The organism is Trinickia fusca (assembly GCF_003628145.1).
GTDB classification, from domain to species: Bacteria; Pseudomonadota; Gammaproteobacteria; order Burkholderiales; family Burkholderiaceae; genus Trinickia; species Trinickia fusca.
Window position 1 is genome coordinate 57,672 of the sequence record NZ_RBZV01000012.1, and the last position, 55,957, is coordinate 113,628.

Genomic DNA, 55,957 nt, shown 5'->3' on the forward strand with positions numbered 1-55,957 from the left:
ATCCCGCCCAACGTGCTGGCCGGTCAGATCTATCAGGAGTCGCGCGGCAAAATCAACGCGGGATCGACGAATCAGGGCACGGGCCTGACCGATGCCGGACTCATGCAGGTGGACCCGGCGACGTTCGACGCGTTGCGCAAGGAACACCCGGACCTCGGGCCGAATCTCAGCGATCCGGCGACGAACATCCTGGCCGGCGCGTATTACGACGAAGACATGGCCAACAAGTTCGGGGGCAGCATTCCACTGATGCTGCGCGCGTACAACTCGGGGCCGAACGGAGTGGACCGCAACGATGCGAACGCGATTCCAGCAGGGACGGGCGACCCGAACTACGTGAAGCTCGTCATGGAGTACGCCGACGACATCAAGAGCGGGAAGCCCTTACCGGCTTGAAACCGCGGCAAGTATCGGCGGGACGCGATGACAAACGCGCCCCGCCGCGCACGGGCTGCCGTTCAACGTTGTTGCGGCACGATCAGCAGCTCATGCGAAGACTTGCCCGGCAGCAGCGGCCCCGGCCGCATGGCAACCCATGCTTCGTGCCCGGCCAGAAACTGTGGGCTCAACGGATTGCCGCTCTGGCCGCCAGGCATATCGAACAGCGCCTCGCCTTCATGGCCCGGCGAAACGACCATACGTTCCGAGGGACCGAAGTGAGGCCCCGCCACACGCGGCATGTTTGCGTCGCCGGGGATCGGCTCCTCGGGTGCGCCAAGAACGAAATCGAGCGACGGCCACATTGCAGCGAAAGGATGCCGGATCGCCGTGCGATTGCGCCTGCCCCAGGTGGCGTTCGTCAGCGCCCCGTCCGTCTGCGTCGCGTGCCGAATCGCGAGATCGATCGCTCGAAGTTCGACGTCATGCCAGCTTTCGCCTTGGGGCAACCAGTTCGCAGGCTGCTCATCGATAAGCCGCGCAACGACCACGCTCCATCGCGGGTTGGCCTTCGCATAGCTCGCGTTCCGATCGAGCCCGTGCAAGGTTTCGTCCACCGAGCCGAACAGCTCCTCATACAGTGCGTCCATGAACATGCGCGAGAGCCGGTAGCCAACCGAGTCGACACTCGCTCGACCTGTCCATGACGTTTCCAGCAAGCGGCGAAACGCCTGCCGGTCCGGCCGGTTGGCGAGCGCCGCATCGTCGAGCGCGGCGAGCGCCCGCTGCCGCCACGGTGCAATGAACAGCGCGCGGTCGTCGGCCAACACCTCATAGCCGGCGGCTTCATCGACACGATCGCCGAGGCCATGCAGATCGTCGCGAATCTGCCGTGCACGCGCGCCGATATCGGCGCCGCCGTCGCCGATCTTGCGATACTCATCGCCCATCAGCTGACGATTGTTGGCAGTCCATAGTTGACCGCTCGGCGGATCGTTCACACGCGGGTAATCGTCAGGAGCACGCAGCGTGGTCCAGGCTTGCTGTTGATCGGCCCGATACGGAAAGCTAGCCGCGGCCGATGCGTCGCGGCCCGGCAAGGGCCCTGCGATGGTCCAACCGATATGTCCGCGCGAATCGCCGACGATGAAGTTCAGCGTGGGTATGCCCGCGCGTGCCGCAATGGCTTCGGCATCGCGCACATCGTCGGCCTGCTCCAAGCCTTCGAGCCCGACATTGACCGCGCCCGGCATGTCCGCCACCCAATGGATCGCATAGAACCGTTTGTCGATCTGCTGGACCGGGCCTTCATCGGTCTCGATCACGGTCATGGTTTCCGGCTGCGCGCCTCGTATGTTGAACGTCTCGATGAACTTGTGCGCCATCTTCCAGCCGTGGATGTCGCGATAGCGCAGTGAGTCCTGAGGATCGAATTGCACCTCGACGAGGTCGAGGTAATCGCCATAGCTATTGGTGAATCCCCATGCGATGTGCTCGTTGCTCCCCACGATCACGAGCGGGGTGCCCGGCAGGGATACGCCGGCTACGTGGCGCATATGTCCATGCGCATCGGGAAACGCCAGCTCGAGCCGATACCACGTGTTGGGCAAGCCGAGGTTCAAATGCATATCGTTGGAGACGATGGCACTGCCGGTTTTGCTGCGCCAGCCTGCTATGGCCCAGCCGTTGCTGCCGACGGCCTGAGTCGATTCGACGGCAGCGACCTGGCGCGGCTTGGCGACCGGCACGAACCATGAAGGCGCCGACGCGGGCAGCGCTGCGCTGGCCATGATCGATGCGTCGGCGTCGAGCGGCGCGTCGAAGGCGCTCTCGGTCGGCAGAAGAAACGCCGCTTGCCCATCGGTCATATGTTCCCTGAGCCAACCTCGCGCGAATTTTCTCGAGTCGAGATTCCCTTGCAGATCGAAGTACATGGACCACACGGCGAGCAACGTATCGGCCTCGGTCCAGCGCTTGGGTTGCTGCATCAGCACGCCGTACTCGAACGGGCGCGCCCGCATGGCCGCCAGCCCCGCATTCACGCCTTCTGCGTAACGCTGTAGCAGCGTCCGCTGCTCGGCGCTCACTTGCGCGAGGGCGGCATTCGCACGATCACGGAAACGATAAAGCCGATGTTCGCGGTCGAGCTCGAGCGCTTTCGCGCCGAACAGCTCGGCAAGTTCGCCAGCGGCACTTCGGCGCATCAAGTCCATTTGAAAGAACCGCTCTTGCGCATGAACGAAGCCGGTGGCAAAGGCGACGTCGTCGCGACGCTTGCCCGTGATCAGCACCGCGCCCTCGGCATCCCGTTGGATGCTGACCGGTGCTTGCACGTCGGGGGTCGCGATCTTTCCGTCCTGGACGGGCAGGCTGGCATGAATGAAGCCCCATGCGAACAGCATGACCAGCAGCAGGATGGCAAGCAAACCCGCTGCGATCGGAGTGGTCCAGCGGACGACGAAGCGTAATGAATTCAAGGCGGCCCTCATGTCGGAGCGAGCGGATGAAGCGTCTCGCACTCGCATCGTAGTACCTATGCCCCAGGACGTATAGCGCATTGTTGGCGCCCCTCCCAGTTCGCAGAATGACGCCACCACAACCGACCGTGAGCATGGGCTCAACGGCAAGCAGAGACTGGGACGGATATGAAAAAAGCGCGCTACCTAGCCACGCCAGCCGCCGCATCAAATCTGCAAGGGACGGCAGCTTTTCAATCGGAACGCGAGGTCGGTCTCGCCTCGCTCCATGCCCTGACCCAGGGTGACCCGCGCGTGAGGATCGCGGTACTCGACGGCCCCATCGACTACGCTCACCCGAGTCTTCAAGGTGCCTTGCTGCAACCGTTGAAGGAGCCCTTGCCCGCACTACCCAACCATGCTACGCAGCGGCTCGGAACGGCAATAGGTCACGGAACGCACGTGGCCAGCGTGCTCTTCGGTCAGCACGGCACCAACGTCGAAGGCGTCGCGCCGCGCTGCACGGGGCTGATCCTGCCGATCTTCGAAGACGATCCCATCACGGGCGTGGTGCCGTGCAGCCCAGCGCGTCTGGCGGCAGCCATCTTCACGGCGCTCGACCACGGGGCTCACGTCATCAACATCAGCGGCGGCCAGCTGATCAACGCCCAGGATCCCGATCCCGCCTTGGCCGAGGCCGTGCAGGCCTGTGCCGCACGCAACGTTCTCATCGTTGCCGCGGCCGGCAATGACGGCTGCGAGTGTGCACACATGCCTGCCGCACTCGATTCCGTACTGGCCGTCGGCGCGGCCCATCGCGACGGCAGGCCCATGCAAGCGAGCAACTGGGGCGGCACTTATGCCATCCAGGGGCTGCTTGCACCGGGCGAGCTATCCCCCGGTGCGGCACCGGGCTCAGGCGTGGAATTCATGACCGGCACCAGCGCGGCGACGCCGCTCGTGACCGGCGTCGTGGCGCTGTTGCTGAGCCTACAGGTTCAGCGCGGCCTGCCTCCCGATCCGCATCTGGTGCGCGCCCTCTTGCTTCGCCACGCGCTTGCCTGCGATCCGCGTGTTTCCTCGCAGTGCTACCGGCATCTGGCCGGCAGGCTGCACATTGCCCCAACTGTTCGAACCATCCTAGAAGGAGAACCGATCATGTCCGAAGTCGTTGTTGGCCCCGTGGCGCAAACCGCCGCTGAAGACGCTCCGCAAGTCGAGATGTCCCAAGCGATGCCGAATATCGCCGCCGGCGCCGAAGCCGGTCTACTGCCGTCCGCACCGATCGCCTCCAAGCCGCCGGTGCCCGCCTTGCTGCGGCCCCTGAACGTCGCCGAACCGCCGCGCCCTGAAGCCGTCATGCCCTCGACCTGCGGGTGCGGCGGTGGGGAACCCGGCGCCCGGCCCAAATTGGTCTATGCGTTGGGCACCCTCGACTACGACTTCGGCACCGAGCCGTTGCGCGACTCGCTCGTGCAGGCGATGCCGATGACGGCGAATGCGCCGGAAGTGCGGAGCCAAATGCTGGCCTACCTGGACGAGAACCCGCACGAGGCGCAGGCGCTGATCTGGACGTTGCGGCTGGATGAAACGCCGATTTATGCCATCGCCCCAGGGGGCGCCTACGCCAGCCAAGTGTACGAGCGGCTGCGCGCCTACCTTGCGGAACACGTCGCCGGTCGTGCCGAACTGGTGTCGGTGCCGGGATACATCGCCGGGACGGTGCGCCTCATGTCTGGGCAAACCGTGCCGCTACTGGTGCCGGCTTTGCGCGGCATGTATTGCTGGTCCACCGCTCAGGTGCTCGAGCAGGCAATGGGCGGGCGTCCCGCCGATGGCGAGCGCGCCGCGGAATACGACAGGCGGGCCAAGGCGCTGCGCAACTATCTGGACCGCATCTACTATGCCCAACGCAATCTCGGCGACACGCCGGAGCACCGTGCGCTGAACTTCTCCGCCACGAATGCGTTTCAGGCGGCCGAGATCATGAGCATGGCAGCCCACGGCGACGCGCAGGTGGAGCTCAGCACGATCAGTGTCAGCAAGAGCCCGATCTGTCGCCCTGATTCGGACTGCTATGACGTGCAGCTGTGCTTCTTCAATCCCGATAACACCAACATGGCAGACCGCGTCTACCGCTTCACGGTCGACGTGAGCGATGTCATTCCGGTGAGCATTGGCCAGGTTCGCTCCTGGTCGCAACGCTAACTTGGTCCGTCATTCCCACCGAAGGAGCGAGCCATGACCGCCATCCTCCCCACGCGCTGTCGCCCCCATTCCCGCCCACCGGTGGAACGGGGACGTCAAGCCGCCCAGCCCTATGCCCGTGCCGGCATCGCGCCTAGCCAGAACCTGCAGCTCTTGTGTCAGGTTTGTTGCAAGAACGGCACCGCCGCTGCTTGCTCGAACGCGATACCGGGATGCGTGTGCGACCTATGACCGCGAACTCGCCATGCACCGGAGAAATCATGATGAAGACTCCTCCCCAACACGCCCCCGTGCTACGAGCGGCAGTCTTTCCTTCGGACTGCGGCATGACGAAGGGCATCGCCTGTGGTGCCGCCGTCGCCGCCGTGGGAGTCGGCTGCGCAGTCAGCGGCGGATTAGCGTGTCTGCCTGCGTTGCGTATCGTCGCTAATGCCGGCTGCTGCGACTGCCTCATGAACGGCACGCTCGTCGAGGCATGTAAGGCCATCTTCTAGCCTCGTCGAAGGCGAGGCTCGATTGCCCGGCGACGCCGTCTCCGGGATTTTCCACCCCAAGCAAGGAGCAAAACCATGAACCTACCCCTGCAAAGCCGTCCGGTAGCCCGCCGCGAACGTCAGATGGGCATCCTCCCGCAGTCGGTGGCCTGTGTCCACGGCACCGTGGAAAACGGCGCCGTCTGCGTCAACCTGCCGATCATCGGCAAGAAGTGCATCGACGTCGGCCTGCATTTCGCCAACGGGCTGTCGGCATCGGTGTGCCTCGAGCGGATCTTCCCGCCGAAGGTCTGCGCCGAGGTGGCGGGCAGCCGCTTCTGCATCTGAGTCCACATAAGGAGCCAGTCTCATGAGCGTCAATAACCAAGCCCCACCGGTGCGCCGCCATCGATTCGACCATGCGTTGAGGGCGCCGCTGCATGCTGGCGGCATCCAGCCCTCGGTATGCACGGCAGCCGACAACAACGCCGTCGGTCAGTGCTTCGACCAGCACGGCGCCGTGCCGGGCCGCTTCAACTGCGCAGCCTGTTGCGCCTTGCGCGGTGCAACAGGCTGGCATAACCCGGCCAATGGTGTCGTCGTGGCCTGCTAACCGCAGAGGCCTCCGGGACGGACGATGTGTCCGTCCCTTACGTCCTGCACGTGCGCGCGGCATAGGCTCACTACTACGGAGATAACCGATGGCTTCGCACTACGAAATTCCTGGGTCGCGGTCGACGGACTCGACGCCCTCTGCTGGTTCAAGGCCATGCACGACGCGCGCTACGCGCAAGGGCGGGCGCCGCGCCCTGCCCGGCAGATGGTGCGGATACCTGGCCGCCCTATGGGCCGCATCGGCATTGGCACAGAGCGGCCAAGCGCCGCAGACCGACAGCGCCCAAGCGCCGCAACCCACCAACAACTGGCTCGTTCAATCGATCGTGCAACGCGCGCAGGAGACGCCGGCCAGCGGCACGATGCCCGCGCAGACGAGCGTTGCCAGCAGCACCGGGGCGACCTGCACCTGCCCGCCGGCCACTACTTCACAGCCAGCAGCCCCTTCATCTGCGCCGCAATATCGGTCAGCGCCAACTGGCTATGCACCTGATCGATGACGACGCCGATCAGCAGCGCGACGAGCAACACCGACAGCGCCCCCTTGATCGCATGCGCGAGCGAATTCACGTCGATACGCTGAGCCGCCTTGCTGATGATGCCGAAACCGAGATCGACCAGCACCAGGATCATCACGAGCGGCGCCATCAACTTGGCCGTCGTCTGCATCATCGTGTCGGTTTCGCGCATCACGAACGTCTCGAGCACGTTGCCGGGAATCGGTGTCACGCTCGCGAGCGGCCACCAGTGATACGACTCGTAGATCGCCGACAACAGCGTGCTCATACCGCCGAGCAACCAGAACGCCGCCGTCACGCATTGCAGCAGCAGCGTCGACGTCAGCGATGTCTGCTGGCCGCTCATCGGATTCGTCAGCTGCACGTTGTTGTAACCGGCGACGTCGTCGATGTATTGGCCGACGCTATCGGCCGTCCAGAAGATCGTCGAAGCCGCATAGCCGATCACCAGTCCGATCACCGCCTCCTTCACGCCGACCTCGAACAGAAAGAAGCCGTGCAGTTGCGGCAGCAGCGCCTGCTGCCCGTAGGCCACGACGCTGCTCCATAACAACGCGAGACCATTGCGTACCGGCCCGCGAATCAGATTCTGGTCCGTCGGCGGCAGGACGATCATGACCGTCAGCAGACGCACGCTGCACAGGCCAAACAAGATCGCCATCTGCTCGAGCGACGCTGCCCACTGCTCCAAGCCCAAATCGCCGCCGCTCATCGCCCGCCCCCCGTTGCCCCACTTGCCCGGCCCCGTGTGACCGCCCCCTCTCCCGCGGACGCGTCACGGCGCGCCCTCAGTGCCCGCGCGGCCATGCTCTCCTCGACTTCCTCGTCCTGCGCGTCTTCCACGCTTTGCGCGGCTGCCAGCTTGAGTTTCTCGATGCGTCGCGCGTAGACGTCGATCTGCCCATCGTTGCGCAGAATCTGCCGGCTCGTCTCGGCCATCTCCGTGTTGTGCTGTTGCTCGGCCTTGCGCGCTTTCGTCCACTCTGCCTCGGCGGCTGTCTTGCGCTCGGCCACGACGGTGCGGTACTCGCTGCAATGCGTGAACTGGGGAATGCTCATCGGCGAACGGCTCGTGAGCATCGACGTCAAACGCTGGTCGTACTCGGCAAGCTGCGCAACCTCTTCGTCGAACATGACCTTCCTTTCCTGCTCGGCAGCCACCAACGCCGCATGCGCAGCGCGCTGCTTCGCGAGCGTCTCGCGCAATGTCTCGCCCAGACGCCGCTTGCGCTTGAGCATGACGCCGAACGCGGCAACTCGTCGATCCTTCATCGCATCGATCCTCAGCCACGCAAACGGGCGAGCGCTTCAAACGTATCGTCCGCTGAGACGAACTCGTCCGTGCGCTGGTTCAGAAACGCGCGGATCGCCTCGATCTTCGCGACCGCCTCGTCGGCCAGCGGATCGCTGCCTTCCTTGTATTCACCCACTTGCAGCAAGGTTTCGATTTCCCTGTACTTGGCCATCAAGCGCCGCACGTGGCCGGCACGGTCCATGTGCTCGCGCGACGTCACCTGCGGCATCACCCGCGACAGGCTGCCGAGCACATCGATGGCCGGATACTGGTTACGTGCGGCAATCTCGCGCGAAAGGATCATGTGGCCGTCGAGAATGCCGCGCACTTCCTCGGCGATCGGGTCGCCGCCCGATTCGTCTTCGGCCAGCACCGTATAGAGCGCCGTGATCGAGCCGTGCTCGGACAAACCCGCGCGTTCGAGCAACTTCGGCAGCTCGGCGAAGATCGAAGGCGGAAAGCCACGCCGAGTCGGCGGTTCGCCCGCTGCAAGGCCGATCTCGCGCTGTGCACGGGCAAAGCGCGTCAGCGAGTCCATCATCAGCAACACGCTCATGCCGCGATCGCGAAAGTACTCGGAGACGGCCGTCGCCACATAAGCCGCCTTTGCGCGTTCGATCGACGAGCGGTCCGACGTCGCGCAGACCACGACCGAACGCGCCATACCGTCGGGTCCGAGAATCTGTTCGACGAACTCGCGCACTTCGCGGCCGCGCTCGCCGATCAGTGCGATCACATTGATGTCGCAGCGCGCGCCGCGTGCGAACATGCCCATCAGCGTACTCTTGCCGGCACCGGCCGGCGCGAAGATGCCCATACGCTGTCCTTCGCCGAGCGTCATCAGGCCGTCGACGATGCGGACCCCTGTCGGCAGGTTCTTCTCGAGCAGCGGCCGGCTCATCGGGCTCGGCGGATCGGCGAAGATCGGCCGGTACTCGGTGCAGGCCAGCGGACCGCGTTCGTCGATCGGCAGGCCGAGGCTATCGATGACACGCCCGAGCAAGCCATCGCCGACCGGCACCGACAGCGGCCGCTTCAAGCCGATCACTTGCGTCTCGCGCGAGATGTCGGCGAGGCGGCCGAACGGCGAGAGGATCGCAATGTCACGCGAGAAGCCGACCACCTCCGCGTTTTGCATCAGCTCGCCCGTCGGCGTGCGCAGCTCGCACAGCTCGCCGAGCCGCACGTCGAGCCCCGTTACGCGCACGAGCGTGCCGATCACTTCGAGCACCTTGCCGCGCGTTTCCACCGGACGTTGCGCACGCAGTTCGCGTTCGATCGACGCGGTGAAGCCTTGCAGTTCATCGAGTGCGGACGGCCAGGCGTCCATTTGCGTTTGCATCGCCGTCTCCGTCATGGCGTGTTCTCTTGCAGATCGAGTGCGAGATCGAGCTCGCCTTCCTGCACGTCCTCTTCGTTGTCGGATAACAGATCAGCGTCGACGTCGACGTACGCAGCATCGACAGCATCGTCGTCGACAAAATCGGCATCAGCGGCATCGACGACATCCGCTGCTTCGGTCTCGTCATCGGCGAATGCAGACGGGTCGAGGTCGTGGCCGTCCTCTGTGTTCGGCTCCGCCTGCTCTACCTCGCGGGCCAGCGCACGCTCCACTGCTGCACGCATCGCGGCAAGCTGCGTCGACAAGCTCGCATCAACCATGCCCAGATCCGATTCGCAGATGCAGGCGCCGACGCCAAGCTCGCGATCGGCCATGACGCTGACCGGCACCGCACGCCCACGCTCGCGCCACTCTGTGGCAAAGCGAGCAAATTCGCGCGAGGCCGCTTCGTAATCGTCGGGATGCACGCGCACCTTTAGATAGCTGCATCCGTCGGCAATGCGGTCGAGCGCGGCACTGGAGCGTGCGAACAAAGCGCTGGTATCTTCGCTGCGCACGATCTGCTCGACGGCGACGACGACGAGCTCTGCAAGCCGCTCACGCAACAGCGTCTGCATGTCGCGCTGCTCGGCACCATGCTCGGCGACGCGCGCATACCAATCGGCAAGCGCCTGTGCCTTGCCGTCGTCATAGCCACGCCGCTCGGCACTCTCGTACTCCTCCTGCGCCTGTTCGAGCAATGCGAGCGCCTCTTCGTCTGCGCGTGCGGTGATGTCCTCGGCACGCTGGCGCGCATCCGCGAGGATCGCTTCGTATTCGCGCCGACACACGTCCTGCGCGTCGTCGAGTGCGACGACGGTCGCGAACGCCTCGCGGCGCAAGATGCCCGAGTCCTCTTCGACGCCGATGCCGCCGAGCGTCTCGGCGTCTCTGCTCAATTCGACGTTGGGATGTCGCAACCAAATGACCATGCGGGCTCCGGAAACAGTTCAGGCAATCGGCTCAATACATGCGCGCTGCCGTCGGCATCGACGGCGCGCTCGCATCGTGCGAGCCAAATCGGCACGTCTAGCTCGCGTGGCAACGCACGTCGCAGCCACTGCGCTGCCGCGTCGTTGGCGAGTACGCCGTCACGCTCGAGCAGACAAAAACCCTCCCATTCGAGAGCGTCGTCGTCGAGCGCGTCGAGCCCAGGCATGCCGATCGCGCGGCTCAACGTGGCTACATCGGGTGCACCGGGCAACTGGGCGAGCCACCTCAAGAGCGGCGTTGCCTGCTCCCCAAGCAACGCGGCAAGGCGCGAACGGCGCATCAGGTCGACGATGCGCCTGACTTCACCACGCCGAAACACGAGTGCGCGCAAGCGCAGCAAGCGTCGTTGCCAATCGATCGGCAACGTCGCGAACGCCAGCACATTACGCGCCCAGGCATCTCGCGACGCACACGTTTGCCATGTTGCATACGTATCGAACGCATCGACGCTCGGCAGTTCGAGCAGTTGCACGAGCGCGTTCGCGCACGCATCGTCGGCGTCACGCAACGATTCGCCGACCGTACCGTCGAGCAGCCACGCCGGCAGCCACGACGGGTGCATCCAGTCGAGGCAAGCCCGGCGATTGCCGTCGAGTTGCTCGAGCCAGGCCGCTACGCGCGCGGCGGGACTTTGCATCGTCATCTCGGCCTGCATCGCGCCTCCCGGCAAAACGTGTCAACCCGCCTCACGCGTCGGCTGCCGCAGGCGCGCCGTCCTGGCCGCCGCGCGACTTCAGCTTGGCGAGCCACTGGCCAGCCTTGCCGTCGAGCAGCGCCTGACGCTTGAGCAGCACGAGCAACGCCGCGCCACACATGAAAAACGCGGTCAGCGCGACGCCTACCAGCCATCCGCCGCCTCGCGGCCCCGGCGGCTGCGCCAACTCGATCGGATCGGCGGGCACGGATGCCACGCTGACCTGGTCGTAAGTCAGTCCTTCGACGCTATGCATGACGAGATTCTTGATCTGCGGGGTAAGCGTCTCGAGATTCGCGTTGGGCCGGTACTTGATGAACACCGACGCGGACGAAGGCTTGACGTTCGGCGCGAGCGGGTCGTTGTTCGGCAGCACGATGTGCACGCGCGCGACGACGACACCGTCGATCTTCGACAGCGTGTCCGAGAGCTCCTGGGACACGCCGTAGATGAAGCGCACCCGTTCCTCGGTAGGCGTCGAGACGAGGCCATCCTTCTTGAACAACGCGCCGAGGTCGTCGTACTTGTGCTCCGGCAGGCCACGCGAACGCAGCACCTGCATCGCGCGAACCATCTGCTTGTCGTCGACCTCGACCGACCAGGTCTTGCCACCGTCGGCGGTGGTCTTCTGTGAATCGACGCCATCCTCGAGCAACGCTACATCGATCTCGTTCGCATCACGCTCGGACAGGTTGCCGTACAGCTCCTTGTGGCAACCCGTAAGCAGCAGCACGAGCGTCATGCAAGCCAGCGAAGCAGCCCGCCTGCGCCAAGCTCTCATCATTGATTCCTCATCAAAGTACCGATGGCGTCCTTCGTCGACGTGACGACGGCCAGCTTGACCTGCATATCGCACTCCAAGCCCGACGCTTCGAGCATCACCTGCGTCTGCGCGGCGAAGCTCTGCTGCATCGACATATGCGGCATCGAATGCATCATGAACATCGCGTCGTTGCTGACCGCCCGCGTCATCACATCCTGGTCGTGCACGACCTTCGAGATCATCGTCTCGGTATCCATGCCGTTGCTTTGCGGCGCCGCGGCACGGCCATGCTCGTAAAGCGCTTGAAACTTGTCGGCGAGCTGCTGCGTCTCGGGGGCGGACGCGGTCGAGTGTGCACTCGTTCCCGTCCCCACCACCTCCTGTGCGAACATCTGTTGCAGATGCGCCGACATCCATGCTGAGTCCATATGGACCTCCCCCAAACGCTAACGGCTCATCGCGAGCCGCATACAGATCAAAGACGCATGTACTGGCCGCCCATCAGCGACGGATCGATCATGCTGGGCACCGGCTGCGCCTGCGCCGCTTGTTCGGCTTCGTGGCTTTGGCGCTCGGCGACGAGCGTCTTCAGCGATTCGGGAAACTCGAATTCGCCGGTCGCCTTGGCCTTTTCGATCGCACGATTGAGTTCGTTGCGAGCGACGACGGTGCGCAAGAGGCGAACCGCATCGTCCGAGGTCTCGCTCTGCATCATTTGATTCGCTTCGACTTGCCAGTCGCCGTCGCCGTTTTCGCTCATGCAGTAGATCTGCATCGCACGGCTGTTCGGCAGGCAATGACCCTTGTCGGCGAGCTCGCGGAACACCTGCGCGGCGCCGATAAAGTCGCCTCGCACGATCTGCAGGCGAGCGCCGATCATCTCGAATTCCGGCGCCGGTTCGCAGAGCAGACGCACTGCCCCGATCAGTTGCTCGATGTCGTCGACGGCGATACGGCTACGCGGAAACTTGTCGATCAACGCCAGGTTGATGATTTCGACGAGACCGCGCAGGATTTCATCGCCGCACTTCAGATAGTCTTTCAATTCGCTCATGTCGGTTCCCCCAAGAGGCGTGACCGCACATCGGGCCACATCGCCAAGTTAGCAAGATCGGCGAGGAAGACACGCAGACGATGCGAAGTTAGTGGCGCGTTTGCGAAATCGGCGCCGCGCCGCACTCGGCTGCCCATCCCCCTACGCGCGCGCCCGTGCTTTCGGATTCCTTCCGCTTGCTTCGCATCGCGGCCCCAGCCCATCGAGCCGCACCGCTATCGTGCGTCGCATCATGAGCGAGAAAACCGAACAACCCACCCAGCGCAAGCTGGATAAAGCACGCGAGAAAGGCCAGGTCGCCAAAAGCCCCGACCTGACCGAGACCGTCTGCATGCTCGGCGTCATCGGCACGCTGATGGCGGCCGATCATCTGCTGGCCGGCTCGATGCGCGATCTCGTCACGCTGACGATGCAGTTCATTACGGGTGAGCACTCGATGCAGAACATGCTGCATACGTTGTATCACCTGCTCGGGACCGCGACGATGATGCTGCTCCCCGTCGCGCTGGCCGGTGCGCTCGCCGCCGCAGTCGGCACGGCCGCGCAGACTGGCCTCGTCGTGACGTTCGACCCCATCATGCCGAAGTTCGAGACCGTGAACCCCGGCTCCGGGCTCAAGCGCATCTTCTCGATGAAATCGGTCATCGACGTCGCCAAGCGCCTGGTCAAGCTCGCCGTGCTTCTGCCCGTGATGTGGATCTCGATCGAGAACCTGCTTCCCCTGCTCTCGAACGCAGCCTATCAACCGCTGGGCCCGCTGATGGACGTGCTGTGGCACGCGCTGCTGAAGCTGCTGACGGTCGCGTTCGTCGCCTACCTCGTGATCGGCTTCGCCGACTACAAGATCCAGCACTGGTTGTTCATCCGGCAAAACCGCATGTCCAAGGATGAGATCAAGAAGGAGCACAAGCAGCAGGACGGCGATCCGCACATCAAGCGCGAACGCCGCAAGCGCGGACGGGAAATGATCAACAAGGGGCCGGACAAGCCGGCCGTCGGCGGCGCGAACGTCGTCGTCACGAACCCCACGCACTACGCCGTCGCGATCCGCTATCGGCCCGGGGAAGACTCGCTGCCCGTGGTCGTTGCCAAGGGTGTAGATGCCGAGGCTGCGCTCGTGCGCCGCTATGCCTCGGAAGCCGGCGTGCCCGTCGTGGCGAATCCGCCGGTCGCACGCGCGCTTTACCGCATCGAGCACGATGCGCAGATTCCCGAAGCGATGTTCGAAGTCGTGGCCGCGATCCTGCGCTGGGTAGACAGCGTCGGCGCACCACGCACTCAAGGAGGTTGAAACCATGTTCAAGTCGATTCGCATGCCGGGAGCGGGCGAAGTCGGTATCGCGGTACTAGTCTGCGCGATCGTCTCGCTGATGATCCTGCCTCTGCCGCCCGAAATCATCGATGTGCTGCTCGCGCTGAACATCACGTTGAGCGTGACGTTGCTGATGGTGTCCATGTACGCCGGCAGCATCGTGTCGCTGTCGGCGTTTCCGTCGATGCTGCTGTTTACGACCCTGTATCGGCTCTCGCTGAACATCGCGTCGACGAAGTCGATTCTGCTGCATGCCGATGCCGGGAACATCATCGAAAGTTTCGGCGAGCTCGTCGTTGGCGGCAATCTAGTCGTCGGCCTCGTCGTGTTCATCATCATCTCGACCGTGCAGTTCATCGTGATCGCGAAGGGCTCCGAACGCGTGGCCGAAGTCGGCGCGCGCTTCACGCTCGATGCGATGCCGGGCAAGCAGATGAGTATCGATGCAGAGCTGCGCGCGAACGCGCTGTCTGCCGAAGACGCACGCAAAAAGCGCTTGCAGCTCGCGATGGAAAGCCAGCTGCACGGCGGCATGGACGGCGCGATGAAGTTCGTCAAGGGCGATGCGATCGCGGGCCTGATCATCACGCTGATCAACATCCTCGGCGGCATCGCGGTAGGGGTCGCGTATCACGGCATGACGGCCGGCGACGCGGCGAACCGCTTTTCGATTCTCTCGATCGGCGATGCGATGGTGTCGCAGATCCCGTCGCTGTTCATCTCCGTGGCGGCCGGTGTCATCACCACGCGCGTCGAGGACGGCAACGACCACGGCGAGCGTTCGCTCGGCACCGACATGTTCGGCCAGCTCTTTCGCAGCGCGCGGCCGCTATTCTTCTCGGCGGTACTGCTGCTCGGCTTCGCAGCGGTACCCGGCTTTCCTGCACCTCTGTTCGCGCTGCTCTCGGGCGTCCTCGCATTCACCGGCTACCGGCTGACGAAGACGGACACGCGACGCCATCGCGGGCCCGTCAAAGGGCAAGCGGTCGGCGCGTTCCAGCGTGCGGGCGCCAAGGGCGACGCACCGTCGATCCTGCCGCGCGCGCCGCAATTCACGGCGCCCGTCGGCGTGCGCGTGGCCTCCGATCTGATCGCCCGGCTGTCGACTCCGCAACTCGACAAGGCTTTCGATGCCGAGCGCTCGAGCTTGCAGGACGAGTTAGGGCTGCCGTTTCCGGGCATCACGATGTGGGCATTCGAAGCACTGCCGGCCTCGAACTACGAAATCCTGATTCACGATGTGCCGGCCGCGCGCGCCGAGCTGCCGCAAGGCAAGGTCATGCTGCCCGATGCGGCGCAGGATCAAGCGCTGGCGAACCAGTGTGAAGTGCACGGCGCGGCAGGCGGACTCGCGCAAACGCATTGGATCAACGAGAAAGCCGTGCCGGCGAATACGACCGCATGGCGTGCCGAGCAGGTCATCGCGCGCGAAGCGATCGGCCTGATGCGGATGCGCGCGCATCAGTTCCTGGGGATTCAGGAAGCGCAGTGGCTGCTCGATCAGCTCAACGCCGAATACCCGGGTCTCGTCGCCGAAGTCACGAAAGCCCTGCCGCTGCAAAAGATCGCCGACGTGTTGCGGCGCCTGCTCGAAGAGCAGGTTTCCGTGCGCAACGTGCGCGGCATCATGGAAAGTCTCGTCGTCTGGGGGCCGAAGGAGAAGGACATGCTGCTGCTGGCCGAATACGTGCGTGGCGATCTCGCACATTACCTCGCCCATCGCGCGGCAGGCGGCTCACGTACGCTATCGGCCGTCGTGCTCGACATGCCGGTCGAGCAGCACATCCGGCAATCGATCCGGCAGACACCGACCGGCAATTTCCTCGCGCTGCCGCCCGATCAGATCAAGTACTTCGTCGACAGCATCGCCGCGCATGCGGGTAATGACGCTCGAACAGGGCTCGCCGTCGTCACGTCGATGGACATTCGGCGCTACGTGCGGCGCATGATCGAAAGTCGGCTCACGTGGCTGCCTGTCTACTCGTATCAAGAGCTCGGCGGTCACGTCGAGTTGCAGCCGCTTGGCCGGGTGACGATGTGATCGAGCACAGCCAGCGCAGCGCACGATGAGCATGCTTCGTCCTTACGCGGTGCACGTCCTCGTCGACGATGACGACGCGCCGGCGTTGGAGCCCGCCAACGTATCGCGTCGTCGCGACGACTACGAGCGGCTGCTGGAACGCGGGCGCCAGGCACGCCGATCGCCGACACGTGCCGGCATAACCGACCACAGCGCCGGGCACCCCGCAACGGACGATGCGCAGGAGGCGCATCAGCCGGCTTATGCGCACGACACCCCACACGCCCCTGCACCACCGGAAGCCGAGCTCGAATCAAGACCTATCGGCGAGACGGCAGCGCATACGCGCGGCGGCACACAGGCCGAAACCGCTCCCGCCTCTGCGCAGGAATCCGTCGAGACGCTTGCGCAACAGCTGCAACGCCACGAAACGCCCTACCTCGATGTACTCGCCAACGAGCAGCAGCAACTGCTCATGCTGGTCGACTACCTCGCGAATCGCGTCGCCGATTTCTGCACCGATCCGGCCGTCCTCGCACAAGGACACTGGGAAATTCGTCTTGCACTGGACCCAAAGATTCTGCCCGGCTGCACGCTCGCGATGACGCTTTCGTATTTCGATTTGACGCTTCGGTTCGAGGCCGAACAAATCAGGTCCAAGCAACTAGTCTTGCATCACGGCGACGTATTGAAACAGCGACTCGAAGTGCTCCTCGCGCAGCACAACGTGCCCCGCACAGTCGAGATCGTCGTCTTATGACTGGTGCCTTAGGGCTAAGCAACGCACCGTCACCGCCGTACCCGATTCATCGACAACAAGGGAAGCATGGAACTTACGTCACCGACTCCTGCGGCCGCCGCAACGCGCGGCCCGATCGTGCGGGGCGCGGCCGCGCTGGCGACTTTGCCCGCGATCGAACCTCGCACTGCGCGCCTCGCGCGGCTCGTCGCCGATGAACGCATCGCCGCCTGGCTTCAGATCAAGCTCGGCATCAATGCGCTGTCCGTCGAGGCCGGCGAGCGCACACGCTTCGCCGACCCAGGCTGGATCGACTTGAGTCACGGCTTTGCGCACGCCTCGGTCGCGATCGATCTGGCACATTACCCGGCGCTGGCCAGCGTGGCGGTCGATACGGCCAGCCGCGACGCCATGCCGACCGGCGTTGCCCAGAACGCGGTCGAGCCGATGCGCGACGGCGACACCGCCCTGCGCAATGCGGTAGCCGCCATTCTGCTCGCCCCGCTCGTCGAGCATTGCGCGACGCTGGGCCTCGCGGACATACGCGTGCTCGGCGTGCGCCGCGCGCGGGTGCCGGCCGATCCGCGCACCGCCTTCGCGGTGGCATTCCGCCACGGCCAGCGCCACATCGAATGTCTGCTGGGCAGGCTCGACGACGGTTGCGTCGAGGCACTCTCGGCCTGTGTCGCACGTCAGCAAATTCCGTATGCGCGCCATGTCAGCACGATCAGCGTGCCGGGGCGCCTGCTCGCCGGCACCCGCACCTATCGCATCGACGCGCTGCGCTCGCTGCGCCCCGGCGACGTGCTGCTGCGCGCCGTCGACGCAGGTCTTGCGGCCTGCATGGACGCTTCATCGCAGCCTGCCGATCTACGCGCGATATGGGGCATTCCCGGCGCGTTCCAGCTCGCCGCCGATGTACGCATCGAAGGATGCACGATGACTTTTCAGGGAACTCCGACCATGACCTACGAAACCGAAGACCACGAAACACCTGTCAACAGCGAAGAGCCGCTCGACATCGGCGAATTGAACCTGCCCGTGAAGTTCGAACTGGACACGGTGCCGATGCCCGTCGTGCAGCTCTCTGCACTGCGCGCAGGCTATGTGGTCGAGTTGCCTGTACCCGTGGCCGATGCGCGCATCCGGCTCACGTCGTACGGCCAGACGATCGGCCTGGGGGAGCTCGTGACGGTAGGCGAACAGCTCGGTGTACGCATTGTTCAGATGTCGCACGGCAATGTTTCAGTTCAATGACTTCACGGGCCTGCTCATCGCCGTGCTGGCGATGAGCATGCTGCCCTTCATCGCAATGGTGGTGACGTCGTTCGCCAAGATCAGCGTCGTCCTGAGCCTGCTGCGCAATGCGCTGGGCGTGCAGCAGGTGCCGCCCAACATGGTCCTGAACGGCATCGCGATCCTCGTGTCGATCTACGTCATGGCGCCCGTCGGCATGGAGGCAATGGCGAACATGCAGAACCGGCCGATGCCGACCGAAACGTCGCAGGTCATGATCAGCGCGTTCGGCGCGGCCAAGGAGCCGTTCCGGCAGTTCCTGATCAAGCACACGCACGACCGCGAGAAACGCTTCTTCCTGCGCTCGGCGTCGGTGGTATGGCCCAAGCAGATGGCCGCCCAGCTCAAGGAGAACGACCTCATCGTGCTCGCGCCGGCGTTCACGCTGACCGAGATGACCGACGCGTTCAAGATCGGCTTCCTGCTGTATATCGCGTTCATCGTCGTCGACCTCGTGATCGCGAACGTCCTGATGGCGATGGGCCTGAACCAGGTGCAGCCGACCAACGTGGCGATCCCGTTCAAGCTGCTGCTGTTCGTCGTCATGGACGGCTGGTCCACACTGCTACATGGGCTCGTATTGACGTATCGATAGACGGGCGCCGCAGTATTCGCCCCGATGAGGAAAAGCTTGCTATGGAAGTCGAAAATCTGATCCGCCTCGCGATGCAGGCGATGATGCTGTGCCTGTACGTCTCGCTGCCGATCGTGCTGATCGCCGCGATCACCGGGCTTCTGATCTCGTTCATTCAGGCGATCACGTCGCTGCAGGACCAGACGATCTCCTACGCGATCAAGCTTGTCGTGTCGGTCGCCGCGATCGCGATGCTCGCGCCGTGGGGCGGCTCGGCGATCCTGCATTTTGCCAATGAGCTCGTGCAATTGGCGGTGCCGTCATGAGCGATATCCGCTACGACAGCTTCGCTCAGAGCGACGGCAGCATCGGCGAAGAGCACGAAACCGAGGCCGCGAACGAGCAGCAGAAACAGCAGCAGGTCCAGCAACAGACACAAGCGCAGCACGCCTCGACCGACGCTACGCGGATGAAGCGTCAGCAGATGCTGCGTATGCGTCAGGCTGCGGCACGCCGGCGTGCCGGCTTGCAGTTGAGCGCACGGTTCGCGGCAGCACGTGCCGCCGCCGAGCGCACGCGCGGCTCGCGCGCGCAAAAGCTGCTGAGCCATCTCAAGCCACGCAAGGAGGCCGCGCACGGCGAAGGCAAGGCGCACGGCCAGGGGCAGCCGCACGAGGCGCATTATGGGCAGCACGCGCATGGGCATCAGCATGTCCATGCGCATGCTCACGGTTCACAAGACCCGAATGTGCCGCAACACGGTATTCAACGTCTCGATCGCGACGGCAATCAGAACGGCGGACGTCAGCAACAACAGCAACAGGAAGACGAGCGCCCACCCGTCGTCAAGGTGAAGGTCAGCAATCGTATTTCGCCATCGGCCATTCGCAGCGACATGCGCCAGATCGCCAATTCGCTGGTGGACGAACCGTTGAAGCTCGAGACCGAGACCCGTCTTGCATGGACACGGCGCTGCGTCGATTTCGGCTCAGGACTCGCGCATGACCCATCGACGAAGGTCACGTCCGAAGTACTGGGCAGTTCGCTCGACTTGATCGGCGCGCGTGCCCGCCACCCGATATTGCGCGATGCCACACGGCAAACGGGCCTGCTCGGGGTCAAGCATCAGTTGCAGAGCGTGCTCGATGAGCCTGGTCAGCCGCGCACGTCGCACGGCTCGTTGTCGGAGCGACAGCAAGACCTGAACGTACTACGCCCGCTGCTCGTGCTGAGCTTCGAGCACCCGTCGACGCCGCGGCAACTCCCGCACAAAGCGAATCGTCTCAAGACGCTTCTGCTGACGGTTGGGCCGCGCGGCGCGCAGCCCCCCAAGGCTACGCTGTCCGGCAAAACCGAACCGGCAATGAAGACGACGCCGCGCGACAAGGAACATGACGACGCTTCGCAAAACCATTGAACGTTTCGCATCGGGTCGATAAGTGCAGATGACTCTCGATAGACTGAACAACATTGAGAAAGCGGCATGTCCGCAGTGGCAACTACCCCGCGCGATCAAGCGCGTATCGAGGCAAACGCGATGAAACAGCTCCGCATCCTGACGGGCGCTCACTCCGGTGCGCAGATCCCGCTTGCGCCCGGCGACTATCGCCTGGGCCCCGACGATCAGGCCGATGTCTGCATCACCGATTGGACCGAACAGGGCATTCGCGTCTCGCTCGACGAGACGGGTGTCATACGCTGGACGTTCGAAGGCGACCACGCATCGCAGCACGTCGATACGATGCAAGCCGGCACCGATGCGGATGCCGCGGCTCCAGCAACGGCGGCAGTCGAGTCGACCGTGACGCTCGTGCCCGATCTCGTGCCCGTGCCGTTCGGCGACGTAGTGCTGTGTTTCGGCCCGGACAATGCGCCGTGGCCAGCCGACGTGGACCTGCTGCGCATGCTGTGGATCAAGCCCGAAGCGCAGCAAGTGCGCGCGGCAACGGGCACGCAAAGTCAACGCGCGATCGGCGTAGCGCTAGCGGGCGGCATGATCGCAGCGCTGCTCGTAGCCGGTGCGACGCTGTTCGGTGCTCGGCCACGCGACGCACAGGCGACGACGAACCCCGAGGCGCTTGCGGTCCGCGTCGGTGCCGCGTTGCGCACGGCCGGCCTCAACGACCTGCAAGCCCAGCCGCGTGGCAGCGCGATCGTTGTGGAGGGCATGGTGGGCACGGCTGCCGAGGACGTCGCCGCACGTGGCATCTTCTCGCGCCTCGCGCCTGATCAGAGCCGCATTCTTCGGCAATACGACGTCGGCGAGGACGACCGTCGCAATCTCGAAGACGCGCTCGGTGTCGCTGGCGTGCACGTCAAGTATCGCGGTGCGGGCGTGTTCGAAGTGGACGGCACCGTGCAGTCGATGACGCAATTTCAAGCGGCGCTGGCACGCGTGAAGAGCGATCTCGACACGAACATCCAGCGCGTCGACGTCGCCGTGCACGAAGCGCCGGCGCCGATGGCGAGCGCCGGAGACTACTCGGCACTGATCGCGATCGGCGACGTGCGCTACGTCGAAACGCCCGATGGCGTGAAGCACCTTTACCCTGCCGGCCCGGCCTCGTCGCATCGCGACATGCCGAGCAGGCAGCCTTGAATCGTGCGGCGTCACACCGCACAACACGGCCGAGCGTAACGGTTGGCCGGATATCGAAACGCAGTCGAACCTAGCGAGGTATTCACCATGTACGAAGCTCTTCAACCCGTTGCTGCCGACATGGTCGGCTTCGAAGCGATGCTGAACTCGACGACGAGCCCGGCGCGCGTCACGCGCCTGATGGGCGCGCTCGACGCAACGGCCCAGCGTATGAGCGACGCACTCGGCGCCGCGACGGAAGAGCGCGAACGCAGACACCTGCAGGCGCTGTACCTCGGCTTGCACGCGGCCTCGCGCATCGTGCAGAAGCTCGCCGAGCTCAAGTCTCAACCGGACGACGATCGCTAAGCGGACGAACGTCCCCGTTTTCAGCAGTAAATCAGCAGTTCCAAACCGTAGTCTTTCTCAACCGAAGTACCACTTCTTCACCAGGAGCAAACCATGGCAACAGGTAGCGCAGGCGCCGCAAGCGGCGCAATGAAGTCGAGCATGGGTCAAATGATGCCGATGATGCAGCAGATGGCTAGCATGCAGATGGATATCACGATGATGGAGTCCGTTCTGAACCTGCAGCGCTCGCTGGCGTCGGGGGTCAAGAACGTCTCGACAACCCCCCAGTAATTGCCGCTCATTTTTGCGGGCAGCATCGACGCGGGCCACATCACCATGTGTAGCGCGTCGATGCGCAGCTTGTCGGATCGCCTTTGGGCCGATGAGCCGTGCTCCCGCAACGGGAGCGGGGCACCTTTGACACTGGAAGGGTGGCATGAGTCTCGAACGTTACGTCGCAGTGGTGCGGGAAGTGTGCCTGGTGGTCGGCCTGCCCGATGCCGAGCACGTACTGCAAACGCGAACGCTCGAAGTCGAAGGGTTCGACGTGCGGATGGATCACTTCGAAAACGATCCGCACGCAATGTACGTGAACTTCCATTACGGCACGGTGACGGCCGGCCGCACGCTGACCGTCTTCCGGCTCATGCTGGAAGCCAACCTGCTGATCTATGCACAGGACCAGGCACAGCTCGGGCTCGATTCCGATACCGGCGGCATGGTGCTGATTTTGCGGCTGCCGCTGACGCCCGACGTGAACGGCGACGTCGTGGCCGATCTCTTCACGCACTATGCGGAGCATGGCCGCTACTGGCGGCAAAACGTGATCGACGCCAACGATCAGATGTTCGAGGGGATCGCCTCGGGCGAGTACTACTGGTTGAAGGCATGACATGAACGTGTCGTTTCGTCGCTTTGTCGTTGCCTCGGCACTGCGCCCTACCCGACGTTCATCGGCAGCAACACCATTTGTCTGCCTTGCTGATGCAGGCGAGTCTGGATTTCGGCCGGCGTCTGGTTGTGCAGCCACGCCGTCAACACGTTGACGCGCCGGAAAATCAGCTTGCTTGCAAAGCACACGCTATTGGGAAACTCCTCCATCGTCTCGTCGGCGAGCTTCATGAATTCGCCGATCGGGTGCGTACCGAACGCGACGCGATAATCGGCCGCGATGCCGTGTCGTCGACAATGCGCCACGTAGTACTCGAGCGCCGAGGTAATCGTTGCTTTCAGGCGCTCCAGTTGTTCGGCACCTTCGTAGCTTTGCGCGTCGACTTCACCCACCGCTAGAAAGATCACGTTCTTGAAGTGGTTGGGAAAGAGCCGATTGACCCAGAGCAGCGCATGCATGCTCGCCCCACGATGCCGCCCGACGAGCAAAACGGCCGTCGGCAGTGCCGGATCGGGCTTACCGGGCGCCTCGCTTTCATCGACCATCGGCGGCGGCCCTTCGAACAGTTCGTCCTCCTTGGCGATCAGCAAGCGCGTTTCCCGATAGTGCTGTTTGATCAACAGGCACAGCACGATGACGGCGGTCGTGACGAGCACCGTCAGCCAGCCGCCAGCCGTGAATTTCTCGACTAGCGTGATAACGAGCACTACGCTCGTCACCGACAGGCCCAGCGCCGACAAGGCAAAGTGCCGAGGCCAGCTGCGGTCCTCGCGCCGTCGGCGAAACCAATAGGTGCACAGCCCCAGCAGCGACAGGCTGAACGTCAGAAAGACGTTGATGCTGTACAGGACGACCAGCACCGATACGTCGCCACGCGTCCACAGCAGAATGGCTAGGCTCGCCACGCCCATCACGACGATGCCGTTCTGCCGGACGAGCCGCGTCGACAGATCGCGGAAATGGCGCGGCACCCATGAATCGGATGCCATGTTCGACAGGACGGCCGGCCCATCGAGAAAGCCCGTTTGCGCACCGACGAGCAGCAGCCCCGCTTCGAAAGCCAGCACTGCGGCGAGTAACGCATGGCGTGCAAACGGGGAGCCGAGCCCCAGGTGATCGATGACGCTGCGAAATACCACCGCATTGAGCGTCTCGCCGTCGACCGGCTTCACTTGCCAAAGCATGTACAGCAAGATGATGCCGCCCGCCGTGAACGCGAGCGACGTCGCCATGTACGCCATCGTCCGCTTGCCGTTCCCCACGCGCGGCTCGGCAAGCATATTGACGTTGTTCGATACGGCTTCGAGGCCTGTGTACGTACCGCCGCCCAACGAGAACGCGCGCATCAAGAGCGCAATGACCACGAACGGTGTGGTGGCGCTCGCCATGCCACGGGCCTCGCCGAACGCATCGGGCACGACGGTCGCCACATGATGCCCCTGCACCGCGACGCCATAAGTGATGAGGACCAGATGGAGCACGACGAAGCCGGCGAAGATCGGGAACAACACCAGAATCGATTCACGCATGCCGCGAAAGTTGAGCGTCGTCATCAGCACGATCAGCACCAGCTCGGTCGTGAGCTTGACCGATTGCGCGCCGACCGGCAGCAGACTGAAGAACGCATCCACGCCGCTGGCGAGCGAAGTCGCCACGGTCAAGACGTAATCGACGAGCAATGCCGCGCCGGAAATGAGCCCCAGGCGGGGGCCGAGCAGCGCCGTCGCGACACGATAGCCGCCTCCGCCGGTCGGAAACAGCTCGATCACCTGGTTGTAGCCGAGCGCGATGATGAAGACGGTAGCGGCCGTCGCAAAGGCAAGAAACAGCGCGAGCGGTGCGTGATGCCCGAGCGCGAGAAACGCCTCCTCGGGGCCATAACATGACGACGACAGTCCGTCTGCGCCGAGACCCACCCACGCGAGCAGCGGCGAGACGGCGATCGCATGGCGCGTGCGCGCATCGAGCGGGTCGAGCGGCTTGCCCTTCACCAGCTCCCACATCTTCCTGATCGTCGCCATGATGTTCCCGCAGGTAATCGGCGCACGGCGATCAATTAAGTAGCTGCATTCATACGTCTGCTGTCCGCGCGACGGACGATTGGCGAACGCCCCGGCCAGGCGGCGGGCAATCGTTGCAACAGAGAAATGTAGGTCGGCTCGATCACACTTGCCAGTCGGCGTTACCCGAAACCGGAAGTGCTCGGTGACTTGGAGTCGCGCGGAGCAAGAAGATCATCGATAGCCGATCGAGACCGCCGACGCCGCGGTCTGCACTTGACCGCGCCACACCACGGCGGCGCCGATGCGCCGCATGCGATCGGCCACGCGCAGCGGATACCCTTTGGCGCCACCGCTATAGCGCAGCAATGCATCGTGCATGTCGCCGTTGGCGGCCTGCAGGTACTCGCGCAAAATGGCAGAGCCGATACTGACGTTGGTATCCGCGTCGGTCAGGTCGGTGACGCGCGCGACACGATCCCGATGAGCGGAGGCCATGATCTGCATGAGCCCGCTTGCGCCCGATGGATTGACGGCATGCCGATCGAAATTCGACTCGACGGCGATCACCGCAAGCAGCAGGATCGGCGACACCATATCGCGCTGCGCCGCATTCAGGACCGCATTGGCGATCTTCAGCGACTCGCGCATGCCGATGTGAAATTGAACGTTCAGCGTTTTTGCAATATCCCCGGCCGAGGGTGTCGACTCGGCATTGGATGCCGACGCCGCTATGTCCGGTATCGACGAAGGTACCGATGCCGCGCTCGTGTCTGCACCGTAGCAGCCGCTGCACAGCAAACTTGTGCACACCATCATCGCCTGAATCGAAACACGCGTAGCAAACGAGCGATCGATTTGAATGCGACCGAAGTGATGATTCATGTCGTTCGAAGCTTCCTCGATGGACTGTTCGAGAAGCTACCGGACCGCGCCGCAGGATTTCGAAAAAAATGCAGCAGGCACTGCAAAGATTGTGTAAGTAAACGCACCGCGCGTCGCGGCTCAACTTGGCTCTTTCACCGCCTCCCCCGGCCCCGAACCAAAATCGACGCCCGCCAGCCGATATCCGACTCCGGTTTCCGTCACGATGTATTTGGGCTGCGCCGGGTCCTGCTCGAGCTTAAGGCGTAGATGCGCCATATAGATGCGCAAGTAGTGGAAATTTTCCGCGTGACCAGGGCCCCATACGTCATGCAGCAACTGCCGATGCGTGATCACGCGCCCTGCGTTGTGCGCGAGCACGGTCAGAAGACGGTATTCGACGGGCGTCAGATGGACGGTCTCGCCGTCGCGGACCACGAGCCTCGCTTCGAGATCGATCGATATCCGGCCGAAGCGGATTTGCAGCGCTCCGGCCGGCGCTTGACGATGATGCCTGCGCAGCTGGGCGCGCACGCGGGCCAGCAGTTCGGGCATGCTGAACGGCTTGGTCACGTAATCGTCGGCGCCCGCGTCGAGGGCGGCGATCTTCTCTTCGTCGTGCAATCGTCCCGACAGGACGATGATGGGCATCGTAGAACGGCAGCGGACCTGATGGATGACCTCCAAGCCATCGATGTCCGGCAAGCCGAGATCGACGATCATGAGATCAGGCATCGCGCTCGTGGCTGTGGTCATGCTGATGCCTGGCACCCCGCTGTCGGCCTCGAGTACGCGCATCCCCTCATGCTCGAGCGACATACGCACGAAACGGCGGATAACGCGATCGTCCTCCACCAGCAGAATCTTGACGGCAGGTTTGACCATCGCATCAATGCATCGGCTTCAGTTCGTCGAGCGCGAGATTGAGCGCGAGCACGTTGACACGCGATTCGCCGAATACGCCCCATTGCCGTCCCGACGTATGCTGCGCGATCAACGCCATGACCTGATCGCGTGACAGGCCGCGCGCCTTCGCCACGCGTGCGGCCTGATAGTCGGCCGCAGCCGGGCTGATGTCGGGATCGAGCCCGCTTCCCGAAGACGTCACGAGATCCACGGGCACCGGCGCCGTATTCGACGGATCGGCGTTGTGCAAGACAGTCAGCCGGCCCTTCACTTCGTCGACGAGCGCAGGGTTCGTGGGCCCGAGATTCGAGCCGGACGAATTCTGCGCGTTATACGGGTTCGGCGACGTGGCAGAGAGACGGCCCCAGAAGTAGTACGGCGCATCGAACTGCTGACCGATCAGCGACGAGCCCACGAGCACGCCATGCTTCTCGATCAAACTGCCGTTGGCCTGCGCCGGAAACACCGCCTGACCGATCGCAGTCACGACGAGCGGATAGACGATGCCCGTTATCACCGTCAACGCGACGAACAGCACCAGCACGGGGCGTAGCAGGGTTTTCATGATCGTCATTGTCAATCGAGAGATCTCGTTCTCCGGCGCGAGCGCAACGCGGCTGTCACGCTCAGGCCCAGCCGAACACCGTCAGCACCATATCGATCAGCTTGATGAACGGGAACGGCAGCAGCACGCCACCGAGCCCATAGATCAGCAGATTGCGTCGCAGCAGCATCGCCGCGCCGAGCGGCCGGTAGCGCACGCCTTTGAGCGCAAGCGGAATCAGCGCCACGATGATCAGCGCGTTGAAGATCACCGCCGACAGGATCGCGGAGGAAGGCGACGTCAAGTGCATCACGTCGAGCACGCGCAGTTGCGGATAGGTCGACGCGAATGCAGCCGGAATGATCGCGAAATACTTGGCCACGTCGTTGGCGATCGAGAACGTCGTCAGCGAGCCGCGCGTCATCAGCATCTGCTTGCCGATCTCGACGATCTCGATGAGCTTGGTCGGATTCGAATCGAGGTCGACCATGTTGCCCGCCTCCTTCGCCGCCTGCGTCCCCGTGTTCATCGCCACGGCCACGTCGGCTTGCGCGAGCGCCGGCGCGTCGTTCGTGCCGTCGCCCGTCATCGCCACGAGCCGGCCTTCGGCCTGATGCGCGCGAATCGTCTTCAGCTTGGCCTCGGGCGTGGCTTCGGCCAGGAAGTCGTCCACGCCGGCTTCGGCCGCGATCGCCGCCGCCGTGAGCCGGTTGTCGCCGGTCACCATGACGGTCTTGATGCCCATCTTGCGCAGCTCGGCGAAGCGCTCCTTGATGCCGCCCTTCACGATGTCCTTGAGCTCGATCACGCCCAGGATGCGCGCCCCACGCGTGTCGCCGCTTTCATGACCGCCGGGCTTTTCGCCTACGACCAGCGGCGTGCTGCCGCGTCGGGCGATCTCGGTCACGGCATTGCCAACTTCCGCCGGCAAACGCCCGCCGTGCGACTCGACATACGCTTGCACCGCATCGGCCGCGCCCTTGCGGATCTCGCGATCGGGCAAGTCGACGCCGCTCATGCGCGTCTGTGCCGAGAATGCGAGGAAGGTCGCGTGCAGCGCGCTCATATCGCGCTCACGGATGTTGAAGCGTTGCTTGGCGAGAATCACGATGCTGCGGCCTTCGGGCGTTTCGTCGGCCAGCGAGGACAGTTGCGCCGCGTCGGCGAGCTCCTGTTCCGACACGCCGGGCGCGGGAACGAACTTCGCCGCCTGCCGGTTGCCGAGCGTGATCGTGCCGGTCTTGTCGAGCAACAGCACGTCGACGTCGCCTGCCGCTTCGACCGCGCGGCCCGATGTGGCGATCACGTTGGCCTGCATCATGCGGCTCATGCCGGCCACGCCGATCGCCGACAACAAGCCACCGATCGTCGTCGGAATCAGGCACACGAGCAGCGCGACGAGCGCCGTAATCGTGACGACGTGGCCGGACTTGACCGCCTCGACCGCGAACATCGAGAACGGCAGCAGCGTCGCCGTCGCGAGCAGCAGCACGATCGTCAGTGCCACGAGCAGGATCGTCAGCGCGATCTCGTTGGGCGTCTTCTGACGCTTGGCGCCTTCGACCATCGCAATCATGCGGTCGAGAAACGCTTCGCCGGGATTGGCCGTGACGCGCACGACGATCCAGTCCGAGAGCACACGCGTGCCGCCCGTCACCGACGAGAAGTCGCCGCCCGATTCGCGGATCACCGGTGCCGATTCGCCCGTGATGGCCGATTCGTCGACCGACGCCACGCCTTCGATGACTTCGCCGTCGGCCGGAATCGTGTCGCCCGTCTCGACGAGCACGACGTCACCACGACGCAGATCGGTCGAGGCCATGACGCGGACCGCTGCTTTCGGATGCGGCTCGCCCAGTTTTTTTGCCACGACGTTGTGCTTTGCGCTGCGCAGCGACGCCGCTTGCGCTTTGGAGCGCCCTTCGGCCAACGCTTCTGCGAAGTTCGCGAACAGCACGGTGAACCATAGCCACAATGCGATCGCTAGAATGAAGGCGGCCGGTGCTTCGGCCTGGCCCGCGAGTGCAGCCAACCACAGGATCGTCGTGAGGATGCTGCCGACGTACACGCAAAACATCACGGGGTTGCGCAGCTGGGTACGAGGCGTGAGCTTTCTGAACGAGTCGGCCAACGCGGGCTTGATGAGTGCCGGCTCGAACATCGAGTGCGCCGCGGTACGTGCCTGCCCGAGGTTGTCGGGCCGATGAGAAGGCGTGGAATTAGAATGCGCCATGCTATCCCCCGAATTCAATGTGCCGCGATCATGGCCAAATGCTCGGCGACGGGCCCCAGTGCGAGCGCGGGCACGAACGTCAGCACACCGATGAGCACGACCGCTCCCAGCAGGAGCACGACGAACAACGGGCCATGCGTTGGCAACGTGCCTTCGGTCACTGCAATGCGCTTCTTGGCGGCGAGCGATCCGGCGATCGCCAGCACGGCGACGACAGGCACGAACCGGCCGAGCCACATCGCGATCGCGAGCAGCACGTTATAGAACGGCGTATTCACGGACAGCCCCGCAAACGCGCTGCCATTGTTGTTCGTGGCCGACGTGAAGGCGTAGAGGATCTCCGAGAACCCGTGCGCGCCGGGATTGGCGATGCCCGCCGTGCCGAGCGGCGACAGCACACCGATCGACGTGCCAACCAGCACGATGAGCGGCATGGCCAGCACGGCGATCGCCACCATCTTCATCTCGTACGACTCGATCTTCTTGCCGATGTATTCGGGCGTGCGCCCGATCATGAGGCCCGCGATGAACACCGCGAGCAGCGCGAACACCAGCATGCCGTAGAGGCCCGACCCGACACCGCCGAAGATCACTTCACCGAACTGCATCATCAGGATCGGCACGAAGCCGCCCATCGGCGTCAGCGAATCGTGCATGTTGTTGACGGCGCCGCATGATGCAGAGGTCGTCGCAACGGTGAAGATGCCCGAGTCCGCAATGCCGAAGCGCGTCTCCTTGCCTTCCATGTTCCCGCCGGCCTGTAGCGCGGAGGAGCCCTGATCCACGTGCAACGAAGCGATTAGCGGGTTGCCCGCCTGCTCGTATGAAATCTCGGCCCAGCATGCGAGCGCGAACGCAATCGTCATCGCTGCCAACACCGCATACCCTTGGCGCTGGTCGCCGACCATCCTGCCGAACACGATGCACAGCGCCGCACCGATGCTGAGCATGGCCACCATCTGGATGAAGTTCGTGAGCGGCGTCGGATTTTCGTAGGGATGCGCGGAGTTGGCGTTGAAGAAGCCGCCACCGTTCGTGCCCAGCATCTTGATCGCCTCTTGCGACGCAAGCGGCCCCATCGCGATGGTCTGCTTGTCGGCCTTCACGTCCTGCAGGATGGGGTTGCCTTTCGCATCCTTGAGCGGATTGCCTTGTGCGTCGGTCTTCGGCGCTTGATAAGTCGTCGTTTGCAGGGTCGGCACGTCCGCGTAGTGGCGGAAATTCTGGATCGCTCCCTGCCCGATGAACAGCAGCGACAGCGCTAGCGAGATCGGGATCAGGATGTACAGCGTCGTGCGCGTGAGGTCCACCCAGAAGTTGCCGATCGAGTTCGCCGTGTGACGAGCCAGGCCACGGATCAGCGCGACGGCGACGGCAATGCCCGTCGCCGCCGACAAGAAGTTCTGCACGGCAAGTGCTGCCATTTGCGTCAGGTAGCTGACCGTCGTCTCCGGCGTATAGTCCTGCCAGTTCGTGTTGGTCGTGAAGCTGATTGCCGTATTCAGCGCCGCATCGGTCGTCATCGGCCCCAGGCCAAGCGGATTGGCCGGCAGCCATTGCTGCAAGCGCAGCACGCCGTAGACGGCGAGCGCGCCCACGGCGTTGAACAGCAGCACCGCATACGCGTATTGCTTCCACGACATCTCCGCCAGTTCGTCGACGCCGGCGAGCCGGTACAGCAGGTGTTCGAGCGGCCGCCCGATCTTTCGGACGACGACGGAAGAACCGTCCAGCACCGCGGTCATGTAACGGCCGAGCAGGACGGCAACCACGAGCAATACGACGATGAACAGTGCCGTATGCAACAGGTCGTTCGCGTTCATTCGAGCTCCTCGGCGCGAATGAGCGCGTAGACGAGGTAGACGAATAGAAGCAGCGTCGACGCGCTAGCGAGCCAGATCATCCAGGTGCTCATGGCCGGCCTCCCGGCTGACGACTGCGCAGCTTTTCGCAGCCCAAGACAAGCGCGACGCATAACCCGAACAGGACGGCTATGCCGGCAATCGAGACCAGGTCCATGTCAGGCCCCCACGAGCGGGATCGCTCCACTTAAAAATCTAGGTGAAGCGATATAAGCGGCCTGGCAAAACAATGACCCGGTAGGTAAAAAATCCGTAAACGGAGTGGGTAGAGTCGGGGCGACTCGTGCTTTGCTTGTGAGCCCCCCGGTCCTGCGCTTTTATGCTTGGTTAACAAGCCGGGATGCAATCTATACGCACAACCGCACACGGGTCGCAGGACAATCTCCCGGCACATTTCGGGAGGTTCGACATGCTTGGTCTGACGTTCTGGAAGCAAACGCTCGGTATCGAACACATCGGGCGCGATACAAGTCTCGCGGTCGTGGATCGCCGTCGAGTGCTGCGCCGCCGGTTCGGCGCGCTGCTCGTCATCGCAGCCATCTTTGCTGCCGTTGCCGTGGCGCTCGGCTCGCCCGTCGTAGGGCTGACCGTCTATCTCGCGGCGACAGTGCCGCTCATCTTCTTCTCTTCTTGATACGACGACGGGCAGGCGCCGTGCTAGCGCCTGCCCGTCGTTTCTCTTGCGTGCCGGCATCGCACATTGCGATGCCGGGCACGATCAACAGCGCAGAAGCTTGATCACGCGCGCAATCTGTCCGGTCGTGAAGCTGCTGTTGCTCGCGTACTGCGCGCAGTCGACCGGCGTCGTCAACGATTCGCTGACCTTGAATTGACCGACGTACTCGAACTGATCGACCTCCTGCTTGATGAACACCGGGATCGCATCGGTCTGCCGCGACAACGTGTTACCCGCCGCACGGGACGCCGCGCCACCGTTGCAGAGGACCACATCGGGGGCTTGCGGATTGAGGTCGCGACGCAGACAGGCCGCCACGACCTTGCCATTCTTGGTCGGCAGAAACGCTTGCTTGTTGCCGCCACAGACGGTGTGGATATATTCGCGCGTATACGACTTGCCGAGTTCAAACATGAAGCGGCTCCATAGAATAGTGCAGCATGTAGCTGCGGGAACGAAGATCTCGATACATGGCGCGTTGCACGCGCCGCGACAGCTCAGGCCGCGCCCAATGCGTGCAGCACGGCGTTGCCTTGCTCGGTCATCACGAACTGGAACCTGTGCGGCTCGCATTCGACGAGACTGGCAAGGCCTGCGTCCTTGAGTGCCATCACATCGGAGTCGGCCAGCGCGACGTCGATAGGCGCATGGCACAACAACAAGAGCGCCGCCATCTCGTGCGCGCTCAAGCGCAGCGTGCTGAAGGCGGCGCGGTGTCTCAGTTCAGTCATCGACAGCCTCCTGGGTGGAAGTGAAAACGTGCTCGCGCGAGGCAATACGTCGCCGGCACGCATGCAAACGTGTGACGATCGAGCATGCGTTGCGCGAGTTGGCGCAAGCAAACACGGACGCGCAAGCGCGTGCGAATGCGCCGCATGGAAAACGCGTCTGCTTTTGCTTGCGTTCTTGGAAAAGTAAGAGAGGCGCACCGCGTGCCATGTGGCATGGCAGGACGGCGGCTCAAAGATGCGAAGCGTGGACGTCCCGCCGCTCAGGCAGCGAAGCTAGTCGAAGGTCGACGCCATCGGATGGCCACGGTTCGGTTTCCTGTGGGGTTGTAGATCAAAGCGAGTGTAGCGAGTTGCAAATAAAAAGGCGGTAAAAACGGTGGGATTCGGTACTAAGGTGGTGTGATGCGTCGCTCGTAGGACGCAATCAATTTATAGGGACCCGAAGCGGTCAGTCTGCTTCCGTAAGACGTAGACGTTCCTACAAGCCGAGGAACTACCTGGCGCGAGTTCATTCTTTGCCATCGATACGCGAACCGCTTGAGAGCCCAAGTCGGAGCTCCCGGTCGAGCGCAATATTCACGTCACAGTACTGTTCCCTCGCCATCACGGATTTCTGCCACTTGAAATAGAGTTTCGGCCACCCGGGCACTTCGTCTGAGTTCTCGGTCAGCTCGTAGTAATCAAACCGCACGTTTGCAGGGTCTGCGAAGCTTGCACCCGCGTCTCTCGTAGCGGTGACCAACTGCGTCGACTTCCCTTCGGCGGACGTGAGGAGTCGAAAGTCACGCAGCTGACAATCCGCCCCACCACCAGCTACGAAATTAAGGCGCTCGGGGTTCCCCGCCTCGCGATCAAAGATAGGCACGATGTTCCACGATCCGTTGCCACTGCCACTAGTCTCTTTGACGAACATGGAAATGACATCAAAGCCATGTGCGTTGAAATTCTCGCGCCAAGCACGAACGACCATCGCTGGCTGGCCATGCAACTCAACTTGATTGATGCCGTTGTCGACAGGAATCACCCGGGGCATGCTTTGTGCCGCAGCATGACTCGAAATGCAGATCGGAACGGCTGCCAACGCCGCTAGAATTTTCATGGAGGTAACCGGACATTTTTGTGGAAAAATTGTCGGCGATTTTCGGACCGATGTCGAATGACGGCTTCTGGCCTGCCCACGCGAGCTCACAGGCTACCGCAGGATCACAGCAAGTGTCGTCACATCGCCTGAACTACGGGGCGCCCAAAAGGCTGGCAAAGCACGCTATCTCATCACGACTACAGAGGCGCTGCTTTTGGCCGGCAAATTCGTGGAAAATGCGGGCATGTGCCGTGTATGAGCTTGAACCATCCCGGCTTCTGTATGTTTCGGCCCAGTGTAGTAGCGCGGCGAACGATTCATCGTTTCCGTCGCGGCGAATCCCGCGTTGCCGAATATTGTTGGTGCATTCGGCCTCGCTAAGATCTAGCCAGATCAATGCGGTCGCGCCCGATTGAATCTCTGCGATCAGCCAGCCGTATATCCCCTCGATTACCCAACGATCATGGTTCGCCGCTTCGCGAGCAAGCCGAATCGCCTCTTCCCGTTGACGCGCGACGTTGAACCCTCCGGGTTGCCAGTGAATCAGGTCAAGATCGATCCAAGTTCCGTTGAGGCTGTCGGCGATACGCTCCGACAACCAACTTTTTCCCGCCCCCGAATTGCCGACAATAAGCGTTTTGGTGAGATCCATGCCGAGCCCCAGGTAAGAGATCGTGAATATTCTGCCTCACGCGTGGCCGCACTGGCCAGGCCGACGCTTCTTGTCGAAATCAAGGCGGTGGCTGCAACACGCACCGCTTGATCGGCACCCAAACATCGGGAATCGGCACTATGCTTCGAAAGCATGGAGGGCAAGGCTCTCCACCGCCCACAAGGAGCGCGATCATGAATCGGCTTGCGGTCATATCCATCGCATTGCTTCTCGCATTCACGAACTTGGCCTGCGCCGCCGAGCACGCAGGGCGTGGGTTCATCCGCGACATCGGCAACGATCATTTCGCCACGGGCAACAGCGTCGAAATCGAGCAGCCGGTAGCCGGCGATGCGATGGCTGCGGGAACGGCCGTCATCGTTTCGTCGAACGTAGCTGGCGATGTCGTTCTCACCGGCCGCGACCTTCTTATCGACGGCGATGCTGGTCAAAACCTCTACGCCGCGGGCAGCGAGGTGGTCGTGAATGGCGCCGTCGGCAGGAATGCACGCCTTGCCGGCGGCAGGATCGATATCGGGCGGCGCGCGCATATTGCCGGCAATGTCAGCGTTGCCGGAGGACGCATCAACGTGATCGGTGACGTCAAGGGTTACGTCGAAGCAGCAGGCGGCCGCATTTACATCGACGGCACGGTCGGCGGCGACGTAGAAGCAAGTGGACGCGAAGTGGCGCTCGGGCCGAACGCGCGCGTGACTGGCGCACTGCGCTACCGCAGCCCGAACCCCATAGAACAAGATCCACGCGCCGTCGTCAGTGGCGGCATCGAACGGCTGACGGCACAACGGCTTCATGCCCCTGCTCGAGCGATGCATCGAGTCGGGCGTTGGATTTGGACGATCGGCCTGATGCTTCTCGCCGCATTACTGGTTGCCACCATGCCCGGCGTTAGCTTGCGTGTATCCGAAACGCTCAGCCAGCGGTTCCTGCTGAGCCTGCTGCTGGCGTTCGTCGTGATCGTTTGCGCGCCTGTTGCCGCCATTGTGCTGCTCGTCACGGGAATCGGGGCGCCGCTAGGGATACTTGTCGTTCTTGCCTACCCGGCGCTAATGCTCATCGGCTACGTAAGCGCGGGTATCGCACTCGGCGATGCGATTGTGCGCCGCGTCCGTCCGACCGATGCGGCACTCAAGCGGCGGCGCACTGCCTATGCGGCGCTGGCAGTGCTGGCGCTTTCGCTCGTCCGATGGATTCCGTGGATTGGCGGCGTCATCACCGTCCTCGCGTTACTCGCAGGCGTGGGGGCATTCGTTCTTCAGGGATGGGCTGCGGCTTCCGGCCGCAAGGCAGCGGAAACGGCATGACCAGTTACCCTGTCGCTTGAGGGAATTCGATATAAACACGGCGCTGCATTAGCGTGCGGCCACCATGCCGCACGGCTCCAACACCTCTAATTCAGCTGCCTTGCTTTGTCCTTACTCGAAAGTTTGCGGAGCAATTCTGAAAGCCACCAGGGCACTATAACGGCCAACCAAAAGATCACACCTAACGTCATCGACCGGTGCGCGACCAAAGCGCTAATCGACGCAGCTAACAGCAGCGCGGCGACCATCCAAACTCCAACCGCGATCTTGAGCGCGAACTCCGCATACTTACCCCTTGACTTGCGCAGTGTCACTACGTCTTCGGTTGCGATGTAGACACTCAAGAACAGTGGTATCGCGAAACTGGCGCACCACATCGATAGTTGCAACGGGCGATCAAGTGCGCCAGTCACACCTGTGAGCGCCAATACAATCAACACGCAGAAACCGGCAGAACCAAGTGAATGCTTGTCGATCAATGCCTCGAGTGCGCTATTGGATCGCATTTGCCGTTTGACGGAAGGCTCTTTCAGCTCAGTCATCTTCTTTTCCAGACAAGGCGACGCGCCCCGTCACTGCTCCCCCACCACCGGAATCAACAACACCACCCGCGTCCGCGGCGACGCATCGCTGACCTCATTCCCCGTACTCCCATCGACCTCCGGCGCTACCCCATGCGCCGGCGCCGCCGCGATCAACACGGCCCGCTTCGACGCCACATCGACACGCACGCGCGACGCCGCCCCATCGCCAAGCGCGAACTGCGTATCGAGCGCCACGTGCGGCATATCGAGCGTGCCGTCGACGGTCGGCGTCACCACGAGCTTCACGCCTTCTGCCACATCGAGCAACGACGCATCGCTGCCCGCACCGCCCACGCCCTCGTTAGCGGCTGCGACCAGGGCCGATTCGCGACGATTCAGCTCGACGGTCGTGCCATCGACCGTCGTCGCATCCCGCTCGAGCTCCATCTTCGCGCGCCCTTCCGCCACGAACTCCTTCAGCTGCGCGGCAAGCGCCGTACCGTCGTCGTCGCTGTACGCAAAGCGAGGCGCAGGCGGCGTACCCGGCAGCGCGTACGCATCGGGCGCAGCATCGGCCACGGTACGCCATTGCAGCGGCAACGAAGCGAGCGCGTCGGGCTCCACGTCCGCGATATACGCAGCAACGCGCACGAGCTGCGGCTTCGTATCGTAGTCGCGGATCATCTGCGCATCGGCATCGAGCCGCTCGGGCCGATCGCGCACACGCACAGCATTGTGATCGACGTCGGCTTCGATCAATGGCAGCGGCGCTTCGTACTCGCGCGGCACGATGCCGTCGGCGAACGGCTTCTCATAGTTGGCAACGAAACGCTCGCGCAGACGCGTCACCACACCCGGCATCACCGATGGCACACCACCCACCGTCTCGTGACGATCGGTGACACGCGCAGTGGTCAACTGCACGACGCGCACCGCTGTCCGCACGCGCTCGCGTGCCGCACGCTCGAGCGCGCGCGCCGTCGCATCGACGCGCGCCACGTACGCGGGCGGCCCATGCACGACGACCGTGTGCGTCGCTTGATCGACCTGCGGCACGAAGCGCGTGTCGCTCGCCCCCGTGCTGGATAGTTGCGCGAGCAGCGAATCTGTCGTCGCGTAGTTGAGCCGCAGCGCCAGCGTACGGGCATCGGCTTGCGGCGCAACGTGCAGCACCATGCCGTCGTAGTACCAACTCACGCCATAGCTCGCGGCCATCGTCGAGAGAAACTGCTGCGGCGCCAGATTGAACCGGCCACTGACGGTGCCGTGCACATCGGGCGCGACGTCGATCGTCACATGCGCTTGCGCAGCCAGCGACGCCAGCGCATCGGCCAGCGGCGCGTTCGTCGCAACGTAGTCGACGCGCTCGGTCTGCCAAGGAATCGGCGCGGCCAGCGACGGCTGCGCCACACCGAGCGCCACAAGCAGCAAAGCCGGCCAGCCACGGGAAAGGAATCGATCGTTCATCGCTTGCGCTTTGTCAGGAAACTTTGTCAGGAAATCAGGAAGATTTGCGGGCCCATACCGACTCGAGCGTCGGCTCCGCCGACGGGCTCCAGGTCGGCGCGGAAGGCGACTCACCGGCCGGCATCGCCGAGGGCGAGTCGGCAGACGAAGCGTCGTCGGTTGGGCTGCCGAGGTTCAGGCGATAGCCGGTCGCGTAGACCGATTGGATCGTCCAGCCGACGCCGGCCGTCTTCAGGTTCGTGCGCACGCGGCTCACGTACATGTCGACCGAGCGCGTTTGCACGTTTGCGTCCCAGCCCCATACGACGCTGAGCAAATCCTGCCGCTGGACGACCGTGCCCGCATGCGTCGCGAGATGCCACAGGATGTCGAACTCTTTCGTGCCGAGCGCGTGCGTGGCGCCGTTCGCGACGAGCGCCTGCTTGCCGCGATCGAGCACGCACTCGCCGACGATCATCTTGCGGCCGTCGACGTTCGATGCACTCGCGCGCCGCAGCACCGCACGCATGCGCGCGAGCAGCACGCTGCGGTCGATCGGCTTGACGAGAAAGTCGTCGGCACCCGTATCGAGGATCTTCGCAATGTCGGCTTCCGACGAATGCACGGTCTGAAAGATGACGGGCACCGACGAGCGCGAGCGCCCGCGCACGAACGACAGCAACTGCTCGCCGGTCACGCCGGGTACGTCCCAGTCGAGCAGCAACAGATCGGCCCATTGTTCGGCCAGATGATTGCGCGCCTCGAGGCCGTCATGAAACGAGGTCACCTGGTATCCCTCGGCTTTGAGCCACGAGACGAGCATCGCGTGCTGCGCCGGATCGTCCTCGACGACGAGCACGCGAACCGGTTTTCCTGCCACTTGCATCATTTCAATGCTCCTGCTGCAAACGCGCGCACCGAATCGCGCACGGTGTCGAGCTGTCCCTCGCCCTGCGCAGCCAAGCGTTGCCGCGCAAGGCACGGCAGGCGCATGACGAACGTAGTGCCGCCATCCTCGTTGATCTCGGCGTGCAGCGTGCCGCCATGCAGCGATACGATGCGCGTCGCGAGCTTCAAGCCGAGCCCGAAGCCCTTGGACGTCTTCTGCGAAAGTTCGTCGAAGTCCTCGATGCGCTCCTTCTGGTGCAGGCCTGGCAGACCGCCGGCCGCATCCTTCACGCCGATCTCGACTTCGGCATCGACCTGCTTGAACGAGATCGCGACCGTCGAGCCCGCCGCGGACGCCTGAATCGCGTTGTCGACGAGGTTCTGCAACGCACGCGCCACGAACGGACGCAAGCCGTTGATCCAGACGGGCCGCTCGTCGGGCAGCCACAAGCGCAGCGACACGCCGCGATAGACGGCCGCCACCTCGAGCTGAGGCACGAGTTCGCGCAGCGTCGCGCGCAGATCGAAGCGCGAGAAGTCGCGCCGTTGCAGGTTGCCGACGACCGATGAGAACAAGAAGTTCTCGCCAAGCGACAGCGCGTAGCGCGCGAGCTCGCCGATCTGCTTCATGCCGCCGCACTGCGCAAACGTCGCCGCATCGATCTCCTGCAGCTGCGTGAGCGCGACGATCGAATTCAACGGCGAGCGCAAGTCGTGCGACAGAAAGCGTAGCGACGCGATGCGCTCGTCGAGCGCGCGATGCAGCGGCGTGATGTCGACGATGGCGACCGACGCGGCCACGCAGTTCGCGTCGCGCTCATCGTGCTCGACACGCGTGAGCTTGAGCCAGCACCACGTGCCGTCGATCTCGACTTCGCGTCCCTGCTCGAGCGCCGTGTACGGCTCGGCGCCATCGCGCAGGCAAAAGCCGAACACATGTTCCAGCGCCGTGCCGACCGGAATCGGTGTCCCGAGCATCGCCACGGCGCGCGCGCTCGCTGCGACGACGCGGCCGTCGGGCGCAAGCGCGACGGTGCCCCACGGCTGCGCATCGAGCATCGACTGAAGCTGCTTGATGCCGACGCTCACCTGCGCGTCGTGCGGCGCCGGGGCGTGAGCATATCGAAGTGATTCCATTTGCGTACCTCGCGAGATGCGCTTGCTAGCGAGCGCGATCAAGGTTCGACGATGCGCGGCGTCAACAGGAACAGGCGTTCCATGTGACTGTCGTTGTTGCTCGCCGTCTTGAACAGATTGCCGATCACCGGGATCTTCGACAGCCCCGGCACGCCTGCCACGCCGTTTTTCCGATTGTCGACGCGATAGCCGGCCACGAGCAGCGCCTGGCCTTGCTTGATGAACGCCGACGTGTTGATGTCCGAGCTCGTGATGACGGGCAGATTACCGACGGTCTGGTCGGTTACCTCGCCGTCTTCGATCGACACGTCGAGCTTGATCTGCGTCGAGCCGTTCTCTTCCACGATCATCGGCAGCACACGCAGCGACACGCCCGTCGACACCGAATACAAATCGGCCGACGTGTAGCCCGACACCGGCACGAAGAAGCGCGTCTTGTTCGCCATCACCGCTTCCAGGTTGTTCAGCGTCGTGACCTTCGGGCTGGAGTCGATCTTGGCGCGGTTCGTCTGTGTGAGCGCGTCGATGCGCGTCATCAGGTAGCGGCCCGCGTCGCCGAGCACGGCCGCCATCGACAAGCCCGTCGGCGACACGGGCACCGGCGTTTGCAGCGTGCCGTTCAGCGACGTCGTGCCGAATGTCTGCGTGAGCGTGCCGTTATAGGTGTTCTGCGGGAGCACGCCGCCGCCGGTCTGGATGTCGACGTGACTGTTGTGCGCGGTCCAGTCGACGCCGAGCTGTTGCAGCGCGTTGTCGTCGACTTCGATAATGTGCGCCTCGATCTCGATGAGCTGGGGCTTCACATCGAGCCGCTCGAGCAGATCGGGGTACTGATACATGCGATCGGGCAGATCGCGTACGAGCACCGAGTTCGTGCGCGGGTCCGCCTGAATGACGGGCAGCGAGTCGTCCTTCGAGCCGCTCGCTTGATCGTTGTCTTGTGCGGGCGCGTTGTTCGCAGCCTGCGCGATGCCCTGGCTCGGCTGGCCCGACAAGCCGCCGAGCGGCCCGGTGGCCTGCGGCAGCGGTGGCAGCGGCGGCGTGCCGGGCTTGCTGTTGTAGCCGCCTGAGGCCGAGCCGGCCACATCGCTCATGGACTTGGACCTCATGACACCGGCAGCAGCAGCCGCACCATTGGCGGCGCCCCCCATACTCTGCGAAGGCGGGTGATACATGCTATTGAGCAGCGAGGCGACGCCCGCGAGCGTCACCTGCTGGCCGTCGACGTCGACCGTGCGATCCACGGCCCACGCGTGACGCAGCGGGTACACGCGGATCTCGGTGCCCGAACGGCGCGACGCGTTCTTGTCGATGCGATCGGCCACGCTCGTCACCATCTGCACGTAGCTGGGCGGGCCATTCACGATGACGGCGCCCTGCGAATCGTCGTAGATCAGCGGGAAGCGGTTGTCGGCCACGCCGAGCTGCGTCAACGTGCGACGCAGTTGTTCGGCCGACGCGCTGTCGAGCTTGAGCAGCGAGTTCTTCATCTCGGCCGGCATCACGATGTCGAGCACCTGGCCGTCGTAATACCAGACGAAGCCGAACGTCGAGGCCAGCGTGTCGAGAAAGCGCTGCGGCGGCATGTTGAAGCGACCGCTCACGGTACCCGCCACCTCGCCGCCGATGTTGGCGGGAATGCCCTGGCTGGCGGCGAAATCGCGCAGCACGTCCTTGACGTCCTTGCCCTCGGCCGAGTACGCGATGCTGCTCGTTTTCCAGTGCACCGCCGTCGCGAACGACGCAGGCGCGGCGCACATGAGCGCGACGACGAGCGCCGCGAGCCACGCGCTGCGCGCATGGAACGGCGAGCGCAATCGATGGCGGCGGAATGATTCGTCTTGACGATGGTTACGCACGGCTGTAACTCCGAATAGCGCGGGTGAGCGGTTAATAGAAAGAGTTGATCGTCCAGCCGGCCGCGACCGGCGTGGTTTGGATGAGGTCGCCCTTTGGACCGCAGTAATTGGTCTCGTAGGGCGTCTTCAAGCCGTTGTAGTTGGCCCAGTCCGTCTGGATCACGATGTTGTAGCCGCCCTGGTTGGCCGGCGCGGCCTGGGTGACGTTCTCGTTGATGCCAGCCGAGTCGTCGGTGATCGTCGGCGACTGCGACTGACTGTTGCCGATGACGTGGCCGGTGTCGTTGTCCGTGATCGTCACGTACAGCGCGACTTGACCCATGTTGTGGAAGTTGTTCTGGCCGGAGCGGCAGATCTCGTCGTACATGTGCGCCCACGCGGCCACCGAAATGATGCCGGGCTTCGCGAGCATGACCTTGCGCGTCACCTTATAGCTGTAGTTGCCTGCAGCCGCGTCGTAGCTTGGGTTGTCGCCATTCGGGTAGGGACCCGAGTATCGGTACGAGCATTTGTCGTAGTCATGGGCGCCTGGATTGCCCATGATGATGACGCAGTCCGCGTCACTGCCGTACGGATTGATCTGCGACTGGTTCTCCCATTTGCCGTTCTGACACGACAGCACTTCGCCGGCCGCATTCATCGAAACCTTCCCGGTCGCGGAGGTTACCTTCGAATCGTCCGCGCACGACGTGCCGATCACGTTTTGCTGCGTCAGATCGAGCCGGCTTGCGACGAGCAACGAATCGCCGATGACGAGGTTGTTGTTGTTGTCGAGGATCAGCGAGTGCCATGCCGTGCCCGTGTATTCCCAGGGTATGCCCGTGTCGAGCGCGAGCGCCACGTCGCCTTGCTGCGGATTGCTCAGCGACGAAAGATTGCTGGAGGAAGCCACGGGATCACGCCAGTACGACGAGCCCGCGAACTGCCACGTGCCACTGCTTTGGCACGAGAGCACACGACCATTCGCGTCGGACGTAATCTTGCCTACCGAGTTCGGAAGACCCGGCTTGCAGTCCTCATCGCTCGATCCTTCGACGTGCGCGACCGAATCGTGCAAATAGATCGGCGCATGCATCGTGTTCGCATCGGCATAGCCGGGCACGCGGACGCGGTAGAGGAAGTCGGCGTTCTGATTGCCGGGGCCCGTCGTGAACACCTCGCTGACGAGATGGCCGACGCCCGTCGCCTGACCACTGCAATTCGCACCCGATGTATCGGGCGCGGCATTGATCCACGCGCCGTACGCGCCGTATGCCGCACCGTTCGCATTGGCCGCACCGGCACCGTTCTTCGACGGAATCGAGCCACCGCCCTGCCCGGCGTTCGCGGCGATGTAGCCGAGCTCGAGATCGGGAATCGTCTGCCCGCCTTCGGTCACGAGCAGCGCATCGAGTCCGCCCGTCGCCTGTGCAGTGACAAGCAGGCAAGGCGATTGGCCATAAGCGTTCGCGCCTTGAATGCTCGCCGGCAAATAGCTGGCAAGCTGGATTGCGCCGACGGCGGCGCGCAACGGCACGACGACAGGCCGGGCTGCCGTCGCGGCCGCCTGCGAGGCGAGCGTCGCGTAGTTGGCCTGCACTAGCTGCATGGCCGCGTTCGCGAGCTGTGCTTGGTACTGCGCGGCTTGCTGATCGCGGAGGTTCTTCATCGACGTGTTGATCAGCATCGACAAGCCCGCGAACATCAGCGCGGCGATGAACAATGCCGCCAATGCTTCGACGAGTGTGATGCCGCGTTGACGCGAACGAGCGGCGAAGGAGCGCGAGCGATGCATGGACGCGTTTCTCCCTTAGCCCGGATAGACTTGAGCGAGCCACACCGGCATCCCGTTCGGGATCGATGCGGCGATGGCGGCAGGCAGCGGGATCGCCACCGACGGATTGCCGGGCGGCACTTCGTTGCCGTTCTGTGCGCTGCCCGCGAACACCGAGCCTTGCGCAAGGCGTGCGATGTCGACGACGAGCTCGGGCGAGACGGGGCTGGTCGGGTAGACGATGACGGTGTTGCCCTGTACGTAGTTCTGCCACAACGCGTTCGGTGCATAGTGCGCCGAGCTCGGCAGCTGGTTCGCGCTCACGCGGCCCTGAAACGACGGATGCGCGAGCACGTAGTCGATGACCGACTGACGGTACTCGGCCATGTTCAGCGCGAGCGACTGCGTCGAGGCGCGATAGGCGCTCATCATCTGCTCAGCGCCGAACGTCTCGTAGCCGGCGATCAGCATCGCCATCACCGCGAAGATCGCGAACACGTACATGAAAAGTCTCCGGGGATGCGGGGCCGAATGGCCCCGCGTTTGCGCGTTTAGTTCGACGTCCAGATGATCGTATTCGTCGCGGCACACGCCTTCTTCGCCTGAACAGGCGTAATTGGCGGCTGAATAGCCGCGTTACCGCCGACTGCAACGCCCAGCCAGCCCTCCGTCGTCGACGTCAGCGAGTTGATGCAGACGTCTTCCGGAACGGCGGTGTAGGTGATGGCGAACTGGCCAGCCGTGGTAGCGTTGCCGGCCACAGTCACTGAGCCGCCCCAGGCGTTAGTCACGTCGCCCTTGGTGTCGACGGTCAACGATTGCGGAAAGCCCTTCGCGCTCGCAAGCGCAGTCGTGAAATCGGCTCCACCGTAGTTACCTTGCGTCGTCATAAACAGCTTGCGCGATGCCGTCTGCTCGGCCGACAGCTCCGAATTGAGTTGATTCGAATTCGCGCTACTGAACGCACTATTGAGCAGCGCAATCGCCCCGATCACAACGATCGCGGCGATACCCAGATAAGCGATACCCTCAAGCAGCGAAGCACCCTTTTGCAAACGGCGAAGCGGTTGATGTTGCCGAGTTTTCATGATTTCGTCCCCCAATTAACGAATAGATCCAGCGTTGAATTCCAGCGTTTGATGACCAGCGTTTACCTGAACGTGCGCGTGACTGCCGCGATTTCCTGCTGAATGCCGAAGAAGCCTGTGATGAGCCAACAGATGACGAGCGCGAGCATCACGATCGCGAAACCGTTGAGCACGCGCATGTGCGTGGCAATCGTTTCGACGCCATCCTCGAGCCATTCGTCGGCGATCGTCTTCAGCGCTTCCGAAAAGCCGTTGTATTCCGAGTACACGCACAGATCGTCGACGATCTCCTGCGACGGAAACCGGTAGCCGGCGTTGCGCATCGCCTCGCCCGCGTTGAGACCCGACTTCACGCCGAACAGCGTGTCGTCGATGCGTAGACGCAGCCACGGCCGCGCGTTGGCCGCCAGCCGCAGCAGCGACTTCTCGACCGTGAAGCCCGACGCCTGCAGCGAGGCAAACGCCATCAGGAAACCACTCCCCACGACGAGGCGATAGATCGAATACGGCGGCACGCGATCGAGCCACGTGCGCAGCCGGCCGTTCCAGTTCGGCATCGACCAGGCCACGAGCGCGATCAGCACGAGGCACACGGCTACGCAGGGCAAGAGCCAGTGCTCGACGAAGCCCGACAGCAGATACAGCGAACGTGCCGCCCCCTGCCAGTGCTCGGGATCGGCGAACTGTGCGAACCGTGGAATCACGCGCGTGCCGAACAGATAGACGTAGCAGACGATCATCGCGAGCACCATCGACGGATATGCAACGCCGCCGACGATCGATCTGCGGATTTTGCGGCTCGACAACACCACGCCGGCCACCGACAGCAGCGCCGCCTCGATGCGGCCCGACTGCTCGCCGGCCAGGATGATCATCTGCTCCGATTCGGGCACCCATCCCACCATGCCTTCTGCCAGCATGCCGCCGTTCTGCACCGCATGGCGCCAATCGCCGAGCACGATCGCGAGCGGCTCCTTCGGCTTGCGCCCGTTATGCGACGCGCGCATCTCGAGCTCTTCGAGCACCTTCAGCAGCGGCAGCCCGTTCGACAGCATCTTGCTGATCTTGCGATACAGGCGCAGCCGCTCGTTCGCGTTGAGATGCAGCTTGGCCCAGGCCCGGTTCAAATCGGGCAGCGAGGCAGGCCAATGAACTAGATCAAGCCGCGCCATAGTCGACTCCGATCACGTTCGCCCCGAAGCCGCTGTACTCTTCCTGCTGGGTCAGGTGGCCGACGACACGCTCGGCCATCCGCGGATCGACGACGCCCTCGATGACTTTTTTGACCGCATGATCGACGACGGTCTGTCCGTCGAGATGACGCAACCAGTATGTAATCGCACCGGCCTTGTCGCCGTCGCGCAGCAGTGCGAAAAAGTGCGCGTCGGTGCGAATCACCTCGGCCACGACCGTCCGGCCGATCGTGCCGTGACCGCGGCAATGGTCGCAACCGTCGCCCGCGAGGCAGACGTCGCCGATGCGCGCCCCCGCCACGCGCTTGACGCGCCCCACGAGCGCCGCGTCGAGCTCGAGCGCGTGATCGGCAAAGCGCACCTTGCAATGCGGGCACAGCACTTTGACCAGACGCTGGCTGATGAGGCCCGTGATGACCGATTCGTCGGTCACCATGCGCAGCGGGAGGCCCAGATCGATCAGACGGTCGACGATCGCAATGGCGCTGTTCGCGTGCAACGTCGTCCACACCTGGTGGCCCGTCATCGAGGCGCGCAGCGCGCTTTGCGCCGAAGCACGGTCGCGGATCTCGCCGATCATGATCGTGTCGGGGTCGAGCCGCATCGCGTTCGCGATCGCTTCGGCGAACACGACCGAACGCGCCTCTTCGCCGAGCGCATTGATGACGGGCGTCTGCACGGCACCGGCAATCGGGTATTCGACGGGGTCTTCGACCGTGATCACATGGATCGTGCCGTCGGTATCCTTGATCTCGCTCGCGAGCACGCGTTGCAGCGTGGTCGATTTACCCGAGCCCGTCGGTCCGCTGATGATGTTCATCCCGATCGGCTGCGCTTTCAGGAAGTCGAGCGTTTCGGCTTGCGCGCTCGTAAAGCCGAGCCGCTCCAGATCGGTGGCGTCGCCCGCGTCGTTATAGAGCAGGCGCAGCACCATCACGCTGCCGTCGCTCGTCGGCGCCGTCGCGATACGCACGCCGAACAATTGGTCCGGCAGCTTGTCGCGATCACCGATCGCCGCGTCCTGGCGTTCGGTGGGCTTATACGTGTTGTCGGACACAGTGGCCATGGCCGCATACAGCGTCGCAAGCAGACGCTCGCCGTGCTCACGGGTCTGCTCGCGCACGCGCTGCAATTCGTTGTGCACGCGAAAGAAAATCTCGGTGTTGAAGCGATGCACACGAATGTGGATATCCGAGGCGCGTTCGCGACACGCTTGCGCGATGAGCTCCTTGGCCACCACCTGCATGGCCGTGTGATCGATCAGTTCTGCTCCCGCGCGGCGACGCTCGCGATAGGCACGGCTCACCACGTCGAGGCCGACCGGCGTCGGCCAATGCGCATGACGCAAGCGATCGAGCCGCGCGCGATACGACAGCACGAACGGGTTCATCTCCTGCCCTTCGGCAATCAAGAGCCGCCCATCGTCGAGCAGGCACAGGAACTTGCGCTCCTCCTCGCTCGCGGCCAGCTCGCCGCTCTCGCTGACGGTCTTCGTGTTCGCCAGGTCGACGGGCTCGGCAACGGGCCGCATGTCGCCATGCTTCGCCGCTAGTGAGCCGCGCGACGATTCGATACCGGTTCTAGCCGGGTGAAGCGGGACGGGGCCGGTCGGGCCGCCTTTGGCAAGCAGCATGCGCATGGTCAGTTCCTCGGCAAGGACATCGACGGCAAGGGAGGCACGCCGGCCACATCGCCGCCGGTCGAGCCCGAGAAAGACGATGCATCGCTCCACGTGGCGAGCATCGGCAGCTGCACCTTCGCGCCGCTGCGCGATTGCGCGTAGACGGCGTTGGACTTGATGGAAAGGATCTTCATGCCGTTCGGCAGCGTGTCGCCGGCCTTCACTTCGTACTGGCCTTCGTTGCGGCTCACTAGCGTCGCGTACAGCTTCGCGCCGATGCCTTCGACAGCGACCACGCGCACGTCCTCGGGGCCTGCGCCGCCGTTGAGGCGGCTCAGTTCGGCCGCGCGCTGCGCGATCTGCGTCTGTGTCTCGAGCTTCTTGAGCTCGGCCTTGAGCACGACGGTTTCGCCTTCGAGACGCGTGAGCGCCGCCACGGTCGCCGCGGCCTCGGGCGACGGCGGCAACGCATCGGCTTGCGCGGCCGGCGCCGGCTCAGCTGCATTGCCGGACGCATTGCCCGGCACCTTGGCCGCGGTGACCGCGGTCGGTTTGGCCGGTTGCGCCTGGCCAGGTTGAGTGGCTGCGTTGGCGAGCGTCCACGCAGAAGCGACGGCGAGCGCGACGACAAAATGAGGCAAGCGATGCATCGGGTTATTTCGCATAGATCTCTCCTTCCACCGACCAGTTGCCGTCGCGATACGACACCTTGTCGAGCCTGATTCCTGGTTGATCGAACAGCGTCTCGACGAGCGTCGGCGTGAGGCCGCCGAGATCGGCGGCGACATGCCACGTACGCCAATCGGGCGCTTTCGGATGCACCTCTTGCCCACCCGGCAGCGACTGCTCGAGCGTGTGCTTGAGCGACGAATCTTCGCGTTGCTGCACGACGTCGAGCTTCAATGCGATGCCGAGTGGCTGAAACGCATTGAGCAAACGCAGCCGCATGTTTCGCTCCGTTTCGAGCCGCTCCTCACCGGCGCCAGGCAGTGCAAGCGGCACCGTCAACACGGCGCGGTCACCACTGCCGTCGATCTGCGCACCGGGCAGGTCGGCCAGCAGATAGCCGACCGTCGAACCGTTGCGCGACCACACGTAGCTCGCATTCGCCGGCGAGCACGAGTATTCGTCAAGCTGCCAGCCGCCCGGGGACATTTCGCCGAACGCGCGTACACAGGCGCGTAGGAATGCGGCCGGCGTCGGCTGCGTCACCCAGGGATGCACGATCGCGGGCCCACCCGCACCGCCGGCGCCTTGACCGTTGGCCGCAGCACGTTGCCGCATCACCGCGACCATGCGTTCGAACTCCACCTCACGCTGGTGCTCGCGATACTTCATGTAGCCGAACGCGCCCCCCGTCACCAGCACGGCCGCCACGGCACACACGGCCAGCGGCATGGCGACGTTGCGCCGCGCCGATTGCAGCGCCCACCAACGTTGCACGCGCGCCTTGCCGTTGCGCTGCGGAAGCAGGTCATCGAGACCACGCTGATAGAAGTTGTGAAAGCCCAGGCTCTCGAGCTCGGCGTCGCCGATCACGACGTTCCAGCCGCCGAGGCCGTAATCGGCGATCAGGCGATCGAAGATTTCCTCGCGCGACCCGAGACAATCGCCGTTCGGCAGGAACAGGTTGTCGCGCACCGCGAAGTAGGCCCAGCGACCGTCGGGCAGCTTGAACGCGCCGAGCCAGTTCGGCGCCGGCTGTTGACGCCCGTCGTACTGCGCACCTTGCTTGGCGATCGCCTGGCTCACCATCGCGCCGAGCGAAAGGAGCCCCGGCTGCACGCCGTCGCGCGAGCTCGCGAAGCCGGCTTCGGCCACGTCGCGCTCGATGCGCACGATCAGCAGGTCGAAGTTCAGCTTCTGCGCGAGCTCGAGCGCCTCTTTGCGCAACTCGCGGCGACGCGACAGCGACTGCCAGAACAGTCCGCTGACGAAGCGTTGACGGCCGATTTGAACGATGGAGTTCGACATGGTCGAGATCTCGTCGGAACGTGCCGTACCGTTCATGCGCCCGTCGCCGTGCGCGCGATCGGCGTGATCAGGATCACGATGACCTCGCGCGAGCGCTTGCCTTGGAAACCACCGCCGAGCGCATAGTTCTCCGCCTTGCCGACGCCTTGCTCGGTCAGGTTGTCGCTCGTGCCTTCATAGCCGCTGATCACCAGCGTCTCGCCCGACTTCATCGCGACGCGCTGCAGGAAGTTGCGCGTGTCGATTTCCGGCGTCTGGATTTGGAGCGCATTGGGACCGGTACCGCTCGACACTGTCTTCAAGTCATCGAGTGCCGAGAGGTTCGTGTAGAACTGCAGCAGCACGGTGCCGTCGTCGAGCATGTGCGGCAGCAGCGTCATGTTGAAGCCCGTCGTGACCGTCCCCGGCGTCAGCGACGTGGAGGAGCCCACGTTCGCCGTGTTCGTCGTCGAGATCGACGCGAGATAGCCTTGTTGCGTCGCGACTTGCACCGGCACCGGCTGGTTATTGAGCGTCGTGACCGAAGCCGACGTCTTCCGGTGTACCTTGCCTTGTTCCGAGAGCGCCGCGATGATCGCCCGCGTGCCGCTCGCCCGGCTGTTCGGCGTGATGACGGTTCCCGAGAAGGTCGGAGCGCCGGTCACCGCGGCCGCGAACGTATTGGAGAGCTGGAAGCTCGTCCCCAATGCTTGATAGACGGCATTCCAGTTGATGCCGTAGGTGTCCTCGTCGGAAAGCGTCACCGTCAGCACCGTGACGTTGATCATGACCTGGCGCGACATCACGCGGTTCTGCTCTTCCATGAAGCGCCCAACGCGTTCGAGCGCATCAGGCGTATCGGTCACGGAGATCGAGCCCGTCGCCGGCGAAGCCACGACATTGCCGTACGGCGACAGCATCGCCTTGATCGCGGCCTCGAGGCTGCCGAAGATCGACAGTTGCGAGTTCACCTGCGTCGTCGACGTGTTGTCCGACGACACGCCCGTGCCGCTCGAACCGCCGCCCCCTCCGCCACTGGAGCCGACCGAGCTGCCCGAGCCGCCCGCGGTCGTATTGCCGTTGTCGTTGTTGGCCGCGCTGACGACGTTGGCCTTCAGCGACGAATCGCCGGGCACCGCACTGACCTGGAACGTGCGCGTGTCGGTGAAATAGAAGTTGACCACGCCGTTCGCGTACTTCCAGTACACGCCGAATTGCGCGCTTGCCGAATCGAGCAAGCCTTTCAGGGTGCCGTTGCTGTAGACGATATGCAGGGGCATCGCTACGCCGCCGCTCGATGGCGAGCCGCCACGCGTGGGCGGCAGCGGCGGCTTGACGACGGCCGAACTGCCGATCGTGCTGCCGCCCGAGTGCGTATCGCCACCCGAGAAGCCATCGAGCGTGCGCTGCGCGGCCGCGCTTGCATCGGGGGCGACCTTCGTCGGCATCTGCGTGAGACGCGTGATGCGTTCGGCGAACTCCTGCAGCGAGGAGACCGAACGATCGAATGTCGCCGGCTCGGCAAACAGCGGCGGCAATGAGGCATCGGCCGAGAGCTTCACCGTGCGGCCCGACAGCCAGATGCCGTTGTTGACGACCACGTCGTCGATGGCATGCACGGCGATGTGACCATGCTCGCTGTCGGAGACGAGCGCATGGCCGTTCTCGGCCTCCTGGTTGGCCGAGCGCGTGATCTTGTCGCTCAAGCCGCTACAGCCCGTCGTGAACACCGTCACGAATGCCATCACGCCCGCGCAAACGCGGGTCAAACGATCTTTGCGCATCATGCTGCTCCCTTCGCGACGATCCGAAGAACTTTGTTGCCCTTGTAGAGCACCGCTTGAATCGGCGTGTCCGATTTCTCGAGCGCACGCACGACCGACTGCAACGCTTCTTCGAAGGTGCCGGTGATGGTGGCGTCCGCATCGACGCCGAAATCGATCGGCACGTCCCAGATGAGTTGCCAGCCGCCATCCTTGGCCCAACGCGTGAGCGCGTTCTTGACGGTGTGGTCGGCGACCGCGAGCTGCCACGTGCGCACGGGCTCGGGCGGCGGCGCTGGGGGTGCTGAGGGTGCCGGCGGAGCGGCAGCGGCTGTAGAAGTCGAAGAGACAGGCGGATCGACTTCGACATCCGGGGCCCGGGTCGGCTGAGCGATCTGCCGCGTGCTGGTCGTGCGCACAGAAGACGACGCCGCAACGGGCGGAGCCGGTGGCGTCGCCGTCGTGGTCGACGCAGCAGCAGCGGGCGCTGCCGGCGCGGGCGCGACAGCAGGCACGGCCGCGCCGTCGGTGATCTTCGGCGGAATGCCGCTAGGCGGTGCAACGTTCGTCGTCGACGTCAACGTTGAGTTCGTCGCGCTGTGCGGTGCGACGTTCGCAGCGATTGGCGCTGCGATTGGCGCTGCGATTGGTGCTGCAATAGGCGCGACGGCAGGCGCGATCGGCGCGGCAAGCGGTGCAGCCGCCACAACCTGCGGCGGTTGCGCAGCAGCACGCATCACGGCCGGTGCGGCGGCGACGGGCGACGCGATCGGAGCCGCTGTCGCAACAGCGCTCGGCGCATTACCTGAATAGGATGCAGTCGTTGCCCCCGGCGCGCCCCAGACGTGCTTCATCGCAAACGCGCCATCATCGGCCATCGCTCGTGCGCTCGTGCGAACCGTCACGAGACGCAACTTCAGATCGACGTCAGCCGACAAATCGGGCGTTGCCGACAACGCTTCGCGCAACGCGGCCACGAACGGCACATGGCCATGCCACGTGACGGGCACGTCGGCCCACGCGCCCGCATTGGGCAAGTTGATGCTGTACTCGGGCGGCACGATCTGCTCGATCGCATGCCGCAGCGGCACGCCGTGTCCGCCCTCACCCACGCGCGGAACCACGCGCGTGTCGCCCGCTACCTCGACCTGCCCGGGCTCCGCACCCGCGGCTTTAGGCCTTGCCGCCGCTTCATCAGCGATGCCGCACAAGACACCCACCAGCGCGGCACAGCACACTGTCAGCTTACGCATGTTCTAGTCCTTGCCGTCGACGTCTACAGAAGGCGGCAGCAAGCCCGAGCCATACCGCGCCCGACGATTCGCGCAACCCACTCGCGCACATCGCAGCCGTCCCCCCACGAGACGGCTTGCTCACTACCGGTTCTGCCCAGGCTCTTCCAGCGCGAGCCCGGAATCTTCCGGCTGTATTGATTGTTTTTTCGCCTGCTTTACTTTGACTGCGTTACTTCATAAGCTCGCGGAAAACCGCTGCGGCGATCCGATTCCGATCAGGCTCGCCTGTGGCGCCCCGCGCTAGCGCCCTTCGTTCACCACGACAACCACCGCACTTCCATGACTACCGACTTCGGCACCATGCGCGACCTGACGCGCGAGATACTCGATCTGGTCGACCTGCGCCAAACCTTTACCGACATTCATATCGAGCAAGACCGCCCGATCATGATCAAGACGCCGCGCGGCTGGACCGAAACCGGCGACGGCCCCGTTCTGTTCGACGAGATGCAGCCGATGCTCGACGCAATCGACAGCGACTGGCGCACCCACCTTGCGCACGGCGCACTCGATCGTCCGTTCGTGCTGACGCGCTGCCGGCTGCGCTGCAACGTGTACCGCAGCTCGGGCGGACGCAAGACGGTGATCTCGATGCGCCGTCTGCCGCTCGAACCGCTGCAGCTCGACAAGCTTGGCCTGCCTGCGTACGTGAAGACGATGCTCGAAGCGACCAAGGGCATCGTGCTCGTCACCGGCCCGACCGGCTCGGGCAAAACGACGACGATCTCCTCGCTGCTCGATCACATCAACCGCACACGCAACTCCCACATCATCACGATCGAGGAGCCCATCGAGTATCACCTCGACAGCCGTCAATCGATCGTCTCGCAGCGCGAAGTGCCGACCGACACCCCGAACTTTTCCTCGGGCTTGCGCGAAGCGCTGCGACAAAAGCCCGACGTCATCATGGTCGGCGAAGTACGCGACCTCGAAACCGCCGAAACCGTGCTGCAAGCCGGCGAATCCGGCCACCTCGTCTTTGCCACGCTGCACACGAGCAGCGCGATCAGCACGCTTACGCGCCTGCTGTCGTTCTTCCCCTCGGCCGAGCGTGAACGTCACGCCGTTTCGCTCGCGAACTCGCTGATCGGCGTGATCTGCCAAAGCCTCGTGCCAGCCGAAGACGGCGAACAGTTCGTACTCGCAAGCGAACTGCTGTTCAACAACAACCAGCAAGTGAGCAAGCTGCTCGTCGACCCGAACAAGCTGCACTTCGTCGGCGACTTCATCCGCCGCAAAGAGGACAACATGTCGCGCTCGCTCAACGAGCACCTGGCTTCGCTGGTCACGCGCAACGCCATCTCGTCGCGCGATGCGCTGCGTGCCACCTATAACCGTATGGAACTGCATGAGATGCTCCAAGGGTCGGTCAAGCGTTAAGCGCATTAAAGCCGCTCGAAAGGGCGGCTCGCACGATGTTTGACAAAGATTTACAAAGCCACGAATCCCATGCCTGCGTGCGGCGAATTATTCGACTGCAAACTTACTGCACTCTGACGCATGGGAGCGGCCGACATTTCTTTACAAAGCCGTGCCGCAAGAGATGCTAAGACAATCAGACCCTGCTTATACCTCACTTAGACCCCGCTTAACGGCAGCGAAGTATAGCTCGCGTATTAGGGTTTTCACTAGCATCAATTTAATGCAGGCATAATGTTTCAAATAAGCCTAGTGAAGCAAGCGAGCTTAATTCGTTTTTCCATCGAGGCGATAGATTTTTCCAATGCCCCGACGGGGAGCCGACGAAACGTTTGCGAAATAATAAAAGCGGTGAATCTGCTGCCTTCCTTCGCTTTGGACGCCTGAGCTTCGCAAGCGCGCGTCCCCATCCTCGACGAGTCGGGCTACAACTCGGCCTACGCGGAAGTTGCGGGCGCAACGGTTCCGTAACGTGCCGGTACGCCGTACCGACTACTTACCTCGAGGAAAACATCATGCCCGATCCAATCAATAACAATGGCGTAGGCGGCGTAGGCCACCACGACATGTCCCTCGGACTGCCTGAGCACCACGGCTCGTCAGGTCCACAATCGTCACAGCAAAACTCCTCCCACTTCGGCGGCATCAATGGCGGGTCGCCGATGCACGGCATCGGACAGGAAAGCGGCTTCACGCCGCGCATGATGGCGAATCTGGGCGGCGCTGCGAATAGCGGCATGCATGCGATGGCGGCCGCACAAGGCATGATGGATCACAACCAGGCGGTGGGAATGATGTTCCAGGCCAAGATGGCCGCGAATGCAATCAATCAGTCCATGTTCACGGCTGTCCTGCAACAGCAAAAGGATATGGCCGGCGACGTCAAGAAGATGTCGGAAAAGATCAACTAATGCCGTATTCGGTATGCCGTGGCATGTCGCATGCACAACGCGCATGCCACGGTGTATTTTTTTATGCGTTTTTGTAAACAAGCGTCGCAACGTAACAAACCATCACAATTCGTCGAAGCCGCAGGCCGCTGTTGAGAACATTCAATCCAAGACACCGACGTGTCGACCGATTGCAAGCCAACGATTCTCAATGGAGCGTGCCATGTTTTCGAGCATCTATTTCGCCGTCGCCTCCGCACTGTCTGCCGAGCCCCAATTTCCTGCCTATACGCGCAAGATCCTCGCAGGACAACTGAACGAAGCCTGTTCCGCAGCGGCGGCCTGGTCCGACCCCGACGGCGTGGGTCGCGATAGCGACTACCTGCCCATGCTCGCTTACGGCGACGCGCAGCTCGTGCTGGGCCGCTACGTCGAAGCCGAGGAAACGTATCGCAAGGCACAACGGCTGGTGCGTCATTCACGCGAAGCACTGCGTATCGTGTCGTGCCGCAATGCCGGCTGGCAAGCGTTCTTCCAGAACCGCCTGAGCACGGCGCTCACGTGCTTCGCACGCGTCGGCAGCGAATCGGACGCCACTTGCGAGCAGCGCATGGAAAGCCTCGTCGGCGAAGTGCTCGTGCTGCATCAGCTCGGCAGCCTGACATCGGTGGGGGCACGCTTGAGCGCGCTCGCAGAACTCGCCGCATCGGCACAAGACCCGCGCTGGAGCGAGCTCGCGACGGCATTGCATCGCGACCTGCTCATTCAACAGCAAGTACGCAGCGCCGACGAGTTGCACGATCACATCTACTGGCGCTCGGCCGAATGCGACTTTGTGCCGCAGCAGAACACGGTCGACACACCCGCTTCGCAGCTCGCTGCGCAGATGCCGCTGCTCGCCCAGCGCCTCGCCTATGTCGAGCAATTGCGTGTGTTCGCGACGGGCGGTCGTCATCACGTCGAAACGCTCGATGCCCATCTGCATTGGGCGCAGCGCACCGGACTCACCACCTATCATCGCGCGCTGTGCCTCGAAGTGGCCGTGGCCGCGCTGGCCGCGTCGGCCCCGAACACGGCCGAGGCCATGCTCAACCAATGCCGCGTCGTGCCGGGCCAGCAGCCGTGGCATGAGCGCTGGTACCTCGAATACGTCTACTGCCTCGCCAAGGTACGTCAGCACCAAGGACGCATCCAGGAGTTCGCGCAGTTGTACGGCCGCTATGCGCTGGCCTCGATCCGACATGTGCGCACCGACAACCAGTCGATGACGCCCGTGGCCGCGGAGTCGCTGAACGCGACGCGCCAACCGAAGTCCGACGACGTCAGCGCACGTCTGCCCGGCAAATATCGACGCGCCTACCGCTACCTGATGGAAAACCTCGATCAGCGCGATTTGTCCGTGCGCGAGCTCGCCGCCCACATCGGCGTGACCGAACGTGCCATTCAGGCCGCGTTCAAAACGTACCTGGGCTTGTCGCCGAGCCAGTTGATCCGACGCCAGCGCATGGAGCGGATCCACGACGAACTCACGCGCGAAGACGGTTGCGCGACGAGCGTGCTCGAAGTCGCGAACAAGTGGGGCGTGCAGCATCGCTCGACGCTCGTGAACGGCTACCGCAAGCTGTTTCACGAAGCGCCGTCCGAGACGCTCGCGCGCTGACTCCTCTC

At 63.6% G+C, this 55,957-nt stretch carries 55 protein-coding genes (1 of these 55 running past the window's edge); 21 read left to right on the forward strand and 34 right to left on the reverse strand.

What is annotated here, in order from left to right; translation table 11 throughout:
* On the forward strand, positions 1 to 396 hold the 3' end of the coding sequence (locus tag D7S89_RS21950) for a lytic transglycosylase domain-containing protein (RefSeq protein ID WP_121280976.1). 525 nt of this gene lie to the left of the window's left edge; 396 of the gene's 921 nt are visible here — the last part of the coding sequence; its start codon lies off the left edge, out of view; its stop codon occupies positions 394 to 396.
* Positions 397 to 458: 62 nt separating this feature from the next.
* Here the strand turns inward: D7S89_RS21950 and D7S89_RS21955 are convergent, their stop codons facing one another.
* Entirely contained in the window at positions 459 to 2,867 is a 2,409-nt protein-coding gene (locus D7S89_RS21955) for a penicillin acylase family protein (RefSeq protein ID WP_121280977.1), read from the reverse strand.
* Between the two features lie 156 nt (positions 2,868 to 3,023).
* Here D7S89_RS21955 and D7S89_RS21960 point away from each other — a divergent pair, with 156 nt between their 5' ends.
* From D7S89_RS21960 to D7S89_RS21970, 4 genes are all read left to right on the forward strand, one after another.
* The gene (locus D7S89_RS21960; RefSeq protein ID WP_121280978.1) at positions 3,024 to 5,042 is read left to right on the forward strand and encodes a PatA/PatG family cyanobactin maturation protease; all 2,019 of its coding nucleotides are present in this window, start codon (positions 3,024 to 3,026) and stop codon (positions 5,040 to 5,042) included.
* 260 nt (positions 5,043 to 5,302) lie between these two features.
* Positions 5,303 to 5,536, forward strand: coding sequence for a hypothetical protein (locus tag D7S89_RS27250; protein ID WP_183085309.1), 234 nt, complete (start codon positions 5,303 to 5,305; stop codon positions 5,534 to 5,536).
* Between the two features lie 75 nt (positions 5,537 to 5,611).
* Entirely contained in the window at positions 5,612 to 5,863 is a 252-nt protein-coding gene (locus D7S89_RS21965) for a hypothetical protein (protein ID WP_147426732.1), read from the forward strand.
* A gap of 22 nt (positions 5,864 to 5,885) precedes the next feature.
* Entirely contained in the window at positions 5,886 to 6,128 is a 243-nt protein-coding gene (locus D7S89_RS21970) for a hypothetical protein (RefSeq protein ID WP_121280980.1), read from the forward strand.
* 425 nt (positions 6,129 to 6,553) lie between these two features.
* Here the strand turns inward: D7S89_RS21970 and sctT are convergent, their stop codons facing one another.
* Genes sctT through D7S89_RS22010 form a run of 8 tightly spaced genes read right to left on the reverse strand, consistent with a single transcriptional unit; the run spans position 6,554 to position 12,827 of the window.
* Positions 6,554 to 7,360, reverse strand: a complete 807-nt coding sequence (gene sctT / locus D7S89_RS21975) for a type III secretion system export apparatus subunit SctT (RefSeq protein ID WP_121280981.1) — start codon at positions 7,358 to 7,360, stop codon at positions 6,554 to 6,556.
* Positions 7,357 to 7,920, reverse strand: a complete 564-nt coding sequence (locus D7S89_RS21980; protein WP_121280982.1) for a hypothetical protein — start codon at positions 7,918 to 7,920, stop codon at positions 7,357 to 7,359. The genes sctT and D7S89_RS21980 overlap by 4 nt, the downstream gene beginning before the upstream one ends.
* Positions 7,921 to 7,931: 11 nt before the next feature.
* Positions 7,932 to 9,284, reverse strand: a complete 1,353-nt coding sequence (gene sctN / locus D7S89_RS21985) for a type III secretion system ATPase SctN (protein WP_425470879.1) — start codon at positions 9,282 to 9,284, stop codon at positions 7,932 to 7,934.
* Between the two features lie 11 nt (positions 9,285 to 9,295).
* A complete protein-coding gene (sctL, locus tag D7S89_RS21990) occupies positions 9,296 to 10,255 on the reverse strand; it encodes a type III secretion system stator protein SctL (protein WP_121280984.1) in 960 nt (319 codons plus the stop codon).
* The gene (locus tag D7S89_RS21995) at positions 10,219 to 10,953 is read right to left on the reverse strand and encodes a type III secretion protein HrpB4 (RefSeq protein ID WP_183085310.1); all 735 of its coding nucleotides are present in this window, start codon (positions 10,951 to 10,953) and stop codon (positions 10,219 to 10,221) included. The genes sctL and D7S89_RS21995 overlap by 37 nt, the downstream gene beginning before the upstream one ends.
* Before the next feature lie 49 nt (positions 10,954 to 11,002).
* Complete coding sequence (gene sctJ / locus D7S89_RS22000; protein WP_121280986.1) at positions 11,003 to 11,794, reverse strand: type III secretion system inner membrane ring lipoprotein SctJ; 792 nt, start codon at positions 11,792 to 11,794, stop codon at positions 11,003 to 11,005.
* Positions 11,791 to 12,201: a hypothetical protein gene (locus D7S89_RS22005; protein ID WP_121280987.1), complete on the reverse strand. Its 411-nt coding sequence runs from the start codon at positions 12,199 to 12,201 to the stop codon at positions 11,791 to 11,793. The genes sctJ and D7S89_RS22005 overlap by 4 nt, the downstream gene beginning before the upstream one ends.
* Before the next feature lie 47 nt (positions 12,202 to 12,248).
* A complete protein-coding gene (locus D7S89_RS22010; RefSeq protein WP_121280988.1) occupies positions 12,249 to 12,827 on the reverse strand; it encodes an HrpB1 family type III secretion system apparatus protein in 579 nt (192 codons plus the stop codon).
* A gap of 232 nt (positions 12,828 to 13,059) precedes the next feature.
* On the opposite strand from D7S89_RS22010, the gene sctU reads away from it, so the two are divergent.
* The 11 genes from sctU to D7S89_RS22065 all read left to right on the forward strand — a co-directional run bounded on the left by sctU (position 13,060) and on the right by D7S89_RS22065 (position 22,589).
* Positions 13,060 to 14,118 carry a type III secretion system export apparatus subunit SctU gene (gene sctU, locus D7S89_RS22015; RefSeq protein WP_245983141.1) on the forward strand — a complete coding sequence of 353 codons (1,059 nt, stop codon included), beginning with the start codon at positions 13,060 to 13,062 and terminating at the stop codon, positions 14,116 to 14,118.
* 4 nt (positions 14,119 to 14,122) lie between these two features.
* On the forward strand, positions 14,123 to 16,180 hold the full coding sequence (gene sctV, locus D7S89_RS22020) for a type III secretion system export apparatus subunit SctV (RefSeq protein WP_121280989.1): 2,058 nt from the start codon (positions 14,123 to 14,125) through the stop codon (positions 16,178 to 16,180).
* A 25-nt stretch (positions 16,181 to 16,205) separates the two neighbouring features.
* The gene (gene sctP, locus D7S89_RS22025) at positions 16,206 to 16,919 is read left to right on the forward strand and encodes a type III secretion system protein SctP (RefSeq protein ID WP_121280990.1); all 714 of its coding nucleotides are present in this window, start codon (positions 16,206 to 16,208) and stop codon (positions 16,917 to 16,919) included.
* A gap of 66 nt (positions 16,920 to 16,985) precedes the next feature.
* On the forward strand, positions 16,986 to 18,155 hold the full coding sequence (sctQ, locus tag D7S89_RS22030; protein WP_121280991.1) for a type III secretion system cytoplasmic ring protein SctQ: 1,170 nt from the start codon (positions 16,986 to 16,988) through the stop codon (positions 18,153 to 18,155).
* Positions 18,139 to 18,789: a type III secretion system export apparatus subunit SctR gene (gene sctR, locus D7S89_RS22035; RefSeq protein WP_121280992.1), complete on the forward strand. Its 651-nt coding sequence runs from the start codon at positions 18,139 to 18,141 to the stop codon at positions 18,787 to 18,789. Before sctQ ends, sctR begins: the two co-directional genes overlap by 17 nt.
* Positions 18,790 to 18,830: 41 nt before the next feature.
* On the forward strand, positions 18,831 to 19,094 hold the full coding sequence (gene sctS / locus D7S89_RS22040) for a type III secretion system export apparatus subunit SctS (protein ID WP_121280993.1): 264 nt from the start codon (positions 18,831 to 18,833) through the stop codon (positions 19,092 to 19,094).
* A complete protein-coding gene (locus tag D7S89_RS22045) occupies positions 19,091 to 20,185 on the forward strand; it encodes a hypothetical protein (RefSeq protein WP_121280994.1) in 1,095 nt (364 codons plus the stop codon). The genes sctS and D7S89_RS22045 overlap by 4 nt, the downstream gene beginning before the upstream one ends.
* Before the next feature lie 120 nt (positions 20,186 to 20,305).
* On the forward strand, positions 20,306 to 21,367 hold the full coding sequence (locus tag D7S89_RS22050) for a type III secretion system protein (RefSeq protein ID WP_147426733.1): 1,062 nt from the start codon (positions 20,306 to 20,308) through the stop codon (positions 21,365 to 21,367).
* A gap of 87 nt (positions 21,368 to 21,454) precedes the next feature.
* Positions 21,455 to 21,715 (forward strand): type III secretion protein, encoded by a 261-nt coding sequence (locus D7S89_RS22055; protein ID WP_121280996.1) that lies wholly within the window; start codon positions 21,455 to 21,457, stop codon positions 21,713 to 21,715.
* A 93-nt stretch (positions 21,716 to 21,808) separates the two neighbouring features.
* Positions 21,809 to 21,988, forward strand: a complete 180-nt coding sequence (locus D7S89_RS22060) for a hypothetical protein (RefSeq protein WP_121280997.1) — start codon at positions 21,809 to 21,811, stop codon at positions 21,986 to 21,988.
* Between the two features lie 145 nt (positions 21,989 to 22,133).
* Positions 22,134 to 22,589: a type III secretion system chaperone family protein gene (locus D7S89_RS22065; protein ID WP_121280998.1), complete on the forward strand. Its 456-nt coding sequence runs from the start codon at positions 22,134 to 22,136 to the stop codon at positions 22,587 to 22,589.
* 47 nt (positions 22,590 to 22,636) lie between these two features.
* Here D7S89_RS22065 and D7S89_RS22070 read toward each other — a convergent pair whose 3' ends face one another.
* The 7 genes from D7S89_RS22070 to kdpF all read right to left on the reverse strand — a co-directional run bounded on the left by D7S89_RS22070 (position 22,637) and on the right by kdpF (position 31,051).
* Positions 22,637 to 24,610, reverse strand: a complete 1,974-nt coding sequence (locus D7S89_RS22070; protein WP_121280999.1) for an APC family permease — start codon at positions 24,608 to 24,610, stop codon at positions 22,637 to 22,639.
* A 213-nt stretch (positions 24,611 to 24,823) separates the two neighbouring features.
* Positions 24,824 to 25,474: a lytic transglycosylase domain-containing protein gene (locus tag D7S89_RS22075; RefSeq protein WP_121281000.1), complete on the reverse strand. Its 651-nt coding sequence runs from the start codon at positions 25,472 to 25,474 to the stop codon at positions 24,824 to 24,826.
* A 120-nt stretch (positions 25,475 to 25,594) separates the two neighbouring features.
* Complete coding sequence (locus tag D7S89_RS22080) at positions 25,595 to 26,338, reverse strand: response regulator (protein ID WP_121281001.1); 744 nt, start codon at positions 26,336 to 26,338, stop codon at positions 25,595 to 25,597.
* Between the two features lie 4 nt (positions 26,339 to 26,342).
* The gene (gene kdpC, locus D7S89_RS22085) at positions 26,343 to 26,924 is read right to left on the reverse strand and encodes a potassium-transporting ATPase subunit KdpC (protein WP_121281068.1); all 582 of its coding nucleotides are present in this window, start codon (positions 26,922 to 26,924) and stop codon (positions 26,343 to 26,345) included.
* Positions 26,925 to 26,985: 61 nt separating this feature from the next.
* Entirely contained in the window at positions 26,986 to 29,136 is a 2,151-nt protein-coding gene (gene kdpB, locus D7S89_RS22090; RefSeq protein ID WP_183085311.1) for a potassium-transporting ATPase subunit KdpB, read from the reverse strand.
* A gap of 14 nt (positions 29,137 to 29,150) precedes the next feature.
* Positions 29,151 to 30,959, reverse strand: coding sequence for a potassium-transporting ATPase subunit KdpA (gene kdpA, locus D7S89_RS22095; protein ID WP_121281002.1), 1,809 nt, complete (start codon positions 30,957 to 30,959; stop codon positions 29,151 to 29,153).
* Entirely contained in the window at positions 30,956 to 31,051 is a 96-nt protein-coding gene (gene kdpF, locus D7S89_RS22100; RefSeq protein ID WP_121281003.1) for a K(+)-transporting ATPase subunit F, read from the reverse strand. The genes kdpA and kdpF overlap by 4 nt, the downstream gene beginning before the upstream one ends.
* A gap of 356 nt (positions 31,052 to 31,407) precedes the next feature.
* Here kdpF and D7S89_RS22105 point away from each other — a divergent pair, with 356 nt between their 5' ends.
* Positions 31,408 to 31,632, forward strand: a complete 225-nt coding sequence (locus D7S89_RS22105; RefSeq protein ID WP_121281004.1) for a hypothetical protein — start codon at positions 31,408 to 31,410, stop codon at positions 31,630 to 31,632.
* An 84-nt stretch (positions 31,633 to 31,716) separates the two neighbouring features.
* Here the strand turns inward: D7S89_RS22105 and D7S89_RS22110 are convergent, their stop codons facing one another.
* The 4 genes from D7S89_RS22110 to D7S89_RS22125 all read right to left on the reverse strand — a co-directional run bounded on the left by D7S89_RS22110 (position 31,717) and on the right by D7S89_RS22125 (position 34,138).
* Positions 31,717 to 32,088, reverse strand: coding sequence for a DUF6697 family protein (locus D7S89_RS22110; RefSeq protein WP_121281005.1), 372 nt, complete (start codon positions 32,086 to 32,088; stop codon positions 31,717 to 31,719).
* A gap of 83 nt (positions 32,089 to 32,171) precedes the next feature.
* Positions 32,172 to 32,405 (reverse strand): hypothetical protein, encoded by a 234-nt coding sequence (locus D7S89_RS22115; RefSeq protein WP_121281006.1) that lies wholly within the window; start codon positions 32,403 to 32,405, stop codon positions 32,172 to 32,174.
* A 508-nt stretch (positions 32,406 to 32,913) separates the two neighbouring features.
* Complete coding sequence (locus D7S89_RS22120; protein ID WP_147426734.1) at positions 32,914 to 33,504, reverse strand: carbapenem self-resistance protein CarG family protein; 591 nt, start codon at positions 33,502 to 33,504, stop codon at positions 32,914 to 32,916.
* 133 nt (positions 33,505 to 33,637) lie between these two features.
* Positions 33,638 to 34,138, reverse strand: coding sequence for a P-loop NTPase family protein (locus D7S89_RS22125; protein WP_121281008.1), 501 nt, complete (start codon positions 34,136 to 34,138; stop codon positions 33,638 to 33,640).
* Between the two features lie 194 nt (positions 34,139 to 34,332).
* On the opposite strand from D7S89_RS22125, the gene D7S89_RS22135 reads away from it, so the two are divergent.
* Complete coding sequence (locus D7S89_RS22135) at positions 34,333 to 35,460, forward strand: bactofilin family protein (protein ID WP_245983143.1); 1,128 nt, start codon at positions 34,333 to 34,335, stop codon at positions 35,458 to 35,460.
* A gap of 86 nt (positions 35,461 to 35,546) precedes the next feature.
* On the opposite strand, the gene D7S89_RS22140 is transcribed toward D7S89_RS22135, so the two are convergent.
* The 14 genes from D7S89_RS22140 to D7S89_RS22205 all read right to left on the reverse strand — a co-directional run bounded on the left by D7S89_RS22140 (position 35,547) and on the right by D7S89_RS22205 (position 51,938).
* Positions 35,547 to 36,002, reverse strand: coding sequence for a hypothetical protein (locus D7S89_RS22140; RefSeq protein ID WP_245983145.1), 456 nt, complete (start codon positions 36,000 to 36,002; stop codon positions 35,547 to 35,549).
* A 30-nt stretch (positions 36,003 to 36,032) separates the two neighbouring features.
* On the reverse strand, positions 36,033 to 37,451 hold the full coding sequence (locus tag D7S89_RS22145) for a secretin N-terminal domain-containing protein (RefSeq protein ID WP_147426735.1): 1,419 nt from the start codon (positions 37,449 to 37,451) through the stop codon (positions 36,033 to 36,035).
* Positions 37,452 to 37,485: 34 nt separating this feature from the next.
* Positions 37,486 to 38,319, reverse strand: coding sequence for a response regulator transcription factor (locus D7S89_RS22150; protein ID WP_121281011.1), 834 nt, complete (start codon positions 38,317 to 38,319; stop codon positions 37,486 to 37,488).
* Positions 38,316 to 39,455: a sensor histidine kinase gene (locus D7S89_RS22155; protein WP_121281071.1), complete on the reverse strand. Its 1,140-nt coding sequence runs from the start codon at positions 39,453 to 39,455 to the stop codon at positions 38,316 to 38,318. The genes D7S89_RS22150 and D7S89_RS22155 overlap by 4 nt, the downstream gene beginning before the upstream one ends.
* Before the next feature lie 38 nt (positions 39,456 to 39,493).
* Positions 39,494 to 41,215 carry a type III secretion system outer membrane ring subunit SctC gene (gene sctC / locus D7S89_RS22160; RefSeq protein ID WP_121281072.1) on the reverse strand — a complete coding sequence of 574 codons (1,722 nt, stop codon included), beginning with the start codon at positions 41,213 to 41,215 and terminating at the stop codon, positions 39,494 to 39,496.
* 130 nt (positions 41,216 to 41,345) lie between these two features.
* Entirely contained in the window at positions 41,346 to 43,088 is a 1,743-nt protein-coding gene (locus D7S89_RS22165) for a prepilin-type N-terminal cleavage/methylation domain-containing protein (RefSeq protein WP_121281012.1), read from the reverse strand.
* Between the two features lie 15 nt (positions 43,089 to 43,103).
* A complete protein-coding gene (gene pilM, locus D7S89_RS22170; RefSeq protein ID WP_121281013.1) occupies positions 43,104 to 43,571 on the reverse strand; it encodes a type IV pilus biogenesis protein PilM in 468 nt (155 codons plus the stop codon).
* Between the two features lie 47 nt (positions 43,572 to 43,618).
* Positions 43,619 to 44,155, reverse strand: a complete 537-nt coding sequence (locus tag D7S89_RS22175; RefSeq protein ID WP_121281014.1) for a type 4 pilus major pilin — start codon at positions 44,153 to 44,155, stop codon at positions 43,619 to 43,621.
* A gap of 62 nt (positions 44,156 to 44,217) precedes the next feature.
* Positions 44,218 to 45,327 (reverse strand): type II secretion system F family protein, encoded by a 1,110-nt coding sequence (locus tag D7S89_RS22180; protein ID WP_121281015.1) that lies wholly within the window; start codon positions 45,325 to 45,327, stop codon positions 44,218 to 44,220.
* Positions 45,314 to 46,879, reverse strand: coding sequence for a GspE/PulE family protein (locus D7S89_RS22185; protein ID WP_121281073.1), 1,566 nt, complete (start codon positions 46,877 to 46,879; stop codon positions 45,314 to 45,316). The genes D7S89_RS22180 and D7S89_RS22185 overlap by 14 nt, the downstream gene beginning before the upstream one ends.
* Positions 46,880 to 46,989: 110 nt before the next feature.
* Positions 46,990 to 47,634 carry a type IV pilus biogenesis protein PilP gene (locus D7S89_RS22190; protein ID WP_147426736.1) on the reverse strand — a complete coding sequence of 215 codons (645 nt, stop codon included), beginning with the start codon at positions 47,632 to 47,634 and terminating at the stop codon, positions 46,990 to 46,992.
* The gene (pilO2, locus tag D7S89_RS22195; protein ID WP_121281074.1) at positions 47,624 to 48,943 is read right to left on the reverse strand and encodes a type 4b pilus protein PilO2; all 1,320 of its coding nucleotides are present in this window, start codon (positions 48,941 to 48,943) and stop codon (positions 47,624 to 47,626) included. Before pilO2 ends, D7S89_RS22190 begins: the two co-directional genes overlap by 11 nt.
* A 32-nt stretch (positions 48,944 to 48,975) precedes the next feature.
* Positions 48,976 to 50,706 (reverse strand): PilN family type IVB pilus formation outer membrane protein, encoded by a 1,731-nt coding sequence (pilN, locus tag D7S89_RS22200; protein ID WP_425470882.1) that lies wholly within the window; start codon positions 50,704 to 50,706, stop codon positions 48,976 to 48,978.
* On the reverse strand, positions 50,706 to 51,938 hold the full coding sequence (locus tag D7S89_RS22205; protein WP_121281017.1) for a toxin co-regulated pilus biosynthesis Q family protein: 1,233 nt from the start codon (positions 51,936 to 51,938) through the stop codon (positions 50,706 to 50,708). The genes pilN and D7S89_RS22205 overlap by 1 nt, the downstream gene beginning before the upstream one ends.
* A 321-nt stretch (positions 51,939 to 52,259) precedes the next feature.
* Between D7S89_RS22205 and D7S89_RS22210 the strand changes: the two genes are divergently transcribed.
* From D7S89_RS22210 to D7S89_RS22220, 3 genes are all read left to right on the forward strand, one after another.
* Positions 52,260 to 53,360: a type IV pilus twitching motility protein PilT gene (locus tag D7S89_RS22210; RefSeq protein ID WP_121281018.1), complete on the forward strand. Its 1,101-nt coding sequence runs from the start codon at positions 52,260 to 52,262 to the stop codon at positions 53,358 to 53,360.
* A gap of 554 nt (positions 53,361 to 53,914) precedes the next feature.
* Positions 53,915 to 54,310, forward strand: coding sequence for a hypothetical protein (locus D7S89_RS27255; RefSeq protein ID WP_147426737.1), 396 nt, complete (start codon positions 53,915 to 53,917; stop codon positions 54,308 to 54,310).
* Positions 54,311 to 54,512: 202 nt separating this feature from the next.
* Positions 54,513 to 55,949, forward strand: a complete 1,437-nt coding sequence (locus tag D7S89_RS22220) for a helix-turn-helix transcriptional regulator (protein ID WP_121281076.1) — start codon at positions 54,513 to 54,515, stop codon at positions 55,947 to 55,949.
* Positions 55,950 to 55,957 lie beyond the last annotated feature (8 nt).

Excerpts from the sequence above, each read along its gene's own strand:
- sctR (WP_121280992.1), top strand. The coding sequence starts at position 18,139 with ATGTTTCAGTTCAATGACTTCACGGGCCTGCTCATCGCCGTGCTGGCG.
- D7S89_RS22210 (WP_121281018.1), top strand. The coding sequence starts at position 52,260 with ATGACTACCGACTTCGGCACCATGCGCGACCTGACGCGCGAGATACTC.
- D7S89_RS27255 (WP_147426737.1), top strand. The coding sequence starts at position 53,915 with ATGCCCGATCCAATCAATAACAATGGCGTAGGCGGCGTAGGCCACCAC.
- D7S89_RS22105 (WP_121281004.1), top strand. The coding sequence starts at position 31,408 with ATGCTTGGTCTGACGTTCTGGAAGCAAACGCTCGGTATCGAACACATC.
- D7S89_RS22050 (WP_147426733.1), top strand. The coding sequence starts at position 20,306 with ATGAAACAGCTCCGCATCCTGACGGGCGCTCACTCCGGTGCGCAGATC.
- pilM (WP_121281013.1), bottom strand. The coding sequence starts at position 43,571 with ATGTACGTGTTCGCGATCTTCGCGGTGATGGCGATGCTGATCGCCGGC.
- kdpB (WP_183085311.1), bottom strand. The coding sequence starts at position 29,136 with ATGGCGCATTCTAATTCCACGCCTTCTCATCGGCCCGACAACCTCGGG.
- D7S89_RS22175 (WP_121281014.1), bottom strand. The coding sequence starts at position 44,155 with ATGAAAACTCGGCAACATCAACCGCTTCGCCGTTTGCAAAAGGGTGCT.
- D7S89_RS22185 (WP_121281073.1), bottom strand. The coding sequence starts at position 46,879 with ATGCGGCCCGTTGCCGAGCCCGTCGACCTGGCGAACACGAAGACCGTC.
- sctL (WP_121280984.1), bottom strand. The coding sequence starts at position 10,255 with ATGGTCATTTGGTTGCGACATCCCAACGTCGAATTGAGCAGAGACGCC.
- D7S89_RS22060 (WP_121280997.1), top strand. The coding sequence starts at position 21,809 with ATGGCAACAGGTAGCGCAGGCGCCGCAAGCGGCGCAATGAAGTCGAGC.
- D7S89_RS22120 (WP_147426734.1), bottom strand. The coding sequence starts at position 33,504 with ATGAAAATTCTAGCGGCGTTGGCAGCCGTTCCGATCTGCATTTCGAGT.
- D7S89_RS22220 (WP_121281076.1), top strand. The coding sequence starts at position 54,513 with ATGTTTTCGAGCATCTATTTCGCCGTCGCCTCCGCACTGTCTGCCGAG.
- D7S89_RS22205 (WP_121281017.1), bottom strand. The coding sequence starts at position 51,938 with ATGCGTAAGCTGACAGTGTGCTGTGCCGCGCTGGTGGGTGTCTTGTGC.
- D7S89_RS22150 (WP_121281011.1), bottom strand. The coding sequence starts at position 38,319 with ATGATGCAAGTGGCAGGAAAACCGGTTCGCGTGCTCGTCGTCGAGGAC.
- D7S89_RS21955 (WP_121280977.1), bottom strand. The coding sequence starts at position 2,867 with ATGAGGGCCGCCTTGAATTCATTACGCTTCGTCGTCCGCTGGACCACT.
- D7S89_RS21970 (WP_121280980.1), top strand. The coding sequence starts at position 5,886 with ATGAGCGTCAATAACCAAGCCCCACCGGTGCGCCGCCATCGATTCGAC.
- sctC (WP_121281072.1), bottom strand. The coding sequence starts at position 41,215 with ATGTGCGCCGCGCCTGCGTCGTTCGCGACGGCGGTGCACTGGAAAACG.
- D7S89_RS22075 (WP_121281000.1), bottom strand. The coding sequence starts at position 25,474 with ATGAATCATCACTTCGGTCGCATTCAAATCGATCGCTCGTTTGCTACG.
- sctN (WP_425470879.1), bottom strand. The coding sequence starts at position 9,284 with ATGCAAACGCAAATGGACGCCTGGCCGTCCGCACTCGATGAACTGCAA.
- kdpA (WP_121281002.1), bottom strand. The coding sequence starts at position 30,959 with ATGAACGCGAACGACCTGTTGCATACGGCACTGTTCATCGTCGTATTG.
- D7S89_RS27250 (WP_183085309.1), top strand. The coding sequence starts at position 5,303 with ATGATGAAGACTCCTCCCCAACACGCCCCCGTGCTACGAGCGGCAGTC.
- D7S89_RS22140 (WP_245983145.1), bottom strand. The coding sequence starts at position 36,002 with ATGACTGAGCTGAAAGAGCCTTCCGTCAAACGGCAAATGCGATCCAAT.
- D7S89_RS22010 (WP_121280988.1), bottom strand. The coding sequence starts at position 12,827 with ATGAGCGAATTGAAAGACTATCTGAAGTGCGGCGATGAAATCCTGCGC.
- sctP (WP_121280990.1), top strand. The coding sequence starts at position 16,206 with ATGAGCATGCTTCGTCCTTACGCGGTGCACGTCCTCGTCGACGATGAC.
- D7S89_RS22070 (WP_121280999.1), bottom strand. The coding sequence starts at position 24,610 with ATGGCGACGATCAGGAAGATGTGGGAGCTGGTGAAGGGCAAGCCGCTC.
- D7S89_RS22180 (WP_121281015.1), bottom strand. The coding sequence starts at position 45,327 with ATGGCGCGGCTTGATCTAGTTCATTGGCCTGCCTCGCTGCCCGATTTG.
- D7S89_RS22045 (WP_121280994.1), top strand. The coding sequence starts at position 19,091 with ATGAGCGATATCCGCTACGACAGCTTCGCTCAGAGCGACGGCAGCATC.
- D7S89_RS22055 (WP_121280996.1), top strand. The coding sequence starts at position 21,455 with ATGTACGAAGCTCTTCAACCCGTTGCTGCCGACATGGTCGGCTTCGAA.
- D7S89_RS22065 (WP_121280998.1), top strand. The coding sequence starts at position 22,134 with ATGAGTCTCGAACGTTACGTCGCAGTGGTGCGGGAAGTGTGCCTGGTG.
- D7S89_RS21960 (WP_121280978.1), top strand. The coding sequence starts at position 3,024 with ATGAAAAAAGCGCGCTACCTAGCCACGCCAGCCGCCGCATCAAATCTG.
- sctT (WP_121280981.1), bottom strand. The coding sequence starts at position 7,360 with ATGAGCGGCGGCGATTTGGGCTTGGAGCAGTGGGCAGCGTCGCTCGAG.
- sctQ (WP_121280991.1), top strand. The coding sequence starts at position 16,986 with ATGGAACTTACGTCACCGACTCCTGCGGCCGCCGCAACGCGCGGCCCG.
- D7S89_RS22005 (WP_121280987.1), bottom strand. The coding sequence starts at position 12,201 with ATGGACTCAGCATGGATGTCGGCGCATCTGCAACAGATGTTCGCACAG.
- D7S89_RS22190 (WP_147426736.1), bottom strand. The coding sequence starts at position 47,634 with ATGCGAAATAACCCGATGCATCGCTTGCCTCATTTTGTCGTCGCGCTC.
- sctU (WP_245983141.1), top strand. The coding sequence starts at position 13,060 with ATGAGCGAGAAAACCGAACAACCCACCCAGCGCAAGCTGGATAAAGCA.
- D7S89_RS22145 (WP_147426735.1), bottom strand. The coding sequence starts at position 37,451 with ATGAACGATCGATTCCTTTCCCGTGGCTGGCCGGCTTTGCTGCTTGTG.
- D7S89_RS21995 (WP_183085310.1), bottom strand. The coding sequence starts at position 10,953 with ATGCAAAGTCCCGCCGCGCGCGTAGCGGCCTGGCTCGAGCAACTCGAC.
- pilN (WP_425470882.1), bottom strand. The coding sequence starts at position 50,706 with ATGCGCAAAGATCGTTTGACCCGCGTTTGCGCGGGCGTGATGGCATTC.
- D7S89_RS22155 (WP_121281071.1), bottom strand. The coding sequence starts at position 39,455 with ATGGAATCACTTCGATATGCTCACGCCCCGGCGCCGCACGACGCGCAG.
- D7S89_RS22135 (WP_245983143.1), top strand. The coding sequence starts at position 34,333 with ATGAATCGGCTTGCGGTCATATCCATCGCATTGCTTCTCGCATTCACG.
- sctS (WP_121280993.1), top strand. The coding sequence starts at position 18,831 with ATGGAAGTCGAAAATCTGATCCGCCTCGCGATGCAGGCGATGATGCTG.
- D7S89_RS21980 (WP_121280982.1), bottom strand. The coding sequence starts at position 7,920 with ATGAAGGATCGACGAGTTGCCGCGTTCGGCGTCATGCTCAAGCGCAAG.
- D7S89_RS22110 (WP_121281005.1), bottom strand. The coding sequence starts at position 32,088 with ATGTTTGAACTCGGCAAGTCGTATACGCGCGAATATATCCACACCGTC.
- D7S89_RS22080 (WP_121281001.1), bottom strand. The coding sequence starts at position 26,338 with ATGGTCAAACCTGCCGTCAAGATTCTGCTGGTGGAGGACGATCGCGTT.
- pilO2 (WP_121281074.1), bottom strand. The coding sequence starts at position 48,943 with ATGTCGAACTCCATCGTTCAAATCGGCCGTCAACGCTTCGTCAGCGGA.
- sctV (WP_121280989.1), top strand. The coding sequence starts at position 14,123 with ATGTTCAAGTCGATTCGCATGCCGGGAGCGGGCGAAGTCGGTATCGCG.
- D7S89_RS22165 (WP_121281012.1), bottom strand. The coding sequence starts at position 43,088 with ATGCATCGCTCGCGCTCCTTCGCCGCTCGTTCGCGTCAACGCGGCATC.
- D7S89_RS22115 (WP_121281006.1), bottom strand. The coding sequence starts at position 32,405 with ATGACTGAACTGAGACACCGCGCCGCCTTCAGCACGCTGCGCTTGAGC.
- kdpF (WP_121281003.1), bottom strand. The coding sequence starts at position 31,051 with ATGAGCACCTGGATGATCTGGCTCGCTAGCGCGTCGACGCTGCTTCTA.
- kdpC (WP_121281068.1), bottom strand. The coding sequence starts at position 26,924 with ATGAAAACCCTGCTACGCCCCGTGCTGGTGCTGTTCGTCGCGTTGACG.
- sctJ (WP_121280986.1), bottom strand. The coding sequence starts at position 11,794 with ATGATGAGAGCTTGGCGCAGGCGGGCTGCTTCGCTGGCTTGCATGACG.
- D7S89_RS22125 (WP_121281008.1), bottom strand. The coding sequence starts at position 34,138 with ATGGATCTCACCAAAACGCTTATTGTCGGCAATTCGGGGGCGGGAAAA.
- D7S89_RS21965 (WP_147426732.1), top strand. The coding sequence starts at position 5,612 with ATGAACCTACCCCTGCAAAGCCGTCCGGTAGCCCGCCGCGAACGTCAG.